Annotated in this window: 47 protein-coding genes and 1 riboswitch (2 of these 48 running past the window's edge); of the genes, 31 read left to right on the forward strand and 16 right to left on the reverse strand. The window is 43.6% G+C overall.

Features of this window, described 5'->3' with window-relative positions; all coding sequences use genetic code 11:
- From DB520_RS07675 to DB520_RS07685, 3 genes are all read left to right on the forward strand, one after another.
- Positions 1-356 carry the end of a Nif3-like dinuclear metal center hexameric protein gene (locus DB520_RS07675; protein WP_114749104.1) on the forward strand. Its footprint begins 745 nt before the window's first position, so 356 of the gene's 1,101 nt are visible here — the last part of the coding sequence; the start codon falls outside the window, past its left edge; its stop codon occupies positions 354-356.
- A 3-nt stretch (positions 357-359) separates the two neighbouring features.
- Positions 360-1,127, forward strand: coding sequence for a zinc ribbon domain-containing protein (locus DB520_RS07680; RefSeq protein ID WP_114749105.1), 768 nt, complete (start codon positions 360-362; stop codon positions 1,125-1,127).
- 114 nt (positions 1,128-1,241) lie between these two features.
- Positions 1,242-1,670 (forward strand): hypothetical protein, encoded by a 429-nt coding sequence (locus DB520_RS07685; RefSeq protein WP_157971978.1) that lies wholly within the window; start codon positions 1,242-1,244, stop codon positions 1,668-1,670.
- Here DB520_RS07685 and DB520_RS07690 read toward each other — a convergent pair.
- Positions 1,667-2,293 carry a histidine phosphatase family protein gene (locus DB520_RS07690; protein WP_114749107.1) on the reverse strand — a complete coding sequence of 209 codons (627 nt, stop codon included), beginning with the start codon at positions 2,291-2,293 and terminating at the stop codon, positions 1,667-1,669. The two genes, DB520_RS07685 and DB520_RS07690, sit on opposite strands and share 4 nt — an antisense overlap.
- 56 nt (positions 2,294-2,349) lie before the next feature.
- On the opposite strand from DB520_RS07690, the gene DB520_RS07695 reads away from it, so the two are divergent.
- The 6 genes from DB520_RS07695 to DB520_RS07720 all read left to right on the forward strand — a co-directional run bounded on the left by DB520_RS07695 (position 2,350) and on the right by DB520_RS07720 (position 9,351).
- Positions 2,350-2,769, forward strand: a complete 420-nt coding sequence (locus DB520_RS07695; RefSeq protein ID WP_114749108.1) for a hotdog fold thioesterase — start codon at positions 2,350-2,352, stop codon at positions 2,767-2,769.
- 3 nt (positions 2,770-2,772) lie between these two features.
- Positions 2,773-3,981 carry a chorismate-binding protein gene (locus DB520_RS07700; protein WP_114749109.1) on the forward strand — a complete coding sequence of 403 codons (1,209 nt, stop codon included), beginning with the start codon at positions 2,773-2,775 and terminating at the stop codon, positions 3,979-3,981.
- 2 nt (positions 3,982-3,983) lie between these two features.
- The gene (menD, locus tag DB520_RS07705) at positions 3,984-5,684 is read left to right on the forward strand and encodes a 2-succinyl-5-enolpyruvyl-6-hydroxy-3-cyclohexene-1-carboxylic-acid synthase (RefSeq protein ID WP_114749110.1); all 1,701 of its coding nucleotides are present in this window, start codon (positions 3,984-3,986) and stop codon (positions 5,682-5,684) included.
- Between the two features lie 77 nt (positions 5,685-5,761).
- Positions 5,762-6,643: an inositol oxygenase family protein gene (locus DB520_RS07710; RefSeq protein WP_114749111.1), complete on the forward strand. Its 882-nt coding sequence runs from the start codon at positions 5,762-5,764 to the stop codon at positions 6,641-6,643.
- Positions 6,644-6,714: 71 nt separating this feature from the next.
- Entirely contained in the window at positions 6,715-8,289 is a 1,575-nt protein-coding gene (locus DB520_RS07715) for a solute:sodium symporter family transporter (protein ID WP_114749112.1), read from the forward strand.
- Between the two features lie 42 nt (positions 8,290-8,331).
- Positions 8,332-9,351 carry an LLM class flavin-dependent oxidoreductase gene (locus tag DB520_RS07720; protein WP_114749113.1) on the forward strand — a complete coding sequence of 340 codons (1,020 nt, stop codon included), beginning with the start codon at positions 8,332-8,334 and terminating at the stop codon, positions 9,349-9,351.
- 19 nt (positions 9,352-9,370) lie between these two features.
- Here the strand turns inward: DB520_RS07720 and thiH are convergent, their stop codons facing one another.
- From thiH to gap, 8 genes are all read right to left on the reverse strand, one after another.
- Positions 9,371-10,483 (reverse strand): 2-iminoacetate synthase ThiH, encoded by a 1,113-nt coding sequence (gene thiH / locus DB520_RS07725; RefSeq protein ID WP_114749114.1) that lies wholly within the window; start codon positions 10,481-10,483, stop codon positions 9,371-9,373.
- A gap of 10 nt (positions 10,484-10,493) precedes the next feature.
- Positions 10,494-11,276: a thiazole synthase gene (locus DB520_RS07730; protein ID WP_114749115.1), complete on the reverse strand. Its 783-nt coding sequence runs from the start codon at positions 11,274-11,276 to the stop codon at positions 10,494-10,496.
- Complete coding sequence (locus DB520_RS07735; RefSeq protein ID WP_198675267.1) at positions 11,239-11,871, reverse strand: thiamine phosphate synthase; 633 nt, start codon at positions 11,869-11,871, stop codon at positions 11,239-11,241. The genes DB520_RS07730 and DB520_RS07735 overlap by 38 nt, the downstream gene beginning before the upstream one ends.
- Positions 11,871-12,488 (reverse strand): thiamine phosphate synthase, encoded by a 618-nt coding sequence (locus tag DB520_RS07740; protein ID WP_114749117.1) that lies wholly within the window; start codon positions 12,486-12,488, stop codon positions 11,871-11,873. Before DB520_RS07740 ends, DB520_RS07735 begins: the two co-directional genes overlap by 1 nt.
- Complete coding sequence (gene thiS, locus DB520_RS07745) at positions 12,485-12,694, reverse strand: sulfur carrier protein ThiS (protein ID WP_114749118.1); 210 nt, start codon at positions 12,692-12,694, stop codon at positions 12,485-12,487. Before thiS ends, DB520_RS07740 begins: the two co-directional genes overlap by 4 nt.
- Before the next feature lie 45 nt (positions 12,695-12,739).
- A riboswitch (TPP riboswitch) is annotated at positions 12,740-12,829 on the reverse strand.
- Between the two features lie 56 nt (positions 12,830-12,885).
- Positions 12,886-13,383, reverse strand: coding sequence for a hypothetical protein (locus DB520_RS07750; protein WP_114749119.1), 498 nt, complete (start codon positions 13,381-13,383; stop codon positions 12,886-12,888).
- A 162-nt stretch (positions 13,384-13,545) separates the two neighbouring features.
- On the reverse strand, positions 13,546-15,840 hold the full coding sequence (locus tag DB520_RS07755; protein ID WP_114749120.1) for a hypothetical protein: 2,295 nt from the start codon (positions 15,838-15,840) through the stop codon (positions 13,546-13,548).
- A 147-nt stretch (positions 15,841-15,987) separates the two neighbouring features.
- On the reverse strand, positions 15,988-16,992 hold the full coding sequence (gap, locus tag DB520_RS07760; RefSeq protein ID WP_114749121.1) for a type I glyceraldehyde-3-phosphate dehydrogenase: 1,005 nt from the start codon (positions 16,990-16,992) through the stop codon (positions 15,988-15,990).
- A gap of 217 nt (positions 16,993-17,209) precedes the next feature.
- Between gap and DB520_RS07765 the strand changes: the two genes are divergently transcribed.
- Both DB520_RS07765 and DB520_RS07770 read left to right on the forward strand, forming a co-directional pair.
- On the forward strand, positions 17,210-18,124 hold the full coding sequence (locus DB520_RS07765) for a bile acid:sodium symporter family protein (RefSeq protein WP_114749122.1): 915 nt from the start codon (positions 17,210-17,212) through the stop codon (positions 18,122-18,124).
- Between the two features lie 215 nt (positions 18,125-18,339).
- Entirely contained in the window at positions 18,340-18,942 is a 603-nt protein-coding gene (locus DB520_RS07770) for a PAS domain S-box protein (RefSeq protein WP_114749123.1), read from the forward strand.
- Between the two features lie 4 nt (positions 18,943-18,946).
- On the opposite strand, the gene DB520_RS07775 is transcribed toward DB520_RS07770, so the two are convergent.
- The 3 genes from DB520_RS07775 to DB520_RS07785 form a co-directional block, all read right to left on the reverse strand.
- Positions 18,947-20,773, reverse strand: a complete 1,827-nt coding sequence (locus tag DB520_RS07775; protein WP_114749124.1) for an alkaline phosphatase — start codon at positions 20,771-20,773, stop codon at positions 18,947-18,949.
- Positions 20,774-20,869: 96 nt separating this feature from the next.
- Positions 20,870-22,432 carry a RagB/SusD family nutrient uptake outer membrane protein gene (locus DB520_RS07780; RefSeq protein ID WP_198675268.1) on the reverse strand — a complete coding sequence of 521 codons (1,563 nt, stop codon included), beginning with the start codon at positions 22,430-22,432 and terminating at the stop codon, positions 20,870-20,872.
- Between the two features lie 6 nt (positions 22,433-22,438).
- On the reverse strand, positions 22,439-25,513 hold the full coding sequence (locus DB520_RS07785; protein WP_114749125.1) for a SusC/RagA family TonB-linked outer membrane protein: 3,075 nt from the start codon (positions 25,511-25,513) through the stop codon (positions 22,439-22,441).
- A gap of 720 nt (positions 25,514-26,233) precedes the next feature.
- Here DB520_RS07785 and DB520_RS26565 point away from each other — a divergent pair.
- The 4 genes from DB520_RS26565 (at position 26,234) to DB520_RS07805 (ending at position 29,465) form a co-directional block, all read left to right on the forward strand.
- Positions 26,234-26,374, forward strand: a complete 141-nt coding sequence (locus tag DB520_RS26565; protein ID WP_157971979.1) for a hypothetical protein — start codon at positions 26,234-26,236, stop codon at positions 26,372-26,374.
- A 438-nt stretch (positions 26,375-26,812) separates the two neighbouring features.
- Entirely contained in the window at positions 26,813-27,658 is an 846-nt protein-coding gene (locus DB520_RS07790) for a bacteriorhodopsin (protein ID WP_114749126.1), read from the forward strand.
- Between the two features lie 433 nt (positions 27,659-28,091).
- Positions 28,092-28,937, forward strand: a complete 846-nt coding sequence (locus DB520_RS07800; protein WP_198675269.1) for an alpha/beta hydrolase — start codon at positions 28,092-28,094, stop codon at positions 28,935-28,937.
- A gap of 87 nt (positions 28,938-29,024) precedes the next feature.
- Positions 29,025-29,465 (forward strand): DoxX family protein, encoded by a 441-nt coding sequence (locus tag DB520_RS07805; protein ID WP_114749128.1) that lies wholly within the window; start codon positions 29,025-29,027, stop codon positions 29,463-29,465.
- Positions 29,466-29,719: 254 nt separating this feature from the next.
- Here DB520_RS07805 and DB520_RS07810 read toward each other — a convergent pair whose 3' ends face one another.
- Positions 29,720-30,097, reverse strand: a complete 378-nt coding sequence (locus DB520_RS07810; RefSeq protein WP_114749129.1) for a hypothetical protein — start codon at positions 30,095-30,097, stop codon at positions 29,720-29,722.
- A complete protein-coding gene (gene rlmD, locus DB520_RS07815) occupies positions 30,097-31,506 on the reverse strand; it encodes a 23S rRNA (uracil(1939)-C(5))-methyltransferase RlmD (RefSeq protein WP_114749130.1) in 1,410 nt (469 codons plus the stop codon). The genes DB520_RS07810 and rlmD overlap by 1 nt, the downstream gene beginning before the upstream one ends.
- A 114-nt stretch (positions 31,507-31,620) precedes the next feature.
- On the opposite strand from rlmD, the gene DB520_RS07820 reads away from it, so the two are divergent.
- The 8 genes from DB520_RS07820 to DB520_RS07855 all read left to right on the forward strand — a co-directional run bounded on the left by DB520_RS07820 (position 31,621) and on the right by DB520_RS07855 (position 42,287).
- On the forward strand, positions 31,621-32,433 hold the full coding sequence (locus DB520_RS07820) for an SDR family oxidoreductase (RefSeq protein WP_114749131.1): 813 nt from the start codon (positions 31,621-31,623) through the stop codon (positions 32,431-32,433).
- The gene (locus DB520_RS07825; protein ID WP_114749132.1) at positions 32,433-36,416 is read left to right on the forward strand and encodes an AAA domain-containing protein; all 3,984 of its coding nucleotides are present in this window, start codon (positions 32,433-32,435) and stop codon (positions 36,414-36,416) included. The genes DB520_RS07820 and DB520_RS07825 overlap by 1 nt, the downstream gene beginning before the upstream one ends.
- 189 nt (positions 36,417-36,605) lie before the next feature.
- Positions 36,606-37,607, forward strand: a complete 1,002-nt coding sequence (locus tag DB520_RS07830) for a 2-dehydro-3-deoxygalactonokinase (protein ID WP_114749133.1) — start codon at positions 36,606-36,608, stop codon at positions 37,605-37,607.
- The gene (locus DB520_RS07835) at positions 37,576-38,211 is read left to right on the forward strand and encodes a bifunctional 4-hydroxy-2-oxoglutarate aldolase/2-dehydro-3-deoxy-phosphogluconate aldolase (protein ID WP_114749134.1); all 636 of its coding nucleotides are present in this window, start codon (positions 37,576-37,578) and stop codon (positions 38,209-38,211) included. Before DB520_RS07830 ends, DB520_RS07835 begins: the two co-directional genes overlap by 32 nt.
- A gap of 312 nt (positions 38,212-38,523) precedes the next feature.
- The gene (locus DB520_RS07840; RefSeq protein ID WP_114749135.1) at positions 38,524-39,360 is read left to right on the forward strand and encodes a fumarylacetoacetate hydrolase family protein; all 837 of its coding nucleotides are present in this window, start codon (positions 38,524-38,526) and stop codon (positions 39,358-39,360) included.
- Between the two features lie 193 nt (positions 39,361-39,553).
- Positions 39,554-39,991 (forward strand): Hsp20/alpha crystallin family protein, encoded by a 438-nt coding sequence (locus DB520_RS07845; RefSeq protein ID WP_114749136.1) that lies wholly within the window; start codon positions 39,554-39,556, stop codon positions 39,989-39,991.
- Positions 39,992-40,073: 82 nt separating this feature from the next.
- Complete coding sequence (locus DB520_RS07850; protein WP_114749137.1) at positions 40,074-40,259, forward strand: hypothetical protein; 186 nt, start codon at positions 40,074-40,076, stop codon at positions 40,257-40,259.
- Positions 40,260-40,496: 237 nt separating this feature from the next.
- Positions 40,497-42,287: a hypothetical protein gene (locus DB520_RS07855; RefSeq protein WP_157971980.1), complete on the forward strand. Its 1,791-nt coding sequence runs from the start codon at positions 40,497-40,499 to the stop codon at positions 42,285-42,287.
- 164 nt (positions 42,288-42,451) lie between these two features.
- On the opposite strand, the gene DB520_RS07860 is transcribed toward DB520_RS07855, so the two are convergent.
- Entirely contained in the window at positions 42,452-42,991 is a 540-nt protein-coding gene (locus DB520_RS07860; protein ID WP_114749139.1) for a DUF4924 family protein, read from the reverse strand.
- A 4-nt stretch (positions 42,992-42,995) separates the two neighbouring features.
- On the reverse strand, positions 42,996-43,610 hold the full coding sequence (locus DB520_RS07865; RefSeq protein ID WP_232834883.1) for a DUF922 domain-containing protein: 615 nt from the start codon (positions 43,608-43,610) through the stop codon (positions 42,996-42,998).
- A gap of 156 nt (positions 43,611-43,766) precedes the next feature.
- On the opposite strand from DB520_RS07865, the gene lepA reads away from it, so the two are divergent.
- From lepA to DB520_RS07905, 8 genes are all read left to right on the forward strand, one after another.
- On the forward strand, positions 43,767-45,560 hold the full coding sequence (gene lepA, locus DB520_RS07870; protein WP_114749140.1) for a translation elongation factor 4: 1,794 nt from the start codon (positions 43,767-43,769) through the stop codon (positions 45,558-45,560).
- Between the two features lie 239 nt (positions 45,561-45,799).
- Positions 45,800-46,699, forward strand: coding sequence for a bifunctional 5,10-methylenetetrahydrofolate dehydrogenase/5,10-methenyltetrahydrofolate cyclohydrolase (locus tag DB520_RS07875; protein WP_114749141.1), 900 nt, complete (start codon positions 45,800-45,802; stop codon positions 46,697-46,699).
- Between the two features lie 182 nt (positions 46,700-46,881).
- Positions 46,882-47,508, forward strand: coding sequence for a 7-carboxy-7-deazaguanine synthase QueE (locus DB520_RS07880; protein WP_114749142.1), 627 nt, complete (start codon positions 46,882-46,884; stop codon positions 47,506-47,508).
- A gap of 3 nt (positions 47,509-47,511) precedes the next feature.
- Positions 47,512-49,434, forward strand: coding sequence for an OmpA family protein (locus tag DB520_RS07885; protein ID WP_114749143.1), 1,923 nt, complete (start codon positions 47,512-47,514; stop codon positions 49,432-49,434).
- A gap of 314 nt (positions 49,435-49,748) precedes the next feature.
- Positions 49,749-52,727 (forward strand): SusC/RagA family TonB-linked outer membrane protein, encoded by a 2,979-nt coding sequence (locus DB520_RS07890; protein ID WP_114749144.1) that lies wholly within the window; start codon positions 49,749-49,751, stop codon positions 52,725-52,727.
- A gap of 6 nt (positions 52,728-52,733) precedes the next feature.
- The gene (locus DB520_RS07895; RefSeq protein WP_114749145.1) at positions 52,734-54,173 is read left to right on the forward strand and encodes a RagB/SusD family nutrient uptake outer membrane protein; all 1,440 of its coding nucleotides are present in this window, start codon (positions 52,734-52,736) and stop codon (positions 54,171-54,173) included.
- A gap of 2 nt (positions 54,174-54,175) precedes the next feature.
- Positions 54,176-54,988: a DUF4843 domain-containing protein gene (locus tag DB520_RS07900; protein ID WP_114749146.1), complete on the forward strand. Its 813-nt coding sequence runs from the start codon at positions 54,176-54,178 to the stop codon at positions 54,986-54,988.
- A 29-nt stretch (positions 54,989-55,017) separates the two neighbouring features.
- A protein-coding gene (locus DB520_RS07905; RefSeq protein ID WP_114749147.1) for a S8 family serine peptidase crosses the window boundary here: on the forward strand, positions 55,018-57,671 show its 5' portion. The gene runs 814 nt beyond the window's last position; only the first 2,654 of its 3,468 coding nucleotides appear in the window; the start codon lies at positions 55,018-55,020; its stop codon lies off the right edge, out of view.

Below are 57,671 nucleotides of genomic sequence, written 5' to 3' on the forward strand. Positions count from 1 at the left end.
CTACTGAAATGGAAGCCTTGGAATTTCTCAAATTTCTAAAACAAAAAATGAATTTAAGTTCCATAAAATATACGCAATTGATTGACCGTCCCATCCGTAAAGTGGCTTTGTGCGGAGGAGCTGGTTTTTTCCTTTTAAATGCCGCTAAGGCTAGGGGAGCAGACATTTTTATCACTTCAGATATAAAGTATCACGAGTTTTTTGATGCTGACGGGGAAATCGTTTTGGCCGATATAGGTCATTATGAAAGTGAATTTTTCACAAAAGAACTATTATTGGAAATATTGTCGAAAAAATTCCCTAATATTGCACTCTATTTGTCGAAAGTGATCACAAATCCCGTAAGTTACCTTTAGTACATGGAAAGTACCGTTGCACAAAAGCTCGAAGCTATACACAATTTACAGCAAATCGATTCCCGATTAGATTCCATTTTTAAAGTAAGAGGAGCACTTCCTGAAGAAGTTCAAGATTTAGAAGATGAGATTGTAGGATACGAAACCAGGTTAAGTAAGTTTAATGGAGACATTGAAAGCCTGGAGGAGGAGATTAAAAAGTATAAAGATTCGATCAAGGAATCCGAAAAGCTGATCAAGAAATACCAGGATCAGCAGATGAACGTCAGAAACAACAGGGAGTATGATGCCATCACCAAGGAGTTGGAGCTACAGGATCTAGAGATCCAAGTTTCCAAGAAAAAAATCAGTGAGGCTCAGGTCAGGATTGAGGAGAAGGAGAAAGACATCGAGGAGGTAAACGAGGTGTTGAAAGACCGCCAAAAGGACCTTGACCAAAAGAAGGACGAGCTTGATGTTTTAGTAGCAGAAAGCGAATCCGATGAGACAAAACTGAAAAACGAAAGGGAAAAGTCGGCCAAAAAAGTGGATGACAGGCTACTCAAATCCTACGAAAAAATAAGGAAGAATGCCAAAAACGGCCTAGCAGTTGTATTGGTGAAGAGGGGGGCTTGTGGAGGATGTTTCAATATAGTGCCTCCACAAAGGCAAGCAGAGATCAGGGAGAAGAAAAAGCTAATTGTCTGTGAGCACTGCGGAAGGATATTCGCCGGTGTAGAGGATGAAATAGAAGAAGAACCTACTCCCAAAAGGAAAAGGAGTAGAGCTTAAAAAAAATAAAGAAGAAGCCCAATTTTAATTGGGCTTTTTTTTATTATAAAAATTAATTATTGAATCCAAACATTCAGTTGATTCGTAGATTTATTATATATAAATTGGCAATCTATGAGCAAGGTTTTATGTGTAGTAATGTTGTTTGGTTCCTTAAGCCTTTCTTTCGCGAAGGAAAAGCAGGATAAGACTTTCCTTATCCTTTTCAATCAGCAGGAATTAACCCAGGAATTTCACGGAGCGGCTCATTTGGAAATGAGTTTTTTAGGGTCTTTCCAAACCAGGGCTTTTGGGGGCAATTCTGATGCGGCCATCCTTGTGACCGTCCAAGACAAAAACTGGACGGTTAGCGATATGGGAGCCTCCCTTGTTGTTTTGGATAACGGAAAAGTTTTAGAACTGGAAAAAATTGCCTACAGGATAGTCGATCTCTCGGCTTGTTCGGACAGTTATAGGGCCCTGATCAATGCAGGGGCATCGGAAACTCCAAAATTAGCAAAAAAGAAAAGCGAAAACACACAAACAATTACCCTGACTTTTTAAAGTTCGTTCTCCTCCTCAAAGGGGGAAGGCTTATAATCATCCAGCCGAAATTGCTTGTCACCCAGTAGGGAAAGTTCATAACAACACAGGTTTTGGTGCCTAAAAACATCCATAAACCGCAGGTCATAATTCAGCAATACGCATAAAAGAATCCTAATCGCCCTTCCATGCATACAAATGAGAACTTTTTGGTGGTCTTCACTCAATATCTTTTTCATCCCCTTCTCAAGCCTTTCGGCCACATCTAAAGGAGACTCGCCATTTTCGATTTTTAAATCAAGATGCCCTTTTGCCCATTTAGAAATCATGTTGTGGTAATATTCATTTTCATCATGATTCATGGGCATACCTTCATATTTTCCCCAGGATATTTCATTGAGTTCAGGGATGGATTCATGTGGAATTCCTTTTTCGATAAATCCCGCGATGGATTGCTTCGTCCTGACCAGCCCGGAAAAATAGATTTTATCGAAATCCATATGGCCATACTTTTTGAAGAAAGCCTGGGCCTGTTGGATACCGTTTTCGTTGATGGGGGCATCAATACCACTTCCCTGTACCACTCCCTTCAGATTGTAATCGGTTTGACCGTGCCTGACGACGAAAATTTTTTTACTGCTCAAGATTTAACTATTTTTGGATCAAAATTCAAAGAAATAAAACTTTTGCCCCATATCATATGATATTTGACAAAAATCTGGACCTAGATTTTTTAAATAACCTCAGCAAAGGTAGTATGGTTGAGCATTTGGGCATAGAGTTTACCGAGGTTGGTGAGGATTATTTGGAGGCCACAATGCCAGTAAATGAAAAAACCAAACAGCCACTGGGTTTGTTACATGGTGGGGCAAGCGTTGTCTTGGCTGAAACCTTGGGAAGCATTGCAGGCACCCTAGTAGTGGACAGGGAAAAAGCCTATTGCGTGGGTCTTGAAATCAATGCCAATCACATAAAAAGCGTGAAAGAAGGAAAGGTGAGGGGAGTGGTAAAGCCCGTTCACCTTGGAAAAAGGACGCAGGTTTGGCAAATTCACATCTTTAATCAGGAAAACAAGCTTACTTGTATCAGCCGGATTACCATGGCGGTAATTAGTAAATGACATATGGAGCTATCAATTGGAGAAAAGGGAGTACAGCTTAAGGAATACTTGGCAAACCTACTGGCATATGGGCTCGCAGGTGACCATCAAATTGCGCTTTGGAGAAGGCCCAAAGAAAAAAAGGTGGAAATTATCCTGGATAATGAAGCACCTACTTGGGTAAACCCAACGATAGAAGACCTGCCTTCTGGATTCTTGTTGCATCCTTTTCAGGAGACTCCCGAAAAAAAGGCCTTACTTATTCAGGCGAAGAATTACTATTCCTTGGAATTGGATCAACCTGCTTTGTCCATCCATGAGGAAGGACCATGGCCAAACAAGGAAATTGGGCCTGCAAAATTAGAGGAACTCTTGGTGGAAAAGACAGGCATAAGGAACAAAAATAGCCAAAGTGGAAATCACAATATAACCAGAAAGGCTGATTTCCTTAAAACGGTCAATAAAGGGGTGGAAGCCATTGAAAAGGGGGAACTGTTTAAAGTAGTGCCTGCCAAGGTAAAATCCGCAGAATTACCAGGGCATTTTGACTTGGTGGCTACCCTCTTGCACCTTTTTGAAGCCTATCCGAATTCTTTTGTAAACTTTTTCCATATTCCCCAAGTAGGCACCTGGGTCGGTGCTACACCCGAGGTTCTGATACAAACAAAGGAGAACTTCTTCTATACCATGTCATTGGCGGGTACCCAAAAGGCTAAGGGGGACAACCCCATCAAAACTGCTGGTTGGACCCAAAAGGAAATAGAAGAACAGGCTATGGTAAGCAGGTATATCGTTAACTGCTTCAAAAAAATAAGGTTAAGGGAATATGATGAAATAGGCCCAAAAACCAGTTTGGCCGGTGAGCTTCTGCACTTGAGGTCTGATTTCAAGGTGGATATGGATGCTACAAACTTCCCTCAGCTTGGTTCGGTAATGTTGGATTTGCTCCACCCTACCTCTGCTGTCTGCGGTATGCCAAAGGAAAAGGCCCTGGAATTCATTGCCACCCACGAAAAATTCGACAGGTCCTTTTTTGCAGGGTATTTAGGACCAGTAAATATACAGCAAGAAACGGCCTTGTTTGTCAATCTAAGGTGTGCCCAGTTTCAGGGGAAAAGGATACTGCTGTATGCAGGAGCAGGGGTTACTGCGGATTCAGAGCCTGACCAGGAATGGGAAGAGACGGAGCTTAAATGTGACGTAATTGGGAAACACCTTAAAACCCGGAAATAGCCTTGATATTAACCTCCATTGTGGATATTGCATCCATTTGTGCCAAAAAGGGTATTAAAGAAGCGATTTTATCGCCTGGATCACGCTGCGCCCCTATTACATTGGCCTTTGTGAGACACCCTGAAATCCACTGCAGAGTGATTCCCGATGAAAGGAGCGCGGCTTTTGTCGCCTTGGGAATGGCACAACAACTGGGAAAACCTGTCGCCCTAGTTTGCACCAGTGGATCTGCAGCCTTGAATTATGCGCCTGCTGTTGCTGAAGCCTTTTTTCAGCATATACCCCTGCTCTTATTTACAGCAGACAGACCCCCGGAATGGATTGATCAGTGGGACGGTCAAACCATAAGGCAAGAGGGCTTGTACGGAAAACACGTGAAAGGCAGCTATACCTTTCCGGACCTTGCTGCTCACCCGGACAAGGAATGGCATGGGCACAGGATGATAAATGAGGCAATAAACCTCTCCATGGACTTTCCTCAAGGACCTGTACACGTAAATGTTCCCATACGGGAACCTTTCTATCCTTCCCAATTGGAATCCATGGATTTTGATAAGGACTTGAAAATCTTCAACCTTATTCAGGGACAAAAGCTATTGAATCAAGATGAGGAGGTGAAGCTGGGGAACAAATTAAAGTCGTTCAACAAAGTTCTTATTTTGCCGGGCCAGCAAAGGCCCTCTGCCAGCATCAGGGAAGCTCTGGTTAAACTATCCAAGAGTCAACAGGCAGTGGTAATCGGTGAGGCTATTGGAAACCAATTTCATGCACACACCATAAGGCATCACGACTTGATTTTAAATGGCCTTCCAGACACCACCCCTTTGCTGCCGGATTTGGTGATCAGTTTTGGCAAGAGCATTCTTTCGAAGGGGCTTAAAAATTGGCTGAGAGCATCCAAAGCCTCCCATTGGCATTTGCAAGAAGGGACACAGGTACCGGATACCTTTCAACATCTGGAGAAAATAATAGCAGTAACACCCGCCCATTTCCTTCAATTTCTGACCCAAAACCTAGACAAAGCCCCCGCGGATTTTTACCATACCTGGTGGCAGGCCGAAAAGGAGGTGTCACAAAACCTCCCCTCTTTGATGGACAACATGGAATTTGGAGAAATGAAAACTGTCCATAGGTTAATGGAATTTATTCCAACCCCTTCAAAGTTGCACGTTGCCAATAGCATGCCGGTGAGATATGTGAGTTACTTGGGCAACTTGCCTACAGGAGTGGAGGTAATCGCCAATCGAGGTACAAGTGGTATTGACGGTTCTAACAGCACGGCTGTAGGCTGTGTGTTTACCACCAAGGAACCAGTGACACTTCTTACAGGAGATATGGCCTTCTTCTACGATAGGAATGCTTTCTGGCACCAATACAACCTGCCTAATCTACGTATTGTGGTGCTGAACAACCATGCTGGAGGGATTTTCAGGATGATTGATGGTCCAGCCCAACTCCCTGAGTTGGAGGAATATTTCGAAACCACGCAATCCTTGGTAGCCGGACACCTAGCAGGGGAATTTGGGTTTGAATACCACAGGGTGGCAAAGGAAGAAGAATTGGCTGAGCTGCTGCCCACCTTTTACAAAAAATCCATCAGGCCTAAGGTATTGGAAGTGATTTCTAAAAGTAAAATTAATGCAGAGGTTTTCAAGCGAGTAAAGGCTGAAGTCAAATCGAAGTTGGTTGAATTCTCGCGTTAAATAATTATTTTGTTTGGGAAATCAAAGAATGCACAAATTTTGCTTATTTTTCCATCAGAATGTAAAAAAGATAGGCCATGCAGTCACCTTATAGCGAAAAAGAGAAAAATCCACTTAGAAATATTGAAGAATGGGAAGATGACTTAAAGGTAAGGTATCCTTCTCCGAAGTCTCAGCAGGAAAAAGCGAAAGAGGATTATCGCAATTACCATGATTCAGGGAGGGTGGACACGGTCAGGGAGTTTTATCGCCTTAACCATCACTACCAAACCTTTGAATTTGTGAATAGCAAGGAGGAAGAATTCTTGAAGTTTGAAAAGAAGGAGATGCCCTTTTGGGATGCCATCGATTATTTGAACACCTTGGTGGATGATTCTGATCCAGATATTGATTTGGATCAACTTCAGCATCTACTACAAACCTCTGAGGCTATTAGGGCTGATGGTCATCCTGATTGGTTTGTACTGACAGGTTTTATACACGATATGGGAAAGGTTTTATGCTTGTTTGGAGAACCCCAATGGGCTGTGGTCGGGGACACCTTTCCTGTGGGATGTAGGCATTCGGACAGTATAGTATATCCGGAGTTTTTTAAGGAAAACCCTGATGCGGAGGATGAAAGGTATAACAGCAAATATGGAATCTATAGTCATCATTGTGGACTGGATAATGTAAAAATGTCTTGGGGACATGACGAGTATCTGTACCAAATGGTGAAAGACTACCTTCCGGAGCCTGCTCTGTATATGATACGTTACCATTCCTTCTATTCCCAGCATCGGGAAAATGCTTACGATCATCTGTTAAATGACCATGACAGGGAAATGTTTAAGTGGGTGGACAAATTCAACCCTTATGACTTGTATTCTAAGGTACCTGTGGCACCCGATGCCAAGGCCTTAAGACCCTATTATGAGGATTTGGTGGCCAAATACCTACCGCCGGTTTTGAAATTTTAAACGCAAATAATACCTATACATAGCCCCTCCACCTTCTGGAGGGGTATTATTTTGACCCACCCGACCTAACCATGCTTACTGTAATTTCCTTTGTGGGGTTTACCCTCTTTGTGGCCCTTTTTTGCTGGTACAAGCTCAGAAATGACAATATAAATACTAGGGATGGCTACTTCTTGGGTGGTAGATCCCTCACCGGAGGGGTGATTGCCGGAAGTATGATCCTTACAAATATCAGTACGGAGCACCTGATAGGAATGAATGGTTCTGCCTATAAAAACGGGATGATTATCATTGCCTGGGAGGTGACATCGGCTATTGCACTGGCCATTGCTGCGCTGTATTTCCTGCCAATTTACCTGAAAAAGGGATTGACTACCATTCCTCAATACCTTGAAAAAAGGTATGACAGTACTGTAAAAACGATCGTGGCCTTTTTGTTGATGCTTTCTTTCGTAGTCACCCTTTTGCCCATAGTACTTTATACCGGTGCGATTAATTTGGAAAGTATATTTGGCGTTTCGGAGGTTTTTGGGGTGAATAGGGGCCAAGGGATCTGGATTACCGTTCTTACCATAGGGGTGATAGGTTCTATGTACGCCATATTTGGAGGGCTCAAGGCTGTAGCACTCTCTGACAGTATCAATGCCATAGGGCTGGTAATAGGTGGGCTGATGGTCCCGGCGTTTGCCTTGTACGAGATAGGAGATGGAGGCATACTGAAAGGCATGCAAAAGGTTTATGACACCATTCCCGAGAAGTTTAATGTAATTGGGGAGGAGGACTCCGTCTTGCCTTTCAGCACCCTGTTTACGGGTCTGATGATAAACCAGCTGTATTTTTGGGGGATGAACCAGACCATCATACAAAGGGCATTAGGGGCCAAAAATATGGCAGAGGCACAAAAAGGGCTGCTGCTGACAGGGGTATTCAAAATCCTGGTTCCCCTCATTATCGTATTGCCAGGTATTATCGCTTTTTATTTTTATCGAGACACCTACTTTGAGGATCAGGATTTTATCTATCCAGTTCTGCTGAAAAGGGTGTTGCCTATTAGCTTGGTAGGTTTTTTTGCTGCAGTGGTTTTAGGGGCAATTTTAAGTACATTCAATAGCGTTCTGAATTCTGCTGCCACCATATTTAGTTTGGATATTTACAAAAAATTGTTGGCTCCCAAAGCCTCGGACAAAAGATTGGTTAGGGTAGGAAGGTTGAGTTCCTTGATACTGGCAGCTATGGCTATCCTGGTGGCTCCATTGGTGGGTAACGCCCCAGATGGGCTTTACCAATTGATGCAACAGCTAAATGGTATTTTTTTTATCCCAATTGCTTCTGTGCTAGTGGCCGGATTTTTCATTCCTGACATTTCTGCCACTGGTGCCAAGGTAGGATTGGTTCTCGGATTGTCCTTTTACCTTTTTACCACTTTCGTTTGGGATATCGGGTTGCATTTTATCCATATCTGGGGGATAGAATTCCTGCTTAATTTACTGGTAATGTATTTGATAAGCCTAAAATTCCCCAGGGAACAAAAAGAAGACCGTAAGGATGTGCAGGTTTTGGATTTGAAAGAATGGCGCTTTGCAAAGCCCTTGGCAATTTTCTTATGTTTGATCACGATCTTGATTTATACTTGGCTTGGACAGTGAATACGGTGAATTATTTAGGAATGAAAAGAGTTAAAGGTTCATATGAAGGATGAATCAACCATACCCTATTCTTTCTTGGACTTGGCAATTTTGAAGGAGGATGAGGATCATAGTTCCGCTTTTAGGAGATGTGTAAATATAGCCCAGCATGTGGAGTCTTTGGGCTACAATAGGTTTTGGGTAGCAGAGCACCATAACATGGCGGCGGTGGGTAGCGTAGCTCCTATTGTCTTGATGAGTCATATCGCTCATCAAACCCATCGCATTCGTGTGGGAGCCGGGGGGATTATGCTTCCCAATCATAGCCCTTTGATGGTGGCAGAGCAAATTGGTACCCTGGAAAGGCTGTATCCGGGTAGGATTGACTTGGGATTGGGAAGGGCTCCGGGAACCGACCAGAAGACCGCTAGTATCTTAAGAAGGGGCAGAATGGAGACTGTGCAGGAGTTTCCCGAAGACCTGGAGGAGCTAAAAGCGTATTTTCTGGAGTATGAAGAGGGACGAGGGGTACGTGCCTTTCCAGCAGAAGGGCTAAAAGTTCCAATGTATCTCTTGGGCTCCAGTATGAGCAGTGCACGACTATCTGCCCAATTGGGTATGCCCTATGTATTTGCCAGCCATTTCGCCCCAACTTACTTTTTGGAGGCTATGAGCTATTATCGCAAAAATTTCAGGTCTTCAGAGTCCTGCTCTCATCCTTATGGAATAGCCTGTATCAATGTGATTGTTGCGGCATCCGAAGAAAAAGCCAACTATTTGGCCACCTCGTTTTTACAGATGGCTTTGGGAATTTTGAGAGGTAAGTCCTACCCATTGCGGGCACCCGTGAATGACATGGACAAGGTTTGGTCTCCTGAGGAGGCTTTTGCCCTTCAACGGATGCTATCTTACTCCTATATTGGCACCGCAGCATCTGTAAAAAAGGGCATTCGAGAACTAATTAGTAGTACGGGTATCAATGAAGTCATGATCACCACCAATATTTATGAGGAAAGTGACAGGAAAGAGTCTTTGGCCCTCACTGCGGAAGTGATGAATGAAATTAATTTGGTGGAAGGATAAATAGCGATTAGGTTCTTATTCAATATTCCAAAATCTCCCAATCCTTCCAAACAGGGTCGTACCCTTTGGAGGAGATAATCTTACTGATTTGCTTTGGCGATCGATTGTCGTCTATGGAAAACTGCTCCAAAGAATCTTCTTCTGCAGAATATCCACCTGGGTTGGTTTTTGAGCCTGCGCTCATGCTGGTTACCCCCAGGGAAATGGCATGATCCCGAAAGACCTCCGATTCTCGGGTAGAAAGGGACAACTCAAGATCCGGGTTCCATAGCCGATAGGCACAGATCAACTGCACGAGTTCCCTGTCACTCATTACCTTTCCTTGCCAATCAATTCCTTCCGCGGGTCGCATACGCGGAAAAGAAAGGGAATATTTACTCCTCCAATAGGTCTTTTGGAGGTAGTCCAAATGAAGGGCACAATACAGGCTGTCCGTTCTCCAATCTGCTAACCCCAATAATACTCCAAGCCCGATCTTGTGGATTCCCGCTTTCCCAATCCGGTCAGGGGTTGTCAACCTATAGTCAAAGTTGGCTTTTTTCCCCTTGGGATGGTAAGTCTTGTATATTTCCCTATGATAGGTCTCTTGGTAAACCAATACGGAATGAACCCCAAGTAAATTAAGTTTTTGGTACTCTTCCTGGCTAAGTGGCTGTACTTCTATTGAGATATTTGCAAAGTACTTCCTTAACAAAGCAACTGCCTTACTGAAATAGTTGATGTTTACCGTATAATTTGCCTCACCTGAGACGATCAAAACATGGTTAAACCCTAGCTTTTTCAAGATACTGGCTTCTTGAAGCAGTTCTTCTTCGGTTAGGGTTTTTCTGGGGATTTGGTTGGTAAAGCTAAAGCCGCAATAAGTACAAATATTCTGACATTCGTTACTTACATACATTGGAGCAAATAGCTGTATGGTTTTGCCGAATCTTTCTTGGGTGATCTTTTGGCTGATTTGGGCCATTTCTTCCAGGTAGGGCATGGCCTCCGGTGAAAGCAAAGCCATAAGGTCTGTCAAATCCCTTTTCTTCTTTGCTAGAGCCCTTTTAACATCTATGTTCCCTTGCCCATAAATGCGCCTTTGGATATCCAACCAATCCGTCTTTTGGAATTGCTGTAGAAAGCTGTTCATCCTTGTTAAATTAATCATTTAGAAATCCGGTAAGTGGGCTGGAGGCCTCGGCCGTATTTCCCTTCGGTCCTAACCCGGACTCATACGCCAATCTCCCGGCAATAACGGCCAATTTGAAGGCCTCTGCCATTTCTGGAGGATGGTTGGCTACTGCGATAGCCGTGTTGACTAACACTGCATCCGCCCCCATTTCCATGGCTTCTGCCGCATGGGAAGGGCTACCTATTCCAGCATCGACGATTACTGGTACCGTGGATTGTTCAATGATGATTTCCAGAAAAGTGGCACTCTTTAATCCCTTGTTTGTGCCTATGGGAGATCCCAGTGGCATTACGGCTGCGGTTCCCACTTCCTCCAGCCGCTTACACAATACGGGGTCGGCATGGATATAGGGGAGAACGATAAACCCTTCCTTGACAAGTTCCTCAGTTGCTTTTAGGGTTTCAATGGGATCGGGCATCAGGTATTTTGGATCAGGGTGAATTTCCAGTTTCAGCCAATTGGTTTCCAATGCTTCCCTCGCAAGCTTGGCAGCAAATACAGCTTCTTTTGCGGTTCTTGCCCCTGAGGTGTTGGGTAAAAGCCGAACCCTATCCCTGTTGATATACGTAAGTAAGTCATCCTCTTTTTTCCTGCTATCTACCCTTTTTAAGGCCACTGTCACCATTTCGGTTTCAGATTCCACTATGGCTGATTGCATCTCTGAGGGTGACCCAAATTTCCCTGTACCCAATAATAGCCTCGATTTGAAAGGACTATCGGCAATTTTCAATATGTCTTTGAAATTTCTCATGGATTTGCTGAATTAAGGTTTTAGGTTGGGAATGGTGGACAATGGTACTGGAAATAGCCACACCAAATATCCCTGCTGCCATTAATGCTTCGATATCGGAAACCCGAATACCACCGATGGCAATAATTGGAGGTGTCCCTTTAATGTTACTTAGTAGTCTTTTGTATCCTTCCATCCCCAGTAGGGGGCTTAGGTTTTTCTTTGTGGGGGTAAACCTTAAGGGCCCTAGCCCAATATAATCGCATCCCTCCGCAGTTCTTTGTTGGAGGTCGGATAAGGTATTTGCTGTGCCCCCGATGATTTTTTCCTTTCCGATTATGGCCCGGGCTTGCTCAATGGGCATGTCCTGTAGGCCCAGGTGCACTCCGTCGGCATCTATTTCCTCGGCTACCTTTACATTGTCATTGATGATTAATAGGGATCCGAATTCGGCACAAATTGGTTTTACCTCTTTGGCCAAAGTTAGGAATTCCATTTCAGAGGCACCCTTGAACCTTAATTGTACCCATTTGCATCCTGCAAACAAAGCGGTTCGTATAGCCGATTTCTGTTTAGACAAGGAATCCCCTTGAGATATGAATTGGAGTCTCTCCATTATGTGGAGCTTAATTCTACGGTTTGCATACTTTCTTTAAAATGGACAAGCCCCTGCTGGGGAGGAAATGACCAAATACTTCCCAATAAAGCAATCCCCTCAAACCCTGCCTTTGCAACTTCAAGGATATTACTTGCTTTTATGCCCCCCAGCGCAATCAAATCAGTAGTGCTTTTAGGCAGGGTTTTGGTTAGAAAATTGGCTTTTGGTTGGTACCCAGGTTTACTAATACTGGGAAAAACCGGGCCAAGAAAGGAATAGGAAAAGGTGGTACCGAGTTTATCCATAGTCGCAATCTCGTGTATGGAAGTACTCAATTTGTTGTTTTTGCTTTCCAAGTCCTTGATTTTGTCCAAGGTGAGTTGTCTCCTTAAGTAGGAGGGGAAATGTAATCTTCTAAAACCTTGGCGCCGCACCCAATCGTGGTGCTGATGAAAGGCAACTCTTTCATGGTAGCAGTTGGGGATATCATCCAATAGTTTGGCTACTTCTTCTATTTTTCCTTTGGGTTTTCTGATGTGGAATAGGTCTAATCCCGCTTCAAATAACTGGGTAATCCTTTTGCCCTCTTCAGGTACTGGTTCCGGTGCAGATATCACCACTACTATAAGCCTCATCCTCCCTGAATTGCCCTGAAGATATGGACTTTGTCATTGGCATTAAGAGTGCGGTTTATCCATTCTTCCCTAGGCAAAACCTCATTCTCAATAGCTACTGCCACTCCTTTTTGGCTATCGGGAAATTTATCCTTTACTAGTGCCAATACGGTGTATTCCTGGTCTTCCGGAAGTTTATAGGGATTGTTGTTTAAGGTGATTTCCATTCCTGTAACATTAGCTGGTTTACGAATACTTCAGGAATGACTAAAAAGCTTTGGATAACTTTTCCCTACGGCAGTATTAACTGCGTCAGGTCATGAGGGTCTGTTCTCAGCCTTTTGGCACCCCTAAAGTATAGGCAAAAGTAGTCATAAAGTTTGAGAAAGAAAAAAGTAGCCTGTGACACACTTTTTGCTTAAATGCTGGAATGGTTATGCTCGTACCAAAACTGGATTTCAATTATGCGGTACCCGTCGGTTTTGGCTGCCATGTGGTAACAACCGCTTAAGGTGTTTTTTTCTTTGCAATTGGTGATTTTATAATTGCCCCAACCAAGCATCCAATCTCCTTTACAAAAGCCTTCATTTACTTTAAGGCTCACAAGTCCAGGTTTTTTGAGTTCCACATCTTTGCAATGGAGATGCAATGCTCTCCAATAACTCATTTCCTGCCTTTTGTTTCGGGATTTGCCTACTTCCGGCCCATGGGCCATAAAGTTTGGGTGCAGCAACATGGCCGCAAGTTGAAAATCCCCTTTTTGTATAGCTTCAACATATTGGTTGATCAGGTCATGGTCTTTTTCAGCGTCCTGCTTAATACTTACGGTTCCATTTGATTGGTTCTTGGAATATTTACATGAAAAATAGCAAGGGGGCAAAAAATAAATTGCCATGAGGTTATTAATTCCTTTCATATTTAGGTTAGGGTTATGGTTAGTAATGGGTTATGATCAAAAATAAGAAAAAAAAATTGCTTACCATTTACATATTTATGTCGTACAATTACAAATTTTTGACAAAAAAAGGATGTCCTGATTAGGGCATCCTTTTCTACAATTTTAAAACTAAGGTGTGGTTTATAAGAAATCAGGTCTTTTGGGACCTTTATAAGGTTTTGCGCCTCCCGTATCGGGTTCTAGTTCCTTGGGTAATTTTTTTTCACTTTCAGGGGAATGAATAAAACCATAGTATCTTCCCATCCAATAATCCCTGATAAATCCCAATGGTTCCATGATTTTTTTCCCACTGCCTCCATCCAGAACTATAGCCCTCCTGCTTCCTCGCGTTACCGCCTTTTCTCTTGGGCTGATTGCCTTAAGGCCTCCCTCGTAGGAAATATAAGAAGGATCCACGAAGAGATCATCTCTGTGGGAGTTTTTGTAGGGATGTTCTCTGCAGTCCAGTGTCCATTCCCTCAGGTGTTGGACAGCTTCCTTCAATTCAGCATTATTGCCTGTCAAGGCAGCATAGGAGAAATTAAACCAGGGGATCTGCTCCATTCTTTTTATTTCATAGGTTCTCTCCAGGCTTCTCCAGTAAATTGAGTTCAATTCGGGGTCATCTTCATACCGCATCAAGGTCATATAGCTTTCAAAGGCAAGGTTGTCATCCCAAGGGGCTATGGTGGAAGGCGGAAAGGTTTTTTTCTGTCTAATGGTGTTTTCAGGATAGCCCCACTCGACTAGCTGCTGGTAGGCTTCAAGGAATTTCGGATCCTTACTGGCCTCATAGGCCGCCCTAGAAAATGCCAAAGCCTCAAGTCCGTTTACCCCTTTATCATCCCATCCGTAAGGCCTAAGCAGGTACTCTGGGTTCCATCTTCCCCATCGGGTTGGCTTCCCGTCAAAGTCTATGAGAACCCAACCGTTTTCTATTATATAGCCTGCGATTCGGGTCATATGGGCTTTAGCAAGTTCCTTTTCTTTGCCCTCTGCCACCAGGTCGTGAAAAATTGCCACTGAGTAAAAGTGGGCAATTACCTCATCGCTGGAGGCATCTCCTTTCCAATACCATAGGCTGTCTGCAGTGGCATTCCATTTGGCAGGAAGACCGCCTGAACCTCGTTGGCCCATTTCCCCGGTATCCCCTTTTCGGGACCAGATGGACCTGGCAATCAATCCGTCTATAGGAGTGATCCTTTCCAACCAAACCATGGCCTGGAAAGCGTCTACAGCTTCCGACCTGGCGGTTTGCTCACCTGTTACAGCATATTTATAGCTCATAGCCGCTAAATAGGTGGCAGTATGCCCCCCGTCGTTGTCACTGATTTCCCTCAGCCACTCCCCTTCATAGTCGTATAGGGTATGGATGAAGCCCATTCTTTTATGTCCCCATTTTTCCAAATGGCTTTCGTAATAAGCGTTTTTTTGAGCCAGTGTAAAGGGGAAATATTGTAGGATACCTATGCCGGTATCTGTTCCAATGAAAACAATATTGTCTCCTACCGCAATGTCATGAACATGGTTGTCAGGTAGCCAATGCGAAGCCCCAAAATAGTGATAATCCTTATCATTGACCCTTCTTACGGCCCCTCTGGAGGTTCCTATCCAGATGTCATTATCAAATCCCAAGGTCAGGCTACGCGTGTCCTCAACAGGTAATCCATCTTCCCCTCTAAAATTGCGCATGGTCGCCCCCCGCAATTCGGCTAACCCCCTATCGGAACTTATATAAAGTTGCCCTCCTCTGCTGAGCATTTCCCGGGTGTTTTTTGATGGCAATTGCCCCCAATCAATAAAATACTCGTTCACAACACTTCCATCTAGCTGTATCAGTTGGCCGGGCTGAAGGATATGTAATGTTCCGCTATAACTTTCTATTTTTTCTATTGGGGATAGCTTAACAGGATCTGCCAATACCTGGCTACCGTCTTCCATGACCATTGTTATATCACTGGAGAGATATCCTCCTTCTGGTTCTATATTTACAAGGTTTCCATTCTCCAACCGAAAAATATGGTCAGTTGTGGCAAAATGGGGAGTCCCAAGGTGCATACAGGCATCCACAAAAGGGGATTCCTCCAATTTCATCCAGTTACCCGCAGAAAACTGGAAAAGCCCATGATTTGAAAGTGCAAATAGGTCTTCCTTCAGCACCATCAATTTGTTTATACCTGAAGGAGATCCTTGGGTTTTGGTCAGAGTTTTTTCTTTTAGCAAATGTACTTCTCCGTCTAATACTGCAAAACATTGGTCTCCCAAGACGGCCAAACTGCTTACCGGTTTGCTTGTAGGAATAATAATTGACTTTTCTTGCAGGTACTCTTCATCTTTCACAGGTTCCCACCATTGCTCTTTAGGAGGGTATTGAAATGCAGACACGCTCGTCACCCAAAGCAATAAAAGTAAACCTATTCCACTTATTTTTCTCATAACAAATTAGACTTTTCCCTAAATACAGCACTGAAGAGGATTCAGGCCATTATAAAAATGGTTTAAGGGAGGCAGAGACTGAATTTAGCCTAAAAGTACTGTTTGAAAAGTAAAAAAAAGCACCCCGTTTAAGGGGTGCTTGAAGTCTTATTTGGAAGCGATATATTCCAAAAGATCGACTACTTTATTGGAGTAACCCCATTCGTTGTCATACCAGGACACCAACTTCACGAATTTGTCGCTAAGTTGGATGCCGGCTCCTGCGTCAAAAATGGAAGTTCGTGCATCACCAATAAAGTCATTGGATACCACGGCATCCTCTGTATATCCTAAAATCCCTTTCAGGTCACCTTCGGAAGCTTCCTTCATTTTGGCACAAATTTCTTCATAGCTGGCGGCTTTGGAAAGTCTCACCGTAAGGTCCACTACAGAAACATTTGGTGTGGGCACCCTAAAGGCCATGCCAGTTAGTTTACCATTGAGCTCAGGTATAACTTTCCCAACAGCTTTGGCAGCACCGGTAGAGGAGGGGATGATGTTCTGTCCCGCACCTCTCCCACCTCTCCAGTCTTTGGCAGATGGGCCGTCAACTGTTTTTTGGGTTGCCGTGGTGGCGTGTACTGTAGTCATAAGTCCTTCTTCTATGCCCCAATTGTCATTTACTACCTTGGCCAATGGAGCCAAGCAGTTAGTGGTACAGGAAGCATTTGACACGAAATTCATGTCGGAAGTATAACTTGACTCATTTACACCCATCACAAACATAGGAGTGTCGTCTTTGGAAGGTGCAGACATGATCACTTTCTTGGCACCAGCATCGATATGGCCTTGTGCTTTTTCTTTGGTCAAGAACAGTCCGGTGGATTCCACTACATATTCTGCTCCCACTTCAGACCATTTCAGATTTGCAGGGTCTTTTTCAGAAGTGATGCGAATAGCCTGTCCATTCACCACCAATTTGCCATTTTTTACTTCCACGTCACCATTGAATTTCCCGTGAGTGGAATCGTATTTAAGCATGTAGGCGATGTAGTCCACGTCGATCAGGTCATTGATGCCTACTACTTCAATATCCTGTCTCTCTTGAGCTGCGCGAAATACAAGTCTACCGATTCTTCCGAATCCATTAATACCTACTTTGATTTTTCCCATGATTTTAACGATTCTGTTCTGTTGAATTTATTATAAGTAAAAGTTTTGGTTTGAGGTTGATTTTGGTTAGAGGGGTAAAATTCCAACCATAATAATCAAAACGGCACGGAAAATTGTCCCTACCAAAATTTTCAATGGTCAAATTTATTAAAATTAATGGTAGTATCGAAATTTTGCCTAGGGCTTTTATTGCATAAATTTGACCCAAAATTCTCTTATGTTGTCAGAACTGGACCAAAGTCAGTTGCATTTTGATGGGGATTCCCTTCTGCTTTTAAATATTTCCCTGGCCATTATCATGTTTGGTGTGGCATTGGAGATCAGGATAAAGGATTTCAAAAACCTTTGGAATTATCCCAAGCCCTTTTTTCTTGGCGTTGTGGCGCAGTTTTTATTGCTTCCTTTCCTCACTTTTGTGCTGGTTTGGTGGGTGTCCCCCATTCCCAGCGTTGCTTTGGGGATGTTTATGGTTGCAGCATGCCCAGGTGGGAATATCTCCAATTTCCTTACCAATTTCGCTGGGGGAAATACAGCCCTGTCTGTCACCCTCACGGCCTTTGCAACGGTATCTGCTATTGTGTTGACCCCATTAAACTTTGCCTTTTGGGCTGGGATGTATCCCCCGACGGCAGCTATTTTAAAAGAAATTAGCCTCGATTATTTTCAGGTTTTTCAAACGGTTGCTTTGATTTTAGGGGTGCCCTTGGCACTAGGGATACTTGTGGGACAACGCCTACCCAAGGCCTCCCTTGCACTAAGTGCATTCTTGAAGCCGATTAGCATTGCTATTTTTGCCACCATTGTCCTAGTAGCCTTTTACAGCAATTACGAAAATTTCCTGAAATTCATTTTCTTGATTTTTGGTTGGGTGCTCTCCCATAATTTGTTTGCATTGTTTTCGGGATTTTTTCTGGCCAGGGTTTTTCGTCTTTCCTGGGCTGACACCAAAACACTTACCATAGAAACAGGTATTCAAAATTCCGGGTTGGCATTGCTTCTGATATTTACTTTTTTCAACGGTCTTGGAGGGATGGCTATCATTGCTGGATGGTGGGGAATTTGGCATATCATTTCCGGATTTGCCGTTGCTTTTACGTTGAAGGGTGTTCATAAACAAATTAGAGTAGTTTAACAAAAAAACTACAGTTATTTTTTCTAATTATTAAACTTTATCATTAATTATTTATGTTTTAATCTTCCTATTTTAAGATTTGGAAGTATTTTGGGCAATTTTTTTTCAACTTATGATTTTTATATAATAATTTTATTTTTTCACATTATAAATAATGCATTTTAAAAACTATTGATTATATTTATTATCAATTAGGATAATTTGAATGTAAGATTATGGAAACCCAAGATAAAATTAAGGCTTCGAAAGTATTTAAGGCTGTTTTTGAACATACCTTTGATGCAGTCTTCTTGACGGATCTTTCGGGTAACTATGTACAATCGAACCAGGCAGCGTGTTCGCTCCTTGGATTTAGCCATGATGAGTTGATGGGGCTACATGCCAAAAATTTGATGGTCATGGATGAGGAGACTTCCTTCCAGCATTATTGGGAGGAGTTTTTAAGACAGGGCAAAATGGAGGGTGTCATAGCAATGGTTCAAAAGGACGGCAAAAGGAGAATGGTAAAATTCAAAGCTTTTGCAGGGTATTTCCCCAAAAACAATTTATTTATCGTTTCGGACATAACCCGAGAAGTAAAACAGCAAGAGGCTTTAAAGGAAATTGCCAAAGTGCAATCCCATCAGGTAAGAGCTCCCTTGTGCAGGCTTATGGGGTTGGTGCAATTAATCACCTATCATGATATGCCAGAGGAAGAATGGTCCAGTTGCCTTGACCACTTGGAGCGCACTGCCAAAGAACTAGATTCCATTATCAGAAACATTGTTGAGAAATCAAATTGCGAGGAGCCAAAAGGCGGGGGTGGTTTTCCCCAATGATTGGCTACTTTTTGAGATATTTTTCTAGTAACATGACTATTTTATGAAATATTTCGGTGTTTTCATAAATTCCCTGAAATTCACCGGAATGCGGGCCATAGGCAAATACAGGCACCGGGATGCCGGTATGGTCCTTAGTGGAGAACTCCATTTCTACTACATTTTCTTGAAGATTCCCTTGTGGCAAAGTTATTCCGCCAGTTTCATGGTCGGCTGTAATGATTACTAGGGTTGCTCCGTCTCTATCCGCAAAAGCTAATGCTGTGGCAATGGCTTCATCGAAATCCAAACCTTCTTCAATGACAGTAGGGGCGTGGTTAAGGTGACCACCTCCATCAATATAGGCACCTTCTATCATTAGCATAAATGGTTGTTCTTTCCTGTCTAGAAAATCTAATGCTGCTCTAGTGGCTGAAGCCAAAAAGCTCTCTCTTCCCTTTAGGACTGAAGGCATGCTGTGATGGGAAGCAAAATAGCCAACTTTCTGCTCTGTTGCATTTTCTACCTCGCCCAGACTGCTTTTAAGGAAAAAACCAGCCTCCATAAGGGATTGGGTTTCGTCCTTGCCGTACCTAAGGAAGTCATTTTTCCCACCACCGATAAAAAGATTTAACGGACTGGAGACCAAATCTGAGGCAATAAGTGCGATGTCATCCCTTTCGGGTTGGTGGGCATAAAACGCCGCAGGCGTTGCCCCAGTTACATTGTCGGTGGTGACTATTCCAGTGGCAAAGTTGTATTTTTGGAGGTACTCTGGAAGGTTTTCTACAGGCCTACCATCTGGCAAAGCACCCACGCTTCGGTTTTTCACCTTTTGGCCCGATGCCAAAGCGGTACCAGCAGCAGCAGAATCCGTGGTAAAGTCGTCCTCCGATTGGGTTTTGATCCATCCCATTTTTTTCAGCTCTGCCAATGTAAGCCGATTGCCATTGGCGTATAAAGAGGAGGAAATTTGTGCCATCCCATTTCCGTCACCTATCATCAGAATAACATTTTTTATGGCACTCTGGGCTCCGTCAGACTCAAAGGTTGGTCTGTAGATTTCTCTGAGATTGGGAGTGGTGTACAATCTTTGAGACAGGGAACTTAAGTAGGTCTGGGCAGGATAGGGGTGGTCTGTGTTAATGTAATCAACCCCCAATTCATGAAGGGCTTTCCAGGCTGTTTTGCTATCAGGTGTGGCCCAAAACCTAAAAGGTTTTCCCCATTCTTTTGCCTGCCTAATCACAGGTTTTATCTCTTCTAAGTCCTTGTCTGTGAGTCTACCCTTTCCGTTCCATTGTGAAAAACCCCTGAAGCTAAGACTTATAAGGGCAACCTTTTCCAGGTTTACCTTTTCCAAATCACCGAAGCTCTGGTGGTCAAAGAATATAAAGGGCGGATAATCAGTGTATGCGGATGGAGGCGGCCTGTTTCCCGAAATTACGATTTTCGCAATTGGGTTTGCTGAGTTACCTTCCCACAAGTCCGGATACTTTTGAAGTTCGCTGATAATACTATCCAAGGTAGCATATGCCTCCGTTTTAATATCGATTAAAAGTTGAAAGGGTTGTCGGTTCCGAATTTCTAAGTCATAGGCCTTGGCAATAGGTTCAAGGTAAAGGGAAGCAAGTGTGCGTTTGGGATGGATATTTTCTTCCTCATGAGCCACATAAAGGGTCCCGTTTTTTAAAAGTACATCTGCTTCTATAGAATTTAAGCCATTGGCATAAGCTTCCCAAAAGGGGACCTCCTGAAGGTAATCATTGTGACTGTGGATTTTTATTTCTTGAGCGTACAGTATTAGTCCAAGCCCAAATGATATCAAAAGGGTAAATAGTGTTTTTAGCATTAGAAATGTTGGTTACAGCAGTAATTCCTATTAGTCGAGGAATGAGAATAAGTCCCAACCCTAAAGGTAAGGGTCAGGACTTAATTATTTCATTTTTTACCAGCCTTGGTTTTGTTCTATACCGGAAACCGCTAGCACATTTGGTGGAATTGGCCAGACATGATGAATATTAGGATTGAATGTCCTGGCAGGCCAAACCTCATACACCTCGTAGTCAGAGTCTGGATCGGTTTTGTTAAAATGGTCTCTACCCGTGGCCGGTTGGGAATAGGCCGCCTGGGCATCGCCCCATCGAATCAGGTCTAGGTGCCTGTCTGCATATTCAGCAGCCAGTTCTACCCTTCGTTCTTGTTTCAGGTCCTCAAGAGTGGCATTGATTTTTGCAGCCAAGCCGGCCCTTTCCCGTACAAGGTTTAAAGGTTGGTCCCCATTTTGTCCTTGCATGATTAAGGCCTCGGATTTCATTAGCAGGATTTCTGCAAAGCGGATTAGGGGAATGTTAAGGTTAGTGGTCACGTAGTTGCCATTTGGGTTCAGGTGCACTTCTTCCGGAAACCTATAAGGGTGCATGTATTTGTTGACTTGTATGCCTGTCCAGGAATTACCGGAGTAGTATCTTCTGGGTTCTCCAAGAAACATAAACTCATCCCCGAATTCCAGCAAGGTGGCACTTCTTCTGGGGTCACCTTCTTCAAATGCATTGTACAATTCCAGAGTAGGCGAGAAGGTTCCCCAACCGTTGTAGAGGCCCCAACCTGTATTTTCCAGCATCACGCCAGGGAGAATTTGACCTCTTTCATTGCTGGAAACAGTGGAAAACACATATTCCGAAGAAAAGTTGTTGTCCACATAAAAAACGCTTGCAAAATCCTCCTCTGGATTGCCAGTATTGATCAAGGCACGTCCAGTGGGGCTGTTGATGACAAGGTCACAGTGCGTTACTACTTCCGCCCACTTGCTGTTGTCATGATGCGCCCAGTAGAGGTAAGTTTTTGCCAAGAAAGCATTTTCCGCATCCTTGTGTGCACGCCCAAGGTCGGTACTGGCATATTCAGTAAAATAAGGCAACAAGTCAGCAGCCCTATTCAAATCAGCTTCGATCATTCGATAGTTTTCCACCACACTTGAAGGCCTTGGGAAGAAGTTTTCGTTCATGTTTTCTTCGGTGACTATTGGGATGCCAGCCCTTTCATCCGCAAATCGCGGTGCAAGCCAGAAATAGGAGTGCGCCCTCATAAAATAGGCTTCTCCCAACACTCTGTTTTTGAGGTTTTGGGGGATATCCATTTCAGGAACAAAGGCAATGATATTATTTGCTCGCTGAATCACGGTATATAAACGAGGGTAAAGGCTGCTCATCCGTCCTTCCTGCCCAGTAGCCTGGAAATTTCTCATGGCCGCTGCCGCTGCATCAGTTCTGCCCTGCATAATGTCATCAGATGCAGCTATTAGGTACATAAATCCCCTACCAAAGAGGTTGTTGTCATCCCAATGCTCGTACAATCCATTTGCTGCGGTAACAGCATCTTCACTGGATGTCCAGAAATTTCCTGAGGTAATACTGCCTAATGGGGTTAGCTCGGTAAATGAGTCATCACAGGCAGTTAGCAAAAATGCCCATCCTGCGATCAATATGCTGATATATTTCATCGTTTTCATCGTCAATTAGAAGTTTAAGTTTAAACCTACGGTAAAGGTTCTCGGCACAGGGAAGGTGCCGTTGTCGATCACTGCACCTGAACCTACCTCTGGGTCTAACCCAGTGTACTGAGTGAAAGTGGCGAGGTTTTCAGCGGAGAGGTAAACCCTCAGTCCCATTCCTTCCCTTACCCGGTTGGCCACGAAATCAGGCAAAGTGTATCCTAAAGAAAGGTTGCGTATCCTAAAGTAATCCCCTTTCTCCAAGTACCAGTCGGAGGGTTGGCCATAATTGCCGTTGGGATCTTGTGTGGAAAGTACCGGAATGGTGGCGTTGGGATTTTCAGGTGACCAAGCCTCCAGCACTCTTCTGTCCAGGTTGTACCCTTGCAGACCTGCGTTGTAGGCAGTGTGCTTATATCCATTGAAGAGCATCACTCCCCCAACACCTTGACCGAAAAGCGTGAGGTCGAAGTTTTTATACTCCAGACTGATATTTAGCCCATAGGTAAAATCTGGCATTGCATTGCCCATGAACACCCGGTCTGCATCGGTGATTCTTCCGTCCCCGTTTACATCCCTGAAAATAAGGTCTCCAGGCCGGGCATTGGGCTGAATCCGTTCCCCGTTGGGTCCCGTGTAGGAGTCTATTTGTTCTTGGTTCTGGAAGATCCCGTCATGGGGGATAAGGTGATAAGAGAAAAGGGGCTGACCAGGTTCACTTCTGAAGGGTTGGATCCCTCCTCGTAGGTTGGTGCCGTGCTGAATAAATTCACCGGTGAATTCATCTAAATCCAGCAACTCGTTGTTCAGTGTGGACATATTGGCATTAACGGAATAACTTAGCCCTCTATATTGACCTTGATAACCCAGGGTAAATTCTATTCCCTTGTTCAGTACAGTACCCACATTGGACAAAGGCCCCGTAGGTACTCCGGTATGGGGGTTAGGGAAGTTTCTTTGGATTAGGCCTCTCGTGTATTTCTCAAAATACTCGGCGGTAAAGTTCAATCGATTAGAGAGCATGGCCAGATCAAGACCGAAATTGTAGGTTTCCGATCTTTCCCATCTTAGGTTGGGGTTGGAAAGTTCATTGAGTGAAACGTGTCGGTTCCGTGTACCTGGCTCTCCCAGGATTACGTTGTTGCCTGCAGAGAGGGGCACGTTATATGCATAGTATCCCACGGAACTGATATTGCCTATTTCCCCCCAAGATGCCCTTAATTTAAGAAGCTGCACCAAGTCCGTATTAAAGAATCCTTCTGAGGAAATTTTCCAAGCCCCGGAGAGGGCCGGGAAGTAATCGGTTTTGGTTTCAGGGCTCAGCCTGGAGGTTTGGTCTCTCCGGATACTACCCATAAAGAAATACCTGTCATCATAATCATAAGTCACCCTACCAATGGCCGAGGTAAGAGCGTCTTCAAAGGCATAGCTATTAGGGACATTTAATATGGTGGAGGCATTGCCGGCGTACTGAAACCAGTCATCTTCACGGTCAAAGTCCTGTACCTGGAAATTAAATCCGTCTTCCTTCAAAAACTGTGCAGTATAAACTCCGGTGAGGCCAATATTGTGTTTATCTATCACCTTGTTGTAATTCAACTGCTGATCCCATATCCACCGGTTTCTTGTTGCATTGGATTGATCCAAAAAGTTCATGTTGCTGGGGCGGCCTATCTCAGGTGCCCTGGGAGAAAATGTCCTGTCAGACCATTGCCACATGTCTATGGAGAAGCTGGATCGGAAAGTCAGGTTTTCCAGAATGTCATACTCGGCGTAAGTAATGGCATTTAAATTTGACCTTGGATGCTGTCTATTAGGCCTCAGTAATAGGGCCATTGGGTTATAAGTGTCGCCGTAGGCTCCGGCAAACTGCGACAGTTCGAAAGGCACTGTACCGTGGAAATTTCCCTCCTCATCATATACCGGTGCCGCGGGGTTCATGTAAATAGCATTGATGATGGCCCCACTATAACTACTGCTGGTGTTGATGCCTCTTTCGGTACTGTGGTTAAAATAGATGTTTTGCCCTACCCTAAATTTATCTGTGATGTCATACTCACCTTTGAGCCTTCCCGAGAAAAGTTCATAGTGGGTATTTTGTAAAAGGCCCTCTCTGTTATGATAACCAATGGAGGTGCTGTACCTGCCTCTTTCGCTTCCTCCGCTAATCTGGAAGTTTAAATTGGTGATGGCCCCGGTTCTGAAAATTTCATCCATCCAGTTGGTCCTGGTGGTTTGGCTCCAGGGGTTTTGATTGGGGTCATGGGCTGGGTTGGGGTTTGCCCCGGCATGTTCAGCTGCCCTTCTGTAAGCAGCAGCATATTCCTCGGCATTTAATGCTTCCGGGAGCTGGTAAGCTGATTGCCAACCTTGATAAACGTCCAAATTAACCCTTGGGGCACCTGTTTTCCCGCTCTTAGTGGTGATCACGATCACCCCTGAGGCGGCCTGGGCTCCGTAAATTGCGGCAGCGGCGGCATCTTTTAGCACCACCATGCTTTCTATGTCATTAGGATTAATCCTCCCTCCATAATAAGGCATTCCGTCCACCACATATAATGGAGATTCATCCGAAAATGTGCCGGCACCCCTTATTACTACTCTTGGTGTTTCATTAGGTTGTCCGGAGTTGGCCACTACGGTAACACCAGCAATCTGCCCCTGTAACATGTCTTGGGCACTGGAAATAGGCCTATCTACCGTCCTTTGTACATTTTCCAGTTTTCCCACAGATGTGGTAAGGTCTTGGCGTTTGGCAGTACCATAACCTACCACCACCACCTCACTAAGCTGTCCCATATCTGGTCTGAGGCTTACGTCTAGTGTGGATTGATTGCCCACTTCCACCTCCTTGCTCTCCAATCCCACAAAAGAAAAAACCAGTACGGGGTTGTCCCCGGTCACTGATAGACTATACCTTCCTTCAAGGTCAGTAGCTGTACCCGTGCCGGTACCTTTTAATAGGACCGATACCCCAGGTATGGGCTCATTGTCCTCTTCCGAGAGAACCTGTCCGCTCACACTTCTTGTTTGGGCCTGTACGTTAAGCACCAGACAAAGTAGCGGGATAATAAATAATAAGTAATGAATGTTTTTCATAGATGTGTGATTTTAAATGGTTGACTAGCATAAAATTAGGAATCACACTTTTAAAAAAGGTGGAGAAATATTACAGAAATTCGTACAAATCTTTCAAAATGTGGTCAAATTTTGACCAAAAAGGTGGAGAAATCTTTCAATAATACTGAGGTAACCTTGCCATGATGGTTGCATAAAACAGGAAGATGGTTTTGGGAATAAAAAACTACCAAAGATTGCTTGCTAAAATCGGGCACTATGGGACTCTTAAAGAGTGTGGCCTTTTAAAAAAATGGATGAGCCCTATTAGGAATACTCTCTATTTCCTATTGTAAAAGGGAAGGGGACACTCCATTCTTATTACCGCATAGTCCTCCAGGCTATGAACAGGTTTACCGAACCCATGTAATCAAATATCCCTACGCCCCCGACACCTATTTGGCATTTCCATGAATTTATCAGGCCAATTCAGATGACAGAGACGTAGCCATTGCTCATTGTCGGAACGAAGACGAATGGGAAATCTTTACCTACCCGCATTTTTTGGATAAGAAGCTAACAGAAATTATTTCCTGTCAGGGCTTGCAACGTGAGGCGGATGAGTTGGGCCAATATATTGAACTTGGAGAGTCCCATGGCAGAGGAGAGCGGGAATGGTAAGGTTTTGGCATCAGACAGGATGGTTTTTTTGCCTTGGGAGGTTTTGGTAAGGAAGGGTCTGCTACCACCAAAATCCTGGTTATGGATGGAAATAAATTGCAAGTGAATTATCCCGCAATTGACGATGGCGCACTTTTGGTGGAAGTGTTGGACGAGAATGGTAGTGCGATACAATCGAAAGAAGACTGCGTAGGCTTAAAAAAAAGAGGAAGTAGCTGCTGAAGTGGATGGAAAAATGCAACATTGGACCAAATCAAAGAAAAGAAATTCAAACTTTGCTTTATTTCCCTAAACGTCGAAATCGATGCTTTTGAACTTCTTTAATCCATATCCGGGTTTAAATTTTTAATTATCCTTCTTGGAGTTCTGTCCAAAAGACGCCTTAGAAATCGCTATGAGTTGAAGGAGCCTAGGACTTCCATCTGAAATAATGCAGCAGAACAAACTAATTTTTGGAGTTGTTTTTTAATTTATGCTCATTCCGAAACCTAAACTATCGCTAGGATACCAGTCTTTACAAAAGCTAAGCATTATTTTTCATACCCTTTTTTTTATAGTTGATCTTATCGGGGATGCATAATTTAACTACAAAAAAACAAATTAACTTTTGCTTGGTTACTTTTTTGATAAATAATCTACCCACTTCAAACTAATGGACATATGGAAATTTTAGGGAATGCGACTTTTGAGAATTATATAGGATTAGAAAACGGATATTCCGAAATGGCTTACCAAATGGTAGCCCATATCTTGACTTTGGGCTATGCGGTGATGCTGGCAGCGTTACTCTATTTTGTGTTGACTATCAAATATGTTGCACCAAGATTCAGGTTATCGTCTGTTTTATCTGTAGTGGTAATGGTTTCCGCTTTCCTCCTTTTGTACGTGCAAGCTGGAAACTGGACATCTTCCTTCGTATTTGACCAGGAAAGAGGAAGGTATTTTTTGGGAGAGGGTCAGGATTTGTTCAATAATGGTTACCGTTACCTTAATTGGTTGATTGATGTTCCTATGTTGCTTTTCCAAATCCTATTTGTGGTTTCTCTTACTAAAAGTAATTTCTCAAGTGTTAGAAATCAGTTTTGGTTTTCAGGCACTGGTATGATCGTCACAGGATACATTGGTCAATATTATGAAGTGACCGATTTTATGGTTTTTGCTGTTTGGGGTGCTATTTCCACCATCTTTTTTATCCATATACTTTGGTTAATGAAAAAGGTTATCGATGAGGGCAAAGAGGGTATTCCAGTTGCAGCTCAAAATACGCTAAACAGTATCTGGATCCTATTTTTGATTTCTTGGATGCTATATCCTGGTGCCTATTTAATGCCTCATTTGGCAGGTATTGAAGGGGGATTTTTCAACGAGACTGGTGTGGTGGCTAGACAACTTACCTATACCATCGCTGACGTAAGTTCAAAAGTTATTTATGGCATATTACTTACTGTAGTTGCTCAACATATTAGTAGGCATGAGGGGTATGATTATACCCAAATTAAAGGGTAGGGGTTTTAACCGAAATTAAATACCTATAAGATTAATGAACGTAAACAATTTGGTACATTAATCTTACAGGTTTTTTTCCTAAAATTGGGTTATGGATCGTTCGTTCAGTCTCAGGGGTACCATTGAAAACCATGTTTTACTTCCATGCTTTTTCGATGCCAAAAACCTGAAAGATAATTTGGTAAAATACCCAAGGAAAGTGAGTATTGATTTTGACTTTTCATGCGCTTATTTTTTTCGATTTAAACTTAATGCCTTTTTTGACAGCTGAAAGTGGATTTCCTTTTGTTTTTCTGAATGCATATGATTCCATTGGTAAATTAACTATCCATAAAATACGGAATGATATTGGGACTAGGGGGAGTATTATTTTAATTAGGGGTGCTGTTTTTCCATCAAACTTTTGTAGTTCAATTAAAGAAAATATAAACATATGAAATATTCAACCCTTATTATATTCGTACTGATTTCAATGATTTCTTATTCGTTTAGCTATTCGCAAGAAGAAATTTTGTATAAGCAAATCGATACAACGGAACTTTTTATGAAAGTTTATCCCTCTGCCTTCATTCACAAAACAGATAACCACCCAGCACTTGTCTTTTTTTTTGGAGGGGGCTGGACTAATGGTACGGTCAAGCAGTTTGAACCCCATGCCAAGTACTTTTCCCAGAGAGGAATAACTTGTTTTCTGGTAGACTACCGGGTAAAAAACCGACAGCAAACCACCCCTTTTGAATCCCTGAAAGATGCCAAATCCGCTATTCGGTTTATAAGGGAACATGCAGATGAATTTAAGATTGACACTTCGAGGATAGTGGCAGCTGGGGGCTCAGCAGGAGGGCACCTTGCAGCAGCAACTGCCCTAATAGACGATTATAACGAAGATTCAGATAATTTGTCCACAAGCACTTTGCCAAATGCCTTGTTGCTATTTAACCCGGTAATAGACAACGGCCCCGGCGGTTATGGTTACGAAAGAATTGGTGACGCTTACAAAAGCTTTTCTCCACTTCACAATATCCGAAAGGGCGCACCCCCTACTATCCTGTTTTTGGGAACCAATGATGTGTTGATACCTGTTGAAACTGCTGCCTATTATCGGGTAGTGATGGAAAAAGTGGAAAGCAGATGTGAGGTTAGTTTATTTGAAGGGCAGGGACACGGATTCTTTAATTATACTAATTTTGAGTATTATAAGAAGACGCTTTCTGAAAGTGATGAATTTTTACAGACCCTTGGTTACCTAAATGCGGAACCAAAAATTGAAATTGAGTAATAGGAGAAGGGGTGAGGCCTGGATTCTTATGCCCCCCTAATCCGGCAATGAATAAGAATAGCTAGATCAAGACTAAACTATCCCGTTATGCTTCAAAAAGCCTTACGCTCAGACCATTCCAATACAACTATTATTATCCGTTTGATGGTTGGCACAGTATTCTTGTCAGAAGGAATTCAAAAGTTCTTATTCCCCGATATTCGAGGGGCTGGAAGGTTCGAAAAGATAGGGCTTCCCTCACCGGAGGTGCTAGGTTCCTTTGTGGGCACATTTGAAATTGTTTGCGGGGTATTGATCCTATTAGGGCTTCTTACAAGATTGGCAAGTGTTCCAACCCTTATCATCATGTTGGTTGCCATGGCGACTACAAAATCAGAGATTTTGGCAAATGACGGTTTTTGGGAAATGATGCATGCCAGCAGAACCGATTGGGCGATGCTTTTGGGAAGCCTCTTTTTGGTAATAAAAGGTGGTGGAAATTGGTCAATTGATAATCAGCTATCAAAGAGCAGTCAAGGATTTAAGTAAAGCTTTAGCTATGCACCATCCTTGAAGTTGTTACCTAATTGGCATGGCGGCCAAATTTCTTGGGTTAAAAGTTTAAAAAAATGCAACTTACTTTTACGCAAGAAAAAAAGCAGTCGTAGTCTTAGTTTCTGAACCAAAGGTGTACCTTTTTGTTCCCCATCGATACAATTCTTCGGGGATCTTTTCCAGCGGTGATAAATAAGGAAGGCAAAGCTACTTACCCTAGTGATTCAATAGGAAGGACATATCCTGGATCAATCGTTTGGGTAAGGAATGTACAGGAAATTGGTGAATTCCTCGTCCACAACAAACAGGCAGCAGAACTCCTCCGGGTTTTTGTAGGACTTTTTAAAATCCTCCACCGAATCCTCATCTATCAATTTACGCTGAATAAATTCGTCCAAATAGGTGATATAGTAATTCCATGTCAAGGGCTTTTCTGTTTTGCTCAACAACAGTTTGCCAATGGGTTGTTCCACCTTGCAAATTGGAAAGATGGGAAAATCTGAAAACTTCCTGGACTTTATCAGGTAAGCCGCTTCCTTTAAGGTGTCACTTACCTTGACAAAGTCCGTGGAGATGGTACCCAAATATTTTCCATTTAGGTCCGGATCATTTTCGTCTCGCATCATTATTGTGTTTTTTTAGTAAGAAGTACCACATTTTCCACATGGTAGGTTTGAGGAAACATGTCCACAGGCTGTATGGCCGTTACTTCATAGCGATCTGCCAATAGTGCCACGTCCCTGGCCTGGGTGGCTGGGTTGCAACTTACATAAACAATCCTAGAAGCACCTAGGGAAAGCAGGCGCTTAACCACATCCTCATGCATACCCGCCCTAGGCGGATCAGTTATCACCACATCTGGTGCAGGGTGTTTTTCCACAAATTCATCATTTAGGATATCCTTCATGTCACCAGCATAAAACTCCGTGTTTTGGATCCTGTTCAACTCTGAATTGATATGGGCATCTTGAACTGCTGCTTCCACATATTCGATCCCGATCACCTTTTTGGAATGCCTGGCCACGTAGTTGGCGATGGTACCAGTGCCGGTATACAGATCGTAAACCACCTCATCCCCGCTTAGATCCGCAAACTCCTTGGCCACCTGATAAAGGCGATGGGCCTGATGTGAATTGGTTTGGTAAAAAGACTTAGGGCCAATCCGGAACTTCAGGTCTTCCATTACCTCCTCGATATAAGGTGTGCCAGCATAGGTATGTACCTCTTGGTCATGGAAGGTTTCGTTCTTTTTGAGGTTGATGATGTAGAGCAAAGAGGTGAGTTTCGGAAAAGAGGTATGGAGAAATTCCATGACAGCATGGATTGCCTCTGAGTTTTCCTCACCGAACTGCACAATTACCATGGTTTCACCAGAAAGTGTGGTACGGATAATAAGGTTCCTAAGCGTACCCTCTTGACGAATTAGATCAAAAAAGGAGATGCCTTTTGCCAGTGCAAAGTCCCGCAACTTATTCCTGATTTCGTTGGAAAGTCCCTCCTGTAGATGGCAGTGGGAAATATCCACGATTTTGTCAAAACGTTTGGGGACGTGGAAGCCTAAGGCATTTTTTTCGAAGGATTCCCCACTTGCAATCTCCTCTTTGGTAAGCCAACGGTTGTTGGAAAAGGTGAATTCCAGTTTATTGCGGTAATACCGGTCGTCTTTTGCCCCTATAATGGGGTTGATTTCGGGAAGAGGCACCTTGGCGATACGCTGAAACTGGTCAATAACCTGTTGCCGCTTGTAGCTGAGCTGCAAGGAATAACCCAAGTGTTGCCATTTGCATCCCCCGCATACCCCAAAGTGTTGGCAAAAAGGCTCAACCCTGTCCTTAGAATAGGAGCGAATACGAATGGCCTCAGCCTCCAAAAAACTGTTTCTTCCTTTGGTGACCCTCACATCCACCACGTCTCCGGGTGCCACTTGTTGGACAAAAACTACCTTGCCTTCATAGTGGGCTACACATTTGCCTTCGGTGGCAATCCTTTCTATTTCCAGGCCCTCCAGGACCATGTTTTTCATCTTTCGGGACATAGGCGGGCAAAATTACAGAATTTTCCACAATCCCATTGCAAATTTTCGGAATGCTTTTTTCCATTAGGAAGGTATAAGGGATATTGCCTATATTTAAGGTTCATTGAAAGTAAAATGAGGTTAAAAGATAAAGTAGTCATTGTGACTGGTGCCACCTCAGGAATAGGAGAGGCATGTGCGAAAATTTTTGGCAAGGAAGGAGCCGCAGTATGGATTTCTGGCAGGAGCCAGGTGAAGATTGACAACACCCTTAACGACTTGCAAAAGTTAGGAATTGTTTGTGCTGGCGGGGTTTGTGATGCGGCCGTGGAGGAACAAAACAAGAAAATGGTGGAAGAGGCTCTAAAGCACTTTGGAAAGATAGATATCCTGATCAATAATGCAGGGATCTCTATGAGGGCACTTTTCTCGGAATTGGATCTTAAGGTATTCAGACAAGTAATGGACATTAACTTCTGGGGAACAGTATATGCCACAAAATTTGCCCTTCCGGAGCTTCTCAGAAACAGTGGAAATATCATTGGTGTTTCTTCCATCAATGGTTTTAGGGGTACTCCAGCCCGAACTGCCTATACGGCCAGCAAATATGCCATGAATGGGTTTTTGGAGTCTCTTCGTACAGAAGTGATGAAGAAAGGAGTACACGTCTTGGTGGCTTGCCCCGGGTTTACTGCCTCCAATATACGGAATCAAGCACTTACTGCGGATGGCAGCATACAGAAAGAATCCCCAAGGGATGAAAGCAAGATGATGAGTGCCGAGGAGGTAGCGGAAGCTATTTTGAGTGCCACCCTAAAACGCAAACGGGATTTGGTACTAACCAAGGAAGGCAAACTCGCCCACTTTCTCAACAAATGGGTGCCGGGAGTTATGGATACAGTGGTTTATCGACATATGGCAAAAGAAAAAGACTCACCTTTCAAATAATGCTTCAGGACGTTTTTCAGGTATATCGAAACCGGCTGCTGGACCTTTCTTCTAATAACAGGTCCATTTTTCTACCTAAACTGGTGCAGCAACAGATGATAGATCTTAAGGATTTTCACTTCCTTAATAATCATCCCTCTTTTTTTTACATTACGGAGCTGCTGGGCAGAAAAAGGAACATTCCGCTTATCCAAGTAAATGATGCCCGGGATAAAAACGTCAATCAACTCTCTCAGCGATTAAAGCGCCTATACCAAAATGTGCGCTTTGCAGAGGAAGAAACAGGGGAGAGGAATTTGTTTGTGGGGTGGCCATTTGTGGAAGGAAAACTGATGAACGATCAACTGATCCGCTGCCCCCTTATTTTTTTTCCTATCAACTTGCACTTGGAGGATAATATATGGTACCTGAGGAAAAACATGGGTGAATTGCCCTTTCTCAATCCCTCATTCCTCCTGGCTTATGGTCAGGCTCAGGGAAAATCCTTGGACAGGGAATGGCTGGATCAGTCCTTAGAAGATTTCACCAAGGAACCTAGGGGTTTCAGAACAGACCTTTACCATCATTTGCATAAGGCTTTGGTAATCAATTTCAACAGGGATATCTACCAGGATAAGCTGGAGTTTTTTTCTGAGGGTCAGCGGGCAAATTTCGAGTCCGAGTTTGAAACGGGCAAGCTGAAGCTAATGCCCTATGCGGTTTTGGGTCAGTTTTCACAAAAAAGCTCCTCCTTGATGGATGATTATGACAGGCTGATCCATAAGAATCCCTTTAAGAACCTGGATGCCTTGTTCAGCTATTGCTTCGTGCCTTCCAATGAAATTTCCAGAGCTTCCAAGGAGGACAACCTTTATCATACCTTACCGCTGGACTCGAGTCAAGAAGTAGTCCTGAAGCATGTGAAACAGGGAGGTTCAGGTGTGGTGCAGGGCCCTCCTGGTACTGGGAAATCCCAGTTGATAGCAAATTTGGTTTCGGACTTTATTTCAAGGGGCAAAAAGGTGCTGGTGGTTTCCCAAAAGAGGGCAGCACTAGATGTGGTCTTTGATAGATTGATGACCCAGGGGTTCGGCAATTTTGTTTCTTTGGTTCATGATTTCAGGGGTGATAGGAAGGAACTTTACAAAAAAATTGCCCACCAAATCAGTTCTCTGGAGAACTACAAGGAACTTAACAGGTCCTTGGATGCTATCCAACTGGAAAGAAACCTCAGTCAATTGTCCATGACCATCGAGCGGCATTCCGATTTCTTTGAGGAATACAAAAATGCGCTTTATGACATGAAGGAGTGTGGGATACCCATTAAGGAGCTTTATGTTACATCCTCATTCGGAGAGGAAACCGTGGATCTCACCCAGTATTACAAGCATTTCATGTTAGATAACATGGAAAAAGTCCTGTCGGACTTTGAGGCATATCACGGCTATTACAAATCCTACGGTACCTCTTCTTCCTTTTGGTTCCATCGTAGGGATTTTTCAGAGATGTCTTACCAAGCCTTCACGGCTTTTAAGGAAACCCTTAACGAAATCAATAGGGTAAAAACTTCCACGGAAAAAGAGCTAAGAGAATTTCTGGTGGATGATTTTGAATTTGGACTCATCTATCAGTCTTTCGAACAAAAGGAGAAATTGAAGATTTTAAAAGGACTTCTTGATAATGGGGAGGTCTATCAAAAATTCGGAATACTGATGGGGTATTCCAAGGATAGTTTTGACCTATTGTGGCTGGAGAACAAAACGGAGACCATAAGAAAGCTGTTTGCTTCTGACGGTATAGAATGGCATACACCTGACAAAGAGGTGGAAGAGACCTTAAAGAAAGCCATCCATGTGCATGAAAAAGTGGGTTCCTGGTGGGGAAAAGTAGGCGTAAAGTGGAAAGCCAATAAATATGGGGACATACTGGAGCTTTTGGATAAGAATAGCTTGCAAATAGACCAGTACGGGGTTGAGGCTTTAGTGAATAAATTGGAAAACCGATTGAACCTCAATCATCAATATACCTTATTGGCACAGAAGGAATGGGTCACACTTCCAAGTAAACCATTTGAATGGCAAGAGATCCAAGATATGGCCAAACTGCTTACCAGTGCCATTGAAGCCCGGTTCATTTTGGCAGATGTTGGCGTTTTGGCGTCCTACCTCTACAGGCCTCAGATGCCTTATGATCGTTTTTCCAACCTGCTCAATGAGTTTATCCAAATCAATGACAGGGCCTATCATTACATTCCCAGGTGGAAGCAGCACCTTACCGATATACAGCTTAAACACCTTCTTGGAACCCCCAATGAAGAAAAGCTTTATCCAATAATGGAAACCTTCCCTATTGATTTTGAGGCATTGAAGAGATTTGATGCCCTTAGGCACCGCTTAAGAGAAGTGGATATTAAGTTGATGGAGAAGATAATTGATGAATATCCCAGCTCCAGTTTTATGACCATAAGGAAGGTTTTCATCAGCAGTTTACGAACCGCATGGATTGATCATATTGAGACCAAAAACCCGGTATTAAAAGAGATATCGGGCCCCCAAATGAAAGGGCTGCTCGAGGAATATGGGTTGGCGGTGGAGGAAAAACTCAAGATTTCCAGATTTATTACCGAAATGCGTCTCAGGGAAGAAGTTTGCAAGGGGCTAGAGTATAACCGGCTTAACAACCTCATTACTTACAGGGATTTGGCCCACCAGGTAACCAAAAAGAAAAAAATATGGCCGATCAAAAAGCTTATTGAACAGTATAAGGAGGAGGTATTTAAACTGATACCCTGTTGGCTGGCATCTCCCGAAACCGCATCAGCTATCCTGCCACTGGAGCCTGTTTTTGACTTAGTGGTCTTTGACGAGGCAAGCCAGTGTTATTTTGAACGTGCGCTTCCTGTAATGCTTAGGGGAAAGCAGATGGTAGTGGCAGGGGATAGTAAGCAGTTGCAGCCTTATGACCTCTATAAGGTAAGGCTGGAGACAGAGGAGGAAATTCCAGAACTGGAGGTGGAATCCTTGCTGGAGATGAGCGCCAGGTACTTCCCTAGTTTTCAGTTGCAAACGCACTACAGAAGCAGCTATCTTCCCTTGATCCATTTTTCCAACCAGCATTTTTATGAGGGAAACCTCTACATGGTTCCGAAAATGGATTCCCTCAACCAAGTAGTAACCCCATTATCCCTGTTTGTGGTGGAGGGCACATGGGAAAAACAAACCAACAAGGTGGAGGCGCAATTTACTATTGAAAAATTTAAGGAATTAGCCACTTCCTTTCCAAATGAAAGTGTGGGCATCATTACTTTTAATTATTTCCAGATGGTGCTAATCATGGAGCTACTGGAGAAAGAAGGGATACTAGAAGCGAATCAGCAGGTAAAGGTCAGGAATATAGAGAACGTACAAGGCGACGAATTTGACAGGGTGATTTTTTCAGTAGGTTATGCGCCAAATCCACAGGGGAAGTTTACGGCAAATTTCGGTATGCTGTCCAGAAAGGGTGGTGAAAATAGGTTAAATGTTGCTATCACCAGGGCAAGAAAGGCAGTGCTATTGATCAGCAGCATTAAGCCCACCGACTTTCAGCCTTCCCAGCTTTCCAATCCAGGGATCAAGATGTTGAGGGATTATTTGGCATTTGTCGAAAGTATTCATCAAGGGGAAGAGGTTAAGTTCAACACTGTCCCTGTCCCAGCCTTTAGGGACAGGTGGTCCTTAAGGGATAAACTAAAAGGGAAGTATGGGAACCATGAGGTGAGAGAAACCCCTTTTTATCGGGTCATGGATTTAGAAGTAGCGGAGGAAGGGAAGGTTACCACCGCTATCCTTACCGATGACCAGCGGTTTTTTCAGTGTAACAGTGCAAAGGAAGCCTTTGTGTATCATCCCAAGATGCTACAGGATAAAAATTGGCATACCCTGTTTTTATTTAGCAGACAGTATTGGCTGGACAAGGAGGATTTACTGCAAACTAAATTACAATTTCAGTCCCAGAAAGATTAGGCAAGAACAATCAGGATATTCCCTACCAGAAAATTGGTAGGGAAGACCCGTAAATAAGGATTACCGACCGTTTTTATAGTAAAAACTATAGAATTAGATATATTTGGCATTAATTTGAAGCATCATTAGAGAATTATGTGTCAAAAATTGTAAATAAGGGATCAAAGTTAACCCGTTTAAAGGATATTCATGTTGTATTTTATAAGTTGTGATTGGGGAACAAGTTCTTTTAGGATCAGTTTGGTGAAATCTTCCAACTTGGATGTCCTATATCTGCATAGGAGTGAAAAAGGCATAGGCCAGGTAAATCGCAGTCTTACCGATGACCAACGCCAAACCCAATCCTTACGGGAGAAAGCCTACCTAGTCGTAATTAAAGAAGGAATTGAAGTCCTTGAAAAACAATCAGGACTAGACCTAAAAGGGACTTTGGTGATTTGTTCAGGCATGGCTACCTCCAGTATTGGGTTAAGGGAACTGCCATTTACCCCTTTGCCTTTCTCCACTGATGGCCGAAATCTCGGATTGGCATTTCTAACTGCATCTCCATTTTTTGACTTTCCATTGGTATTGCTATCAGGCTTAAAGCATTCCAGTGATTTGCTTAGGGGCGAAGAGACACAGTTGGTAGGGGTCGTGCATCAGCTAGCAGACTTTGATGGTATTGGGGTGTTTATTTTTCCTGGAACCCACTCAAAACACATTTTTGTCCATGATCACGAAGTAAGAGGTTTCAATACATTTATGACTGGGGAACTATTCGCTTTATTGAGTCAGAACAGTATTTTGCAGTCTAATGTGGAAGCAGGAGGCTCGCTAGAGGAGGATTCTGGTAAAAGTTGCTTTTTGGAAGGGGTAAAGGATAGTGAGGAAGGCAATATTCTTTCTCGGCTTTTTCAAGTGAGAACTTCTCACTTGCTAAAGGGCAGAGATCCGAAACTGAATTTTTTATATCTCAGCGGGTTGCTGATAGGCACCGAACTTCGGGGTCTGAAGGCCAATGGGGAAAAAGTTTATTTGTGTGCAACTGAACCATTGCATACCTCTTATTCCCTGTCCTTGCAAGCTTTGTCCATTCCTTCTATGGTGGTACCTCCTAAGGTGGTAGAGCATTCAGTAATTGCAGGGCAGTTTAAAATTTACAACCAAAAACTAAATCATGAAAGAAGCATTTTCTTGGGAAACATTTGAGAAAGTCCCAGTGGTAGCTATTCTGCGGCACCTTCCTTCCGCCCAGCTCCATCCTCTTATCCACTGTATGCAACAAGCCGGGGTGGGCACTGTGGAAGTCACCATGAACAGTAATGACGCGGTCTCATCCATTCGTGGGTTATCCCAAGAATTTGGAAAAACGATGAACGTCGGTGCAGGCACAGTATGCAACTTGGAGGACATGCACGCAGCCCTGGAAGCAGGAGCCCAGTTTATAGTGATGCCTATTATCCAACCCGATGTGATCAATTACTGTGTGATCCATGATATCCCGGTCTTTCCAGGTGCTTTCACTCCATCAGAAATTCATACCGCCTGGCAATTGGGGGCACATATGATTAAGGTTTTTCCTGCTTCAACCCTAGGGCCCTCCTATATAAAAGATCTTCTGGCCCCATTAAATCACCTCAAACTTGTGCCCACCGGTGGGGTCACAAAGGAAAATGTGAAGGAATATATGAATGCAGGGGCCCGTGGAGTAGGTGTGGGGAGCAGTCTTGTTCCTACTGACTTATTAAAAAAGGAGGACTGGAAAGGGCTGGAAAACCATATGAAGGAATTTGTAGCGGCCATACCCAATTAGTCCTTAAAAACTTCTTCTAAATTTTTTTCCCTAATTTTAACCAGAGGATCTAGATATATCAAAGCTATGGGTCAGACCGACTATTTGTTGATCATCCTTTCTTTTTCTATTTTCCTTATTGGTTTTAGGGACAAAAGTGAAGATCCATGCCTTCTATTTCTTGACTTTTGGTTTGTCAGGATTTGCCTGGATACATTTGAGAGGAAACGTTGCCCGCTTGTTCCTTTATGGAAAAAAAACTTTCTGTCTCTGTCTTTGTGATTGCCTTAATCCTTTTCATATTTATAAATTAAATCAAAATAACCAAGCATTATGAAACTGTACAAAACTATGGACGGCCTGGTGGCTGAAAGAAATGGGGAATTTTTTGCCCTTCCGGAAAAATCATGGGACGACTTTATCAACGACGATAACCTTGCCTCCAAACTGAGATCACTGATAGAATCACTTTCCCCTTCTGAACAAGCAAAAAGAGCTATAGAGGAACGTTTACAAGCCCCTGTAGGACAGCAGGAGATTTGGGCCAGTGGTGTCACCTATTACAATAGTAAACTTGGCAGGCAAGAAGAATCGAAAGACAGTGGAGGGGGGACTTTTTATGAAATGGTATACAATGCGGAGAGACCTGAACTATTTATGAAGGCTTCCGGGCACAGGGCCGTGGGGCATGGGGCACAGGTACGGATAAGGAAGGATTCCACCTGGGACGTGCCTGAGCCCGAACTTACGTTGGTGATTACCAAGTCCGGAAAAATTGTGGGCTATACTGTGGGAAATGATATGAGCTCAAGGAGTATCGAAGGGGAAAACCCACTTTATTTGCCGCAGGCCAAAGTATACGATGGATGTGCCGCGGTAGGCCCCTGTGTATTTGTCACTGATCAGCCTCTTCCAACAGACACTACCATCCGCCTAAGCATTGAGCGTGACGGCAAATTGGTTTTTGAGGATTCCATAGCCATATCCCAAATAAAAAGGAAGTTTACCGACTTGGTCAAGTACCTGTATAGGGAGTATTCCTTTCCCCATGGGAGCTTGCTGATGACCGGCACTGGAATAGTACCCGATCACACATTTACCCTTCAGTCTGGTGATGTAATCAACATTGACATCCAAGGAATAGGAACCTTGACTAATTCAGTGGCTTAAGGACAGGTTGTCAGTCGGTTGATTGAAAAAATGGCAGATACTTTCTGTCATTTTTTAGGCAAATAATTTCTTGGTAGGTATTGGCATTTCTGTTGCGTCTATGATCTTGTTACTATGTTAAGATGGTAAACGGTTGAAGCCCGTTAGGATAAATCTTCTGATGAGCATATTGTCAACATTAAACTTATTAACCATGGAAAATGTAGCAGTAAGAAACGAAATGAAACCCTTACAGAAGTTTTTCGACGACTTCTTGACTAGAGAATTGTTCCACAATAATTGGAACAATGCATCGCGAGTGCCTATGGTAAACATCCTCGAGACCGATGATGCCTTTGAAATCGAAATGGCTGTTCCAGGGATGAGAAAAGAGGATTTTACTATTTCCCTTGATAATCAAGTGCTCAACATTTCTGCCCATTTGGAGGAAAAGGTGGCCAACGAAGGAAATAATGAGCAATACCTGAGAAGGGAATTCAGCTACTACGCCTTCCAGCGCACTTTTAACTTACCGGAATTTGTGGAAGCTGACAAGATTAAGGCGAAATACGAAAATGGGTTACTACGGCTTTACGTACCCAAAAAGGAAGAGGCCAAGAAAAAACCTGCCAAAGCCATCCATATCCAATAGGGGAAATTAATTCTTTTTTACCACTCCGGAACTCAATGCCGGAGTGGTTTCACTCTTTTTTCCAAATCAAAAATTAATCATCATGAAAAAATCTTATTTGGACTACTATAAGGAGATACTAGTAAAGGTGAGTTTTAACCATGGATTGTTTTCAAAGGAATTGAAAAAAGCACAACAACAATTAAACCCGATAGAGAAACAAAAGCTGTACAATTGGCTGGAAATGGAAGGGATGATTACACATATTCCTTATAGGTCTACCGTATAAGGGTAAAAAAACACTAAAAATTACCTGGTTTACAGCTATTTAATGGATAACCTTGGGTTGGTTTTTTAATGGCCAACCTCAAGGTTATATTTTTATCCTGGCATGGTGCTACCTTTCAATCAGCAAAATTCCTGACGTAAGTCATTTTTCGGGATGAGCAATATTAGATAATTATAGGGGCTTCTAGGCTTACCTTTGTTTGCTGGATTATTTTCAGAATTAAATTAAATGCATATCATGCCTTCTATTCATCCATTTCACATACCCGTAATGGGCCTTGCTTTCACCATTGATAGCCCTTTGAAAGTAGCCAAATTTGGGATTTCATCCGTAGTTTCCCTGGTAGATGATCAACTTTTGGAGGATATGCGGCGGATCCATTGCAAAAAAAATCAAGTTCCCTATACAGCTATAGAAGAGCATGAGGAGGATTTCAAGGCAAGGAGGACCACAGCGTATTTAAATTTGCTTAAGCACCTGGTGGACCAGCAGGTAAGCCGGTTGAAAACGGAACCCTTTGATGGGGAGTCAGATATTTGCCGCTATTTTGAATTGCTACCTGCTAGTCATCCTTATTTTCTATTGTATAAGAAATTAGAGGAAATCCCTGTGGAAGAACGAAGTGCAATAGAACAGGAGTTGAGAGATTTTGTTCAGCCTGGAAGTATTGATGTAAACATCATGACAAAGGTGGATAAGCTGAATGAGGGCAAAGAGGGCGAAATGTTGCCTAGGGAGTTTTCTGATGCTCTATCTGCTTTGAGGGGCTTTGCCCAGAGTGACGTGAATGGTTCGGTGGTCTTTTCGGCGGGTTTGAACCCCTCCTTGTACAGCTATGCATCTCAATTCCAAGATTTTTACCTAAATGATAGGGGAGAACTCCCCAAGCAGATTATATTGAAAGTGAGTGATTTCAGGTCTGCTTTGATTCAAGGGAAATTTTTGGCCAAGAAAGGACTATGGGTTTCTGAATTCAGGATAGAGTCTGGACTTAACTGTGGAGGGCACGCCTTTGCCACAGATGGGTTTTTGGCAGGCCCTATTTTGCAAGAATTTAAGGACAAAAGGTTAGAGCTCACAGAAACACTGTTTGCCAGCTGCCAGCAAGCACTAGTAGGGATGGGGAAAGCTGAACTTCCAGTGGGAATAGCGCCTAAAATCACTTATCAGGGAGGTCTGGGCACATCGGAAGAAGCCAAATTCCTTATGCACTATTATGGGCTGGATGGAACTGGCTGGGGGAGCCCATTTCTTTTGGTTCCCGAGGCAACCTCCGTGGATGACGACACCCTGGATCGTATTATAAAAGCAAAGGAATCGGACTTTTACCTAAGTGCCGCATCCCCGCTGGGAGTACCCTTCAATAATCTGAGAACCAGTAGTGGGGAAGACCAAAGAAAAAACAGGATAGCTAAGGACAGGCCGGGCAGCCCATGTTACAAAAAATTTCTGGTTTCAAACACCGAATTTACGGATAAGCCTATCTGCACCGCTTCTAGACAATACCAACACTTACAGGTGAAGGCAAATAAGGAAGGAAGTTTGCCCGCTGCAAAACTACAAGCCATTTTGGAAAAAGATTGCTTATGTGAGGGACTGGGTGCTGCTGCTCTATTGAGTGAAGGAGAAATGCCAAGAAGAAACCTAAGTGCGGTTACGATCTGCCCAGGCCCTAATTTGACTTACTTCAAGCAACTTTATTCCCTAATAGAAATGGTGGGGCATATCTACGGAAAGGTAAAGCTGCCCATTGATCCGAATAGGCCACATGTATTTGTAAAGGAACTTCAGCTTTACATCAAATACGTTCAAAATGAACTTCATGCTTCCAGGAATTCTCTCCATCCAAAAAATATAACCTATTTCAAGAAATTTTTTGACAACCTTCATGGGGGTATAGCTTATTACCGTTCGCTTTGGGAAGAAAATCAGTTGGGGAATTTTTCCATGTTTGAAAAGTGTTCAGCCACCCTAGATCTCCTTCACTCGAGATTTTCAAGTATGATTCCAGAAGAGGCTCCTATTTAAAGTTGGATTAGGGTATAGGCATCTACAGGCTAATTTATTTTTGACCAAAACCCTTTTTCAAGGACAGTAAAGGTTGTTGACAATTGAAAATGCATGCAATAGCCTTGTGGTAGGTAGCACCGATACCGACTTGGTAATCTTTGCAGACCATTTTAGGAGAAGATTTATAGATCTGTTGTATTGTCTTTCTTTTGGTAGAAGTGATTTAAATAAGCCAACACCCTTCCGAACTTTTCTGCTGACTCAAGCAGTTCCTCTTCCACCATTTGGCCATGAAGTCTACAAAGGAGCAGGCCATATAGGCCATTTAGGCAAATTTGGATTTCATGACCAATATCCTTTCCTTTTGCGGACATGACATGATCCACCACGTGAGGTTTGGCCTCCTGATAGATTTCAAAATAACTTTTGTCTTCTTTGAGGAGTTGCCAGTGAAGTTTGGCAAGTCCATTAACTAATTGCTGAAGTTGGGGTAGGTGACCAGAATGGGCAATGCCCGCTTCTTGCATTTCTTTGGCAAAGTTGTTATACCAGATGCTTACCTCTTCTTTTTCTATCTCCTTGATGGGATATTTGTCCACTATATGTTTTTGAATAGCTTCCATATCGAAGTTATAGGCCCTAATAAGGTCTTCGATCTGATACATGTATAATATGTATTCACCTATGTTTTCCCGCTTTTTTCTTTCAGCAATTGTCTCCATTTATTTAGGGGTTTACCTCTGATTTTAATTTTGCGAGTTCCTTTTCAAAAAACTTGTCCCATTTCTGCTGTTGCGTGGCATTTCTCGGTTTTGTGGTTTCCAGGTCATAGAGCTGGTCCATTTGGTTCCATGACCGAAAATGCTTTCGTACAATCTGATTGAGTTGGTTTTTGTAGTTTTTCTTGTCAAACTTAAATCCTTGGGCATCTTTTACTATTCGGTAGCCAATAATTTGGGCAATCAAAAAGTGCCCGTTTTCATGGTGTAATACCGTGGCCTTTATTGCATCACTGGACTCGGCCAGGAAACTCTCCCTCACCTGTGACATTTCATTCTGATGCTTTACGATGGCTTCTACCTCTAGGGTCACATGGTCTGTATAGGTATTCACCTTCCTGATTTCCACATCGCAAGTGCTGAGGCACAGTGCGTTGATGGTAGACTTTCCCTGAACCTGGGGCACCACCTTAAAGTCCTCCCATCCCAAGGAGCGATTTGGGGTAATGGATACCTTTCCTGTCGGGTTGTTGTCGTCAACGGTGACTTGTGGGGGAAAGGGTTTATTTATTAAAAGACCCGCCAACACCAAAATTAATTTTAGAAGTATCGCAGAAAGCATGATTTTTAAATGAATCGTTAATGTGCTGATAATATAGGATAACCATTTGCCAAGATAGGAGGTTTCCCTATAGTGCTGAATAGCTTACTTCAATTGTGAATTAAAATTACCAAATAATATTAAAACCCTAACAATTTGCTATTTTTGCACCCAATTATGAAGATGCAAAAAATAAGAAATTTCTGTATCATCGCCCATATTGATCACGGCAAAAGTACCCTTGCAGATAGACTCCTTCAGTTTACCAATACGGTGACGGATCGAGAAATGCAAGATCAACTGCTGGACAATATGGACTTGGAGCGTGAGAGGGGGATAACCATTAAATCACATGCCATTCAGATGAAATATCCCTATCAGGGGGAGGAATATACCCTAAACCTGATTGACACCCCAGGCCATGTGGATTTCTCTTATGAGGTGTCCCGGTCCATAGCCGCCTGCGAAGGGGCTTTGCTTATTGTCGATGCCTCCCAGGGAATAGAGGCCCAAACCATTTCGAATTTGTACTTGGCCATTGGGCATGACTTGGAAATAATACCCGTTTTGAACAAGATAGACCTACCCGGAGCTGAACCCGAAGTGGTGGCAGAAGAAGTGATGGACCTTATCGGATGTGATAGGGAAGATATTATTTTGGCATCCGGTAAGGAAGGGATTGGGATAGAAGACATACTCAACGCAGTGGTGGAACGTGTACCTTCTCCCAAGGGGGACGAGGAAGCACCGCTTCAGGCAATGATTTTTGATTCTGTTTACAACCCTTTCCGGGGAGTGGAGGTGTTGTTCAGGATTTTTAATGGCAAAATTCAAAAAGGGGACAGGATTAAGTTTGTCAATACCGGCAAGGAATACGAGGCAGATGAAATTGGGGTTTTGGGTATTCAACAAAAGCCCCAAGAGAGCATGTACGCTGGAAACGTGGGTTACTTGATTTCCGGCATCAAAGTAGCCAAGGAAGTGAAAGTGGGGGATACCATAACGCATGTTAAAAGACCTTGTTCCCAGACTATTAAGGGATTTGAAAATGTTAAACCCATGGTGTTTGCGGGAATATACCCGGTGGACACCACAGACTTTGAGGAGCTGAGGGCCTCCATGGAAAAGCTGCAGCTCAATGATGCTTCTTTGGTATGGGAGCCAGAGACTTCCGCGGCATTGGGCTTTGGGTTCCGTTGTGGTTTTTTGGGTATGCTGCACATGGAAATCATTCAGGAAAGGCTGGAAAGGGAATTTGACATGACCGTAATCACTACTGTTCCCTCTGTACAGTTTAGGGCATTGATGAATAACGATAAGATCAATTTGATCAATGCACCTTCTGACATGCCAGAAGCCAACTTATTCAAGCATATTGAGGAGCCTTTTGTGAAGGCATCTATCATCACAGCGGCAGATTATGTGGGGCCGGTCATCCAGCTCTGCATGGAAAAGCGCGGGCAGATAAAAAACCAAGTGTACCTGACCGCCGATAGGGTGGAGCTCTCCTTTGATATGCCTTTGGCGGAGATCGTATTTGATTTCTTCGACAAACTCAAGACCATCTCTAGGGGGTATGCTTCCCTGGATTATGAGCTTATTGGCTTCCGGCAATCTCATATGGTAAGGCTGGACGTGATGTTGAATGGAGAGCCGGTGGATGCTTTATCGGCCATCGTTCATCGGGACAAAGCTTACGAATGGGGGAAGCGCCTTTGCGAGAAGCTAAAGGAATTGGTGCCTAGGCAAATGTTTGAAATTGCCATTCAGGCTGCCATTGGTACTAAGGTGATTGCGAGGGAAACGGTAAAAGCCCTTCGTAAAAACGTTTTGGCAAAGTGTTATGGGGGAGATATTTCCCGAAAGAGGAAACTATTGGAGAAACAAAAGAAAGGAAAGAAAAGGATGCGGCAGGTGGGTAATGTGGAAGTTCCCCAAGAAGCCTTTATGGCAGTACTTAAGTTGGATTAGCCCAGTTTTCTTTGGCTTTGGAATTGGTCCAATCCACCTTTTCAGGAAATGTACCTACTTTCCTAAACCGTTAAACTACTTTGTGTCCTAGCCGCCCAAATAGGAGAGGTTGCTTAGACACAAAGTTTTTTGTTTTACCAAATTGCAATGCGAAATTGAATTTTGCAAAAGTTAGTGAAATGCAAGATAAAATACCATTGACTCAATTTTACCGAAACCAATAACCAGATATAAACCTAATGGAAAACGAAAATCAACCTTTAATAATAGACGGTAAAAAAACATCAGCTACCATCAAGGAAGAGTTGGCCAAGGAAGTGGTGAAAATAAAGGAGGCAGGGGGCAAGGTTCCCCATTTAGCGGCGGTACTGGTAGGAGATGATGGGGCCAGTCAAACCTATGTAGGGGCCAAGGTCAAAGCCTGTGAACAAATTGGGTTTACATCTACCTTGGTAAAGCTGGAGGCAGATATTTCAGAGGAAGACTTGTTGGCAGAAGTGGACAAGATCAATGAAAACCCTGATATTGATGGGATGATTGTACAGTTGCCCTTACCGAAGCAGATCAGTGTGGAGAAGGTCACTGCCAGGATCAGACCCGAAAAGGATGTGGATGGTTTCACCCCAGCCAATGTAGGTAGAATGGCCTTAAACTGGCCCACCTACGTATCTGCCACTCCCAATGGGATACTGGAGCTGATTAAAAGGTATGAAATAGAGACCTCAGGGAAGCATTGCGTGGTAATCGGAAGAAGTCATATTGTTGGTTCGCCCATGAGTATCCTTATGGGTAGAAACGATACCCCAGGGAATTGTACGGTAACCCTGACTCATAGCAGGACCAAAAATCTTCCAGAAATCTGCCGATCGGCAGATATACTCATCGTGGCTATAGGGAAACCCGAGTTTGTGACAAAGGATATGGTGAAGCCAGGGGCGGTGATTATCGATGTTGGAATTCATAGGGTGCCAGACGAAACCAAAAAGAGCGGTTTTAGATTGATTGGGGATGTGAAGTTTGACGAGGTCGCTCCCATTTCCAGTGCCATCACCCCCGTGCCAGGGGGGGTCGGGCCAATGACCATTGCCTCTTTGTTGTACAATACCCTCATGGCAGCTCAGGGTAGGGTGTATCCCTGAATTTGGGCGGAAATTTCATGTGTTTATAATTGCTTTTTATTGGTCACATAGCCTGCCCCGAACTTGTTTCGGGGGAATCTCGCAATCTATAATCATCCCAGTGTGTGACGTGCTCGTCATGCTCGATTTCATTAAATTAAGTGGAACAGCGGTTCAATCACCCGCTTTATCAAAAATTTAATATGCAGAAACAAGAACAGGTAGCCCAAGGAACGCGGTTGCCCTTAATGGAAGCCTTCTATACCATACAGGGGGAAGGAAGTTTTACTGGTCATCCCGCTTATTTTATCAGATTGGGGGGATGTGATGTGGGCTGTGTATGGTGCGACGTAAAGGAATCTTGGGAAGCTGGGAAATGGCCACTCATAGAAGTGGAAGAAATTGTGGCTGAAGCATTAAAATATCCCGCACGACTCGCCGTTATCACAGGTGGTGAACCTCTGATGTATGATTTGGGGCCTCTTACCAAGTTGCTTAAGGATAAAGGATTCAAGGTTAATATAGAAACCTCTGGAGCCCATCCTTATTCGGGAGAATTTGACTGGGTCTGCTTTTCTCCCAAAAAGTTCAAATCGCCTCATGAGGGGATATATGATAAGGCGGATGAATTAAAAGTTGTGGTTTTCCATTCCTCTGATTTCGAGTTTGCAGAAACACATGCCGCAAAAGTAAGAGAGGGGTGTGTAAAGTTACTACAACCCGAGTGGTCAAAATCTTCCAAGTTTATGGAAAAAATCATAACTTATGTGAAAAATCACCCGGAGTGGCAAATTTCACTCCAGACTCATAAGTTCATGGATATACCTTAATGGATGAAAAAGGCTGTATTGATTTGGGGGTTTCTTATGGTGCTGCTGGTAAACGGACTATTTGCTCAGGAGTATTCCATTATTGACCGTAGGGCTATCAAGTTTTTTGAAGATGGGGAGCAGTTTCTGCTCAGGAGGCAACTGGACGAAGCGATGGCCAACTTCCAAGCAGCCTATGAAAGGAGTTCTGATTTTTTTGAGGCTTATCTCAGGCATTCTCAGGTATTGCTCACCAAAGGACTGCACCAGCAGTCCCTGGAAATCGCCGAAAAAGGGGAAAGAAGGGTTAAACCAAATAAAGAAGTACCTTTCAAGGGAAGATTTGGATGGCTGATCGTGCAGGTTTATTTAGGTATGGGGGAGTTTGAAAAAGCCATTGAAAAATTGGAAGAATCCTCTGCCTATATGGATGACAGCTTTAAGGCTTCAGATAGCTATAGAAAAAGCAAAGAGCAACTAGACTTTATTTCCACCCACCTTTCCGAGCCTTTGGCTATTACCAAGGAAAGACTTGAGGAACCCTTGAACCGGTTTAGGTTGCAATACTTCCCAGTTCTTACCGCAGATTCAAAGAAGATATTGTTTACCAAAAGGGATGGGCTACAGAACCAAGATAACGAGGATATTTATGTTTCATACTATGATGGTGAAAGTTGGACCGAACCCCAGTCGATTTCCCAAGCCATCAACACCCGGTACAATGAAGGTACCTGCACGATTTCAGCAGATGGTAATATCCTTATTTTCACCTCCTGTGATACCCCGGATTCATTTGGGTCCTGTGATCTTTACCTTACCCAACGGGTAAATGGGGTATGGCAAAAGCCTGCTAACATGGGCAAAAATGTGAATTCAAGGTATTGGGATTCTCAACCTTCCTTATCCGCGGATGGTAGTGTGCTCTTTTTTTCCTCGAATAGAAGGGAAGGCCATGGGGGCAATGATATTTGGTTTACCGAGAGATTGTCTGGCGGTGGCTGGTCGGAGGCCAGAAACCTGGGGGAAAATGTGAATACTCCCAAAGACGAAGTTTCTCCGTTTATCTTTTTTAATAATGAAATGTTGTTTTTCGCTTCTGATGGCCATATGGGGTTTGGAGGCAAGGATATTTTTGTATCGAAGTTTGATGGGAAGGAATTTGGCCCTCCAATGAACCTGGGTTATCCCATCAACGACCACAATGACCAATTGGCCTTATTTATTACAGCCCAAAAGGATTATGCTTATTATACCCAAAATGCTTTTATTGAAGGTAAGCCAGACAGCTCCTTTCTTTATCGGTTTAAATTTCCTGAGTCCATTGACTTGGGAGAAAAGATCCTCGTAACGGAAGGTAGGGTATTGGACGCAAAAAGCGGTAAACCAGTGGATGCAAAACTTTCATTGGTCAATCTTTCCAACGACAGCACCATGTATGAATTCAGGTCTGACGGAAAAACCGGGGATTTCGTGATGCTATATCCCGACAAAGGGATTTCAGGCTTGTATGTGGAGAAAAAGGGGTTCTTGCCTCGTATCTATAATGTGGAAAGGGATAGCCTAAAAAACAGGAAGAACCTCTCCATAGAATTGGAACCTGTGGAAAGCGGTAAGAACTTCGTGTTTGAGAATATCTTCTTTGATTTTGATAAGGCTGATTTGAAACCCGAGTCCATAAGCTCATTGAGTCGGTTGATGAAGTTTCTTCAGGAACATCCCGAAGTAAATATCCTTATAGAAGGCCATACCGACAATGTGGGGGGATCATCCTATAATGAAAACCTCAGTTTGAAAAGGGCGTTGGCTGTTAAGGAATACTTGATGAAGCTTGGCATTGGGGAAAACCGTTTGGAGACTGTAGGAAGAGGAGACAAGAAACCCCTAAAAGACAATGAAACAGAGGAAAACAGAGCATTGAATAGAAGAATTGAGGTAATTATTCTTTAAACTGAACAACTAATTTTTCATTATTCAGGTTATGAAATACTTTTTTTTGAATTAAATCATAAAATTCAAACTGAATCGTTAATATAGCGTTTATTCTGAGGTGCTGTTAAATGCTGTTAAACGTATTAATCGGCGACGCTCACTCTTATTAAATTAAACAAAGTTTACGAGAAAATAAAAATTCACCTAATTAAAACCACCACATAAAAAAAGGATTTGCCCACCTTGGAAAAAAACTGCTACAGATGAGTGTTTATCACCTATAAGTCTTTATGTTTCGTATATTAATAGCTCTTTAACCGCAAACTGCTTATATGAGGAAAAATTTACTTGCAATTATCTTAATCATCTTGACATCATTGGGAGTGCAGGCCCAGAGCAGGTTGGTACGGGGAACTGTTACCTCAGCAGAGGATGGGCAGCCCATACCTGGGGTTACTGTGGTTATAAAAGGTACTTCTCAAGGTACGATTACCGACTTGGATGGGAATTACGAAATTGGTGTTCCTTCCGACCGGAATATTTTGGTGTATAGGTTTGTGGGACTTCAAACCCAAGAGGTGGATATAGGGAACAGAAACGAAATAAACGTTGCCTTGGAGCCTGCAATAACCTCTTTGGATGAATATGTGGTTACCGCCTATGGGGACCAGACCCGAAGGGAAGTAACGGGTGCTATTGCGTCGGTTAAGGGTGAGATTTTTCAGGATTTGCCTATGCAGTCTTTCGATAGGGCCATGCAGGGAAGGGTAGCTGGGGTGCAGGTCACGGCTGGATCAGGCCAGCCAGGGGGGACTCTGAATGTGCGGATAAGGGGTGTAGGTTCCATCAATGCCGGCACGCAGCCACTTTATATTGTGGATGGGGTACAAATTGCTTCTGGCGGGCTTTCAGGACAAGGCTCGCAAAATGCACTTGCCTCCATCAATCCGAACGATATCGAATCCATAGAAGTTTTTAAAGATGCAGCCGCAGCCTCCATTTATGGGGCCCAGGCTGCTAATGGGGTAGTGCTTATTACCACCAAAAGGGGGAAACAAGGAAAGACAAATGTAAGGGTAAGTGTACAAGAAGGAGTCGTTCAGCCCATTGAATTATATGATGTGATGAATGCCAACCAACTTGCCTCCATAAAGCGGCAAGCCTATATCAATGCAGGACTGAACCCCGCGGATGCTGCGCAGATATACGGGAGTCCGGGGGACAGGGATTCGGAAAGTACAGATTGGGTGGATGCGCTATACAGGGAGGGCAGGCTAAGTATTTACGATGTTTCTATGTCTGGGGGGGATGAACGAACACAGTTTTTCATCTCTGGATCCCATACCTTCCAAGAAGGCCAGATCATCATGTCTGATTACCAAAGATCCACGGGAAGGATGAACCTTACCCACAGGGCAAACGAGCGATTCACCATAAACGCCAACCTTTCTCTTTCCCAACAAATAACCAATGGCAGTATTGACAGGGGTAATTTTGTCAACAGCCCTTTTGTAGCGGGATATGTGGCAAGACCGAATGTGCCCATTTATGATGAAGATGGCAATTACGCGCCTTACCCTAGTGAACATTTGTTCGGATACAATATTGTACAGGGGGTGAATCAGGAATTGAGAAGGGCCACTACTTATCAATCCGTTTCCAACTTGCAGATGACCTATCAGATTCTCCCTTGGTTAGGCTTAACCACTTTTGGGGGTATAGATTTTTCTGACAATAGGGATGAAAACAATAGGCCTTCTACCATTCCCGCCTTTGCGGCCTACGGGGGGTCTTCCACATTTACCGATCGCCGAATAGTTAATACCAATGCCAATGCCAACTTCAACGTAAACAAAAGTTTCAACGAAGTACATACTATTTCGGGGATATTGGGGTACGAGTATAAAGCGGAAACTTCCGAATCCAACACGGCTACAGGTAGGGGGTTTCCGAACCCAATTTTAAGGTACTTGCAAAATGCAGCGGTTCCCTTCGATGTGGGGGGCTTTTACACAGAGTTTAGACGCTCCGGTTTTTTTTCACAGGCCAAATATGACTATGACGATCGTTACACCTTTGACCTAACCTTGAGAAGGGATGGTTCTTCCCGTTTTGGGACGAACACCCGCTGGGGAAATTTTGGGGCAATATCCGCAGGTTGGAGGATTTCTTCAGAAAGATTTATGCAAAATGCCCAATGGGTGGACAACCTAAGGATGAGGGCATCCTACGGCATTACCGGGAATTCCAATATTGGAAATTTCCAAGCAAGGACACTTATAGGTTCTGCGGGTCAGTATTTCGGTTCAGGAGCTTTGCGCTTCAGCCAGTTGGGAAATGATTTGCTGACTTGGGAGGAGTCTGCCTCCACCAATTTTGGGGTTGATGCCACCTTGTTCAATGGCAGAATTATAGCTACGGTGGACGTGTGGAGAAAGGATAGCAGAAAATTACTTTTTGAGACCCAGCTCCCAATAGACTCCGGTTTTGGTTCTATTACCAGGAATACCGGTAAGGTGAGGAATCAAGGCATTGACTTTGATTTGCAGACCACCAATGTAGTGAAGGGTAAATTCAGATGGAATACTGCATTCAATATTTCCATCTTTTCCAACGAGCTTTTGGAATTATATGAAGGGCTGGACCGCCTGGGGAATGATTTGATTGTGGGGAAACCCATTGACTTTTATTATGCCTATGAATATGCAGGGGTGAATCCTGCCAACGGAGCACCTATGTATTTTGACGAACATGGGGAATACACCTATTTGTTGTCCGACGATGATCAGAAGTACATAGGAAGTGCTTTGCCATGGAATTTTGGTGGGCTTTCGAACACCTTTTCCTATGGACCATTGTCTCTGGAGGTGTTTTTCCAATACCAATATGGCAACTTGGCTTTTAACCAGGATTTGTACAATTTGGCCCAGGCAGGATCCATAGGTCAGGATAACCAGACTGTGGATCAAATTTATTTCTGGAGGAGGCCAGGTGATATCACCAACATCCCGAAACCCTATGAAGGGGGGAGGATACCGGGTCATTCGGGGTACCAGCAATTTTCCACCAAACAGATTTCAGATGCCAGCTATGTGAGGCTGAAGCAAGTTACTTTGAATTATGAATTACCTATGCAGATGCTCAGAAAGGCGGGAATAGATCAGGCTTCGGTGTTCGTGCAAGGATTGAATCTCCTTACCTGGACGAAATACAATGGACTGGATCCAGAAGTGAACTCCATAGGAGGGTCCACCTATGGTACTTATCCCAATTCCAAACAAATCACCGCAGGCATAAACGTGAATTTCTAAAGGGTTATGGAAAACAAGCAAATTATCTACTCCATTTTGTTGACCTTGACGGTCGCGGTTTTCTCCTGTACCGATCTGGAAACTACTCCAAGGCAAAGTCTTACTCCTGAACAGGCCCTGAACGATATCTCCGGCTATTTTGCTGTTTCCAATTCCATGTATAATCGTGCCACTAGCTTTAATTATTATGGTCAGCAAATGATGATTGCTCCTGAAATTTTGGCCGATAACTTAAGATTGGTGGCAAATACAGGAAGGTACCAGGGAGAGGAGACGAACGGGGACAGGGATCACATTAATTTGTGGAACTCCAATGTCTTTGGTGGGATCAACGATGCCAACTTGATCATTGCAGGTATTGACGATGAAAATGTAACCGGTGAGGAAGACCAAAAATCAATCATCAAAGGGGAGGCCTTCTTTATGAGAGCCTTGTTTTACTTTGATTTATGCAGGGTATATGGGTACGAGCCAGGCAGGGAAGTAGATGGTTTCAATTTGGGGCCAATCTTAAGGCTCTCACCCACCTTGGTGGCCTCGGATGCAGACTTTCGGGAAAGAGTCACTGTACTTGAAGTATATGAACAAATTGAAAGGGATCTTATCGAGGCAATACCCTTACTTCCTCTTGTACCTTTAGGTTCTGAGGGTGTTTACTTTGGAAACAGGGGGGCAGCTTTTGCCCTTTTGGCCAGACTGTACCTCTACTGGAACCGGATGCAAGAGGCGGAAGCGGCAGCCTCTGAGGCCATGATCCGGCTTGGCCTTCGTTCAAATGGGGAAGGCCTTACTCCTCCAGGTGCGTATGTGCAGGGGTTTTCTAGGGCCCCTCATCCAGAATCCTTATTTGAATTGGAACTTAGACAAGTGGACTGGAGTACGGTGGACGGAGTGAATAACTCTCTAAATTCTTTGACTTCAGATAATGACCCAGCTGCACAGTTTATCGTAGGGGCGTCAAATGAGCTTATCGCTACCTATGAGACAGGGGATGTAAGGAGGGATTGCTGGAGAGAAACCACCAGGGATGGTATAGAAGGCCCTGTCTATGCCAGCAGGAAATGGACAGGGTATAAGGGAGATTTTCTAGAAAACTTGCCAATTATTAGAGCGGCCGAATTGTACCTTATACGAGCGGAAGCCAGGTACCAAAGTAATCCTGCAGGAGCAAGGGAGGACATTAATGCCTTGCGGGAGCAAAGAGGGCTGGGGCCTGTTGACAATGTAATCACTGGACAAACCCTTTTTAATCGGATTATGCTGGAACGTAGACAAGAATTCGCCCTAGAGGGGCATAGGTTCTTTGACTTAAAACGGAATGGGATGAATATTACCAAACATGCTGATTTTCTGGAAGTGCCCTATACCGATTACCGAATCCTTTCAAATTTACCGTTGGCACAGATTCAATTGAATGAATTATTGGTTCAAAACCCAGGATATTAGCGATGAAAAGGACAGTAAAAAGCAGCCTCGTTTTATCCCTCTTGTTCATGGTGGGTATGTTTTCTTCCTGCATGGAAGAATCCGGGTTTACCATCCTGTGGGAAGGGCATGAGGTGGAATTTGAAGAGGCATCCAGACCCAATGGCACAATTACGAGGATATTTACGAAAGAGTCTGACAATCAGGTGGATGAAACCACCGTTAGGATAAATTTGGTAGGAGCACATGTGGACCAACCCATTGAACTTTTAATCGCGGCAGACCCTGAATCTACCGCTATTCCTGGAGTGCATTATTCACTGCCTTCTACTACTTACACGATAGCTCCAAACTCCAGCTTTATAGATGTACCCATAAGTATTTTGACCGGCAACCTAGGCACAGATGAAGATCCCAATCTCATTCTTCAAATATTGGATGCCGGAGATACCAAAATAAGTGCTAATTATAAAAGCGTAACCATTGAAATCAGGCTTGCATGTCCCTCTGACCTTGCAGGAACCTATAATACAGTGAATGTGGGTACTGGTGGTACCGTCAACTATCAGGTAACCATTACGGAGATAGAACCATTTACATACAGAATCTCGGATATTACAGGAGGTGTTTACTCTCAAGTTTATGGGGGTGAAGATAATCCCGCCATTTTCACAGAGCTATGTGGAGTCATTTCTATAGTAGACCAACCGGATGTGGTGTTTGGTGGGGATGTGTTTAATGGCACAGGTACAGTAGATGCGAATGGCGTAATAAGGATTACTTGGAGTAATGGTTCGGAAGATAGTGGAACCACCACCATGACAAGAGTGCCTTAGGAAATTGAAACCAGAGTGGGCAAATTACCATGACTAAAACAAATAATATTAAATATTGGCTGCTGGTTTTTGTAAGCTATTTCCTAATAAGCTTACAGGGTTTTTCACAGGTCTTAAGGCCAGGGGATGATGGCCTTCAGGAGTTGAGAAAGGAAACTTTTGATAGACTTAATCAGAACGTACAACCTTACAGCCTTAGCAAAGACCAAAAGGCTGAAATCGCAGAGAGATTTAACGTGCCTTTGAAATTGTTTTTAGAGGATGGTAAGGTTGCCGAATTTCAATACATGGATCGAGAAAACCACCCGGTTTATTATACTACGCACAATGTGACTGCTGCTATTACCACAGGTACAAGGGCCTTACAGTCTGGGGGCGGTCTAGGACTAAATCTAGCTGGCCAAAATATGGTTATTGGTATTTATGACCAAACCCGACCAAGGGCTAACCATAATGAATTTGTGGGAAGGGTTACCCAGATAGATGGTTCTACCGAAACTATCAGTAACCATGCTACGCATGTTACGGGTACCATATTGGCCACTGGCAACAATGCCAACGCTAGGGGCATGGCCAATGCTGCTACGGGGTGGGCCTTCAACTGGGATGCAGATATTTCCAAGATGATGCAAAACGCCTATGATCCTGATGCTTTGCCAGATGGGCACCTGATTTCCAATCACTCCTATGGCATAGTGGTAGGTTGGTTCAGGGATAGTAATGACAACTGGGCTTGGGCAGGTAACGAGAGTATTAGCCCCAATGAGGACTATAGGTTTGGTTTTTATACCAATAGGGCAAGACAGATTGATGAATTGGCTTTCTCTAGGCCGTATTACACCGTAGTTTGGGCAGCAGGTAATGACAGAAATGAAGTCGGGGATGGTTCTAGGGATTCTGATGGACCTGACGATTCCATAGGACCTGAAGGAGTGGCAAAAAACAACATAGTGGTGGGTGCCGTAAATGGCATCACCAATTACACGGGACCCAATTCCGTGGTGATGAGTTCTTTTTCAAGTTGGGGGCCTGTGGACGATGGGCGGGTCAAGCCAGACTTGGTGGCCATGGGGGTGAACGTATTCAGCTCCACCATAACCACTGAAGGAGGGGACAGCTATGGTTCTCTAAGTGGGACTTCCATGGCGGCTCCCAATGTTTCAGGTTCGCTCTTACTTTTGCAAGAATTGTATAGAGAAAGAAATGCCGGTAGGTACATGCGTTCCGCCACCCTGAAAGCCCTTGCTATACAGACTGCAAAAGAAGCTGGCATGAACCCAGGCCCCGATTATATGTTTGGATGGGGAGTGCTGGATGCTGAAGCTGCTGGGCAAATTATCATTGATGAAAATAGTTCAAGCCGGATTATCAGGGAGCTGGTGCTTGAGAATAACCAAACCTATGAGTTTGACTTTATCTCCGACGGAATAGAACCTATAAAAGCTACCATAGCCTGGACAGATCCGGCTGGCACACCTCCACCTCCCTCTCTTAACCCCAGGGATAGAATGCTTGTAAACGACCTTGACCTCAGGATTTTCGGAGAAGATGGTACAGAGTATTTCCCTTGGAGCCTCAATTTTAGCCAGGGTGCAAATGCTGTAGCAGTAAATTCCGTTGACAACAACAGGGACAACGTGGAGCAGGTAGTCCTAAACACCCCTAGTGCCCAGCAATATACCGTAAGGGTAAGTCATAAAGGCAATTTGAGCAATAACCGACAAGCTTTTAGTTTGGTTTTATCCGCAGGAGTGGTGGATGGCCAACTCAACACCCTTTATTATATCGGAGAAGACGGTAACTGGGATAACCCTGAGAACTGGTCATTGAGCAGCAATGGGCAACCCGGGGGAATTCTGCCCAGTGAGGGTACCAGGGTGGTGGTGGATAGGCCTATCAGTCAAGGGGAACTTAGAGTACCACCAGCCACTAGCGTATTCAGTGTAAATCTTTTCGGAAATCAACCCTTGAACATCAACCTCAATAACAATAATCTTACCATAGAGAGTGGTTTAAGATCTAGTAATCCAAACGTAAGTATACGGGGAGGCTCCATTACTTTCGCCTCTTCGAATCCCAGTGAAAATGTCCTGGATTTTGGTCAATTGAGCCTTGAGGAGGTCTCCATTGCCATTAATGAAGGAAGGTGGAGAGTGTTATCCCTGCCCGATATTAATGATTTAAGACTGGAAAATGCACAGGTAGAATTGGATATGGGCACACTATCAGTGGGGAGTTTACTTCTAGAGGGAGAATCCGCTATTAGAGGTAGGGTTAATCAAATTGATTTTTCCCAAACTATTTCTATTGCTGAAACATCAGGAATGACAGAGGGATTTAACTTCCAGTTTTCAGGGCAGGAGGGAAACTTCAGTGACCAAAGGAGACATGCCCTGGGAACTTTTAATGTAGTTCAAGGTAATTTGGAAGTGGAAAATATTGGAAATATCGCGGAACTGACCCTAAGAGGCGGGGGTATTAGTTTTCGGCAACCTTCTCTGGCCATTGACAGGCTAAAGCTAGCCAATGGGGTTTTACTTTCCTTGGCAAATGGGCAGAACTTGACCTTGGTTGAACAAATAGAGCAACTAGAGGAAGGAAGCGGGACTTCTACTATCACTGCCGATGGGAAGGCTATTATCACGCATCCCCCCTATAGGAAATATTGTTTCACCAATTTGAA

This window comes from Pleomorphovibrio marinus (genome assembly GCF_003347495.1).
Taxonomy (GTDB): Bacteria; Bacteroidota; Bacteroidia; order Cytophagales; family Cyclobacteriaceae; genus Pleomorphovibrio; species Pleomorphovibrio marinus.

Excerpts from the sequence above, each read along its gene's own strand:
- DB520_RS07680 (WP_114749105.1), top strand. The coding sequence starts at position 360 with ATGGAAAGTACCGTTGCACAAAAGCTCGAAGCTATACACAATTTACAG.
- DB520_RS07685 (WP_157971978.1), top strand. The coding sequence starts at position 1,242 with ATGAGCAAGGTTTTATGTGTAGTAATGTTGTTTGGTTCCTTAAGCCTT.
- DB520_RS07695 (WP_114749108.1), top strand. The coding sequence starts at position 2,350 with ATGATATTTGACAAAAATCTGGACCTAGATTTTTTAAATAACCTCAGC.
- DB520_RS07700 (WP_114749109.1), top strand. The coding sequence starts at position 2,773 with ATGGAGCTATCAATTGGAGAAAAGGGAGTACAGCTTAAGGAATACTTG.
- DB520_RS07710 (WP_114749111.1), top strand. The coding sequence starts at position 5,762 with ATGCAGTCACCTTATAGCGAAAAAGAGAAAAATCCACTTAGAAATATT.
- DB520_RS07715 (WP_114749112.1), top strand. The coding sequence starts at position 6,715 with ATGCTTACTGTAATTTCCTTTGTGGGGTTTACCCTCTTTGTGGCCCTT.
- DB520_RS07720 (WP_114749113.1), top strand. The coding sequence starts at position 8,332 with ATGAAGGATGAATCAACCATACCCTATTCTTTCTTGGACTTGGCAATT.
- thiH (WP_114749114.1), bottom strand. The coding sequence starts at position 10,483 with ATGAACAGCTTTCTACAGCAATTCCAAAAGACGGATTGGTTGGATATC.
- DB520_RS07730 (WP_114749115.1), bottom strand. The coding sequence starts at position 11,276 with ATGAGAAATTTCAAAGACATATTGAAAATTGCCGATAGTCCTTTCAAA.
- DB520_RS07735 (WP_198675267.1), bottom strand. The coding sequence starts at position 11,871 with ATGGAGAGACTCCAATTCATATCTCAAGGGGATTCCTTGTCTAAACAG.
- DB520_RS07740 (WP_114749117.1), bottom strand. The coding sequence starts at position 12,488 with ATGAGGCTTATAGTAGTGGTGATATCTGCACCGGAACCAGTACCTGAA.
- thiS (WP_114749118.1), bottom strand. The coding sequence starts at position 12,694 with ATGGAAATCACCTTAAACAACAATCCCTATAAACTTCCGGAAGACCAG.
- DB520_RS07750 (WP_114749119.1), bottom strand. The coding sequence starts at position 13,383 with ATGAAAGGAATTAATAACCTCATGGCAATTTATTTTTTGCCCCCTTGC.
- DB520_RS07755 (WP_114749120.1), bottom strand. The coding sequence starts at position 15,840 with ATGAGAAAAATAAGTGGAATAGGTTTACTTTTATTGCTTTGGGTGACG.
- gap (WP_114749121.1), bottom strand. The coding sequence starts at position 16,992 with ATGGGAAAAATCAAAGTAGGTATTAATGGATTCGGAAGAATCGGTAGA.
- DB520_RS07765 (WP_114749122.1), top strand. The coding sequence starts at position 17,210 with ATGTTGTCAGAACTGGACCAAAGTCAGTTGCATTTTGATGGGGATTCC.
- DB520_RS07770 (WP_114749123.1), top strand. The coding sequence starts at position 18,340 with ATGGAAACCCAAGATAAAATTAAGGCTTCGAAAGTATTTAAGGCTGTT.
- DB520_RS07775 (WP_114749124.1), bottom strand. The coding sequence starts at position 20,773 with ATGCTAAAAACACTATTTACCCTTTTGATATCATTTGGGCTTGGACTA.
- DB520_RS07780 (WP_198675268.1), bottom strand. The coding sequence starts at position 22,432 with ATGAAAACGATGAAATATATCAGCATATTGATCGCAGGATGGGCATTT.
- DB520_RS07785 (WP_114749125.1), bottom strand. The coding sequence starts at position 25,513 with ATGAAAAACATTCATTACTTATTATTTATTATCCCGCTACTTTGTCTG.
- DB520_RS26565 (WP_157971979.1), top strand. The coding sequence starts at position 26,234 with ATGGATGGAAATAAATTGCAAGTGAATTATCCCGCAATTGACGATGGC.
- DB520_RS07790 (WP_114749126.1), top strand. The coding sequence starts at position 26,813 with ATGGAAATTTTAGGGAATGCGACTTTTGAGAATTATATAGGATTAGAA.
- DB520_RS07800 (WP_198675269.1), top strand. The coding sequence starts at position 28,092 with ATGAAATATTCAACCCTTATTATATTCGTACTGATTTCAATGATTTCT.
- DB520_RS07805 (WP_114749128.1), top strand. The coding sequence starts at position 29,025 with ATGCTTCAAAAAGCCTTACGCTCAGACCATTCCAATACAACTATTATT.
- DB520_RS07810 (WP_114749129.1), bottom strand. The coding sequence starts at position 30,097 with ATGATGCGAGACGAAAATGATCCGGACCTAAATGGAAAATATTTGGGT.
- rlmD (WP_114749130.1), bottom strand. The coding sequence starts at position 31,506 with ATGTCCCGAAAGATGAAAAACATGGTCCTGGAGGGCCTGGAAATAGAA.
- DB520_RS07820 (WP_114749131.1), top strand. The coding sequence starts at position 31,621 with ATGAGGTTAAAAGATAAAGTAGTCATTGTGACTGGTGCCACCTCAGGA.
- DB520_RS07825 (WP_114749132.1), top strand. The coding sequence starts at position 32,433 with ATGCTTCAGGACGTTTTTCAGGTATATCGAAACCGGCTGCTGGACCTT.
- DB520_RS07830 (WP_114749133.1), top strand. The coding sequence starts at position 36,606 with ATGTTGTATTTTATAAGTTGTGATTGGGGAACAAGTTCTTTTAGGATC.
- DB520_RS07835 (WP_114749134.1), top strand. The coding sequence starts at position 37,576 with ATGAAAGAAGCATTTTCTTGGGAAACATTTGAGAAAGTCCCAGTGGTA.
- DB520_RS07840 (WP_114749135.1), top strand. The coding sequence starts at position 38,524 with ATGAAACTGTACAAAACTATGGACGGCCTGGTGGCTGAAAGAAATGGG.
- DB520_RS07845 (WP_114749136.1), top strand. The coding sequence starts at position 39,554 with ATGGAAAATGTAGCAGTAAGAAACGAAATGAAACCCTTACAGAAGTTT.
- DB520_RS07850 (WP_114749137.1), top strand. The coding sequence starts at position 40,074 with ATGAAAAAATCTTATTTGGACTACTATAAGGAGATACTAGTAAAGGTG.
- DB520_RS07855 (WP_157971980.1), top strand. The coding sequence starts at position 40,497 with ATGCCTTCTATTCATCCATTTCACATACCCGTAATGGGCCTTGCTTTC.
- DB520_RS07860 (WP_114749139.1), bottom strand. The coding sequence starts at position 42,991 with ATGGAGACAATTGCTGAAAGAAAAAAGCGGGAAAACATAGGTGAATAC.
- DB520_RS07865 (WP_232834883.1), bottom strand. The coding sequence starts at position 43,610 with ATGCTTTCTGCGATACTTCTAAAATTAATTTTGGTGTTGGCGGGTCTT.
- lepA (WP_114749140.1), top strand. The coding sequence starts at position 43,767 with ATGAAGATGCAAAAAATAAGAAATTTCTGTATCATCGCCCATATTGAT.
- DB520_RS07875 (WP_114749141.1), top strand. The coding sequence starts at position 45,800 with ATGGAAAACGAAAATCAACCTTTAATAATAGACGGTAAAAAAACATCA.
- DB520_RS07880 (WP_114749142.1), top strand. The coding sequence starts at position 46,882 with ATGCAGAAACAAGAACAGGTAGCCCAAGGAACGCGGTTGCCCTTAATG.
- DB520_RS07885 (WP_114749143.1), top strand. The coding sequence starts at position 47,512 with ATGAAAAAGGCTGTATTGATTTGGGGGTTTCTTATGGTGCTGCTGGTA.
- DB520_RS07890 (WP_114749144.1), top strand. The coding sequence starts at position 49,749 with ATGAGGAAAAATTTACTTGCAATTATCTTAATCATCTTGACATCATTG.
- DB520_RS07895 (WP_114749145.1), top strand. The coding sequence starts at position 52,734 with ATGGAAAACAAGCAAATTATCTACTCCATTTTGTTGACCTTGACGGTC.
- DB520_RS07900 (WP_114749146.1), top strand. The coding sequence starts at position 54,176 with ATGAAAAGGACAGTAAAAAGCAGCCTCGTTTTATCCCTCTTGTTCATG.